40 protein-coding genes (1 of these 40 running past the window's edge) are annotated in these 44,490 nt (G+C 68.1%); 13 read left to right on the forward strand and 27 right to left on the reverse strand.

Going from position 1 to position 44,490, the window contains the following annotated elements; genetic code table 11:
- The 16 genes from Cte04_RS16960 to Cte04_RS17035 form a co-directional block, all read right to left on the reverse strand.
- Positions 1–330 carry the 5' end (the start) of a VOC family protein gene (locus tag Cte04_RS16960; RefSeq protein WP_066480935.1) on the reverse strand. The gene continues 645 nt to the left of window position 1, outside the view, so only the first 330 of its 975 coding nucleotides appear in the window; its start codon is at positions 328–330; its stop codon lies off the left edge, out of view.
- Positions 331–339: 9 nt separating this feature from the next.
- Positions 340–1,815 carry an aldehyde dehydrogenase gene (locus Cte04_RS16965; protein WP_066480937.1) on the reverse strand — a complete coding sequence of 492 codons (1,476 nt, stop codon included), beginning with the start codon at positions 1,813–1,815 and terminating at the stop codon, positions 340–342.
- A gap of 11 nt (positions 1,816–1,826) precedes the next feature.
- Complete coding sequence (locus Cte04_RS16970) at positions 1,827–3,521, reverse strand: thiamine pyrophosphate-binding protein (protein WP_066480944.1); 1,695 nt, start codon at positions 3,519–3,521, stop codon at positions 1,827–1,829.
- Positions 3,514–4,314: an SDR family oxidoreductase gene (locus tag Cte04_RS16975; protein WP_066480946.1), complete on the reverse strand. Its 801-nt coding sequence runs from the start codon at positions 4,312–4,314 to the stop codon at positions 3,514–3,516. The genes Cte04_RS16970 and Cte04_RS16975 overlap by 8 nt, the downstream gene beginning before the upstream one ends.
- Positions 4,307–5,164: an IclR family transcriptional regulator gene (locus tag Cte04_RS16980; protein ID WP_066480948.1), complete on the reverse strand. Its 858-nt coding sequence runs from the start codon at positions 5,162–5,164 to the stop codon at positions 4,307–4,309. The genes Cte04_RS16975 and Cte04_RS16980 overlap by 8 nt, the downstream gene beginning before the upstream one ends.
- 13 nt (positions 5,165–5,177) lie before the next feature.
- Positions 5,178–5,948 carry an SDR family oxidoreductase gene (locus Cte04_RS16985; protein WP_066481037.1) on the reverse strand — a complete coding sequence of 257 codons (771 nt, stop codon included), beginning with the start codon at positions 5,946–5,948 and terminating at the stop codon, positions 5,178–5,180.
- 335 nt (positions 5,949–6,283) lie between these two features.
- The gene (locus Cte04_RS16990) at positions 6,284–7,021 is read right to left on the reverse strand and encodes a 5'-methylthioadenosine/adenosylhomocysteine nucleosidase (RefSeq protein WP_066480950.1); all 738 of its coding nucleotides are present in this window, start codon (positions 7,019–7,021) and stop codon (positions 6,284–6,286) included.
- Between the two features lie 100 nt (positions 7,022–7,121).
- The gene (locus Cte04_RS16995) at positions 7,122–8,120 is read right to left on the reverse strand and encodes a Bug family tripartite tricarboxylate transporter substrate binding protein (protein ID WP_066480952.1); all 999 of its coding nucleotides are present in this window, start codon (positions 8,118–8,120) and stop codon (positions 7,122–7,124) included.
- Positions 8,121–8,337: 217 nt separating this feature from the next.
- Positions 8,338–9,138 (reverse strand): aspartate dehydrogenase, encoded by an 801-nt coding sequence (locus Cte04_RS17000; protein WP_066480954.1) that lies wholly within the window; start codon positions 9,136–9,138, stop codon positions 8,338–8,340.
- 45 nt (positions 9,139–9,183) lie between these two features.
- Positions 9,184–9,990, reverse strand: coding sequence for an IclR family transcriptional regulator (locus Cte04_RS17005; RefSeq protein WP_066480956.1), 807 nt, complete (start codon positions 9,988–9,990; stop codon positions 9,184–9,186).
- A gap of 2 nt (positions 9,991–9,992) precedes the next feature.
- Entirely contained in the window at positions 9,993–10,874 is an 882-nt protein-coding gene (locus Cte04_RS17010; RefSeq protein WP_066480959.1) for an alpha/beta fold hydrolase, read from the reverse strand.
- 8 nt (positions 10,875–10,882) lie between these two features.
- The gene (locus tag Cte04_RS17015; protein WP_066480961.1) at positions 10,883–11,413 is read right to left on the reverse strand and encodes a cupin domain-containing protein; all 531 of its coding nucleotides are present in this window, start codon (positions 11,411–11,413) and stop codon (positions 10,883–10,885) included.
- 305 nt (positions 11,414–11,718) lie between these two features.
- Entirely contained in the window at positions 11,719–13,395 is a 1,677-nt protein-coding gene (locus tag Cte04_RS17020) for a long-chain-fatty-acid--CoA ligase (RefSeq protein WP_066480962.1), read from the reverse strand.
- Between the two features lie 225 nt (positions 13,396–13,620).
- A complete protein-coding gene (fba, locus tag Cte04_RS17025) occupies positions 13,621–14,685 on the reverse strand; it encodes a class II fructose-bisphosphate aldolase (protein ID WP_066480964.1) in 1,065 nt (354 codons plus the stop codon).
- 139 nt (positions 14,686–14,824) lie between these two features.
- The gene (locus Cte04_RS17030; protein ID WP_066480966.1) at positions 14,825–16,213 is read right to left on the reverse strand and encodes a histidine kinase dimerization/phospho-acceptor domain-containing protein; all 1,389 of its coding nucleotides are present in this window, start codon (positions 16,211–16,213) and stop codon (positions 14,825–14,827) included.
- Positions 16,210–16,920, reverse strand: coding sequence for a response regulator transcription factor (locus tag Cte04_RS17035; protein ID WP_066481038.1), 711 nt, complete (start codon positions 16,918–16,920; stop codon positions 16,210–16,212). The genes Cte04_RS17030 and Cte04_RS17035 overlap by 4 nt, the downstream gene beginning before the upstream one ends.
- A gap of 107 nt (positions 16,921–17,027) precedes the next feature.
- Here Cte04_RS17035 and Cte04_RS17040 point away from each other — a divergent pair, with 107 nt between their 5' ends.
- The 3 genes from Cte04_RS17040 (at position 17,028) to Cte04_RS17050 (ending at position 19,164) form a co-directional block, all read left to right on the forward strand.
- Positions 17,028–17,603: a phosphatase PAP2 family protein gene (locus tag Cte04_RS17040; RefSeq protein ID WP_066480969.1), complete on the forward strand. Its 576-nt coding sequence runs from the start codon at positions 17,028–17,030 to the stop codon at positions 17,601–17,603.
- Positions 17,604–17,702: 99 nt separating this feature from the next.
- On the forward strand, positions 17,703–18,461 hold the full coding sequence (locus tag Cte04_RS17045) for a phosphatase PAP2 family protein (protein WP_066480974.1): 759 nt from the start codon (positions 17,703–17,705) through the stop codon (positions 18,459–18,461).
- 64 nt (positions 18,462–18,525) lie between these two features.
- Positions 18,526–19,164, forward strand: a complete 639-nt coding sequence (locus tag Cte04_RS17050) for a phosphatase PAP2 family protein (protein ID WP_083526713.1) — start codon at positions 18,526–18,528, stop codon at positions 19,162–19,164.
- 128 nt (positions 19,165–19,292) lie between these two features.
- Here Cte04_RS17050 and pyk read toward each other — a convergent pair whose 3' ends face one another.
- From pyk to Cte04_RS17070, 4 genes are all read right to left on the reverse strand, one after another.
- The gene (gene pyk, locus Cte04_RS17055; protein WP_066480977.1) at positions 19,293–20,729 is read right to left on the reverse strand and encodes a pyruvate kinase; all 1,437 of its coding nucleotides are present in this window, start codon (positions 20,727–20,729) and stop codon (positions 19,293–19,295) included.
- A 330-nt stretch (positions 20,730–21,059) separates the two neighbouring features.
- On the reverse strand, positions 21,060–21,839 hold the full coding sequence (locus Cte04_RS17060; RefSeq protein WP_066480981.1) for an abortive infection protein: 780 nt from the start codon (positions 21,837–21,839) through the stop codon (positions 21,060–21,062).
- Positions 21,840–21,970: 131 nt separating this feature from the next.
- Positions 21,971–23,353 (reverse strand): aminopeptidase P N-terminal domain-containing protein, encoded by a 1,383-nt coding sequence (locus tag Cte04_RS17065; protein ID WP_066481039.1) that lies wholly within the window; start codon positions 23,351–23,353, stop codon positions 21,971–21,973.
- A 64-nt stretch (positions 23,354–23,417) separates the two neighbouring features.
- A complete protein-coding gene (locus Cte04_RS17070) occupies positions 23,418–24,176 on the reverse strand; it encodes a nucleotidyltransferase family protein (RefSeq protein ID WP_066480983.1) in 759 nt (252 codons plus the stop codon).
- A 101-nt stretch (positions 24,177–24,277) separates the two neighbouring features.
- Between Cte04_RS17070 and tkt the strand changes: the two genes are divergently transcribed.
- From tkt to Cte04_RS17085, 3 genes are all read left to right on the forward strand, one after another.
- Complete coding sequence (tkt, locus tag Cte04_RS17075; protein WP_281178782.1) at positions 24,278–26,326, forward strand: transketolase; 2,049 nt, start codon at positions 24,278–24,280, stop codon at positions 26,324–26,326.
- Between the two features lie 155 nt (positions 26,327–26,481).
- The gene (gap, locus tag Cte04_RS17080) at positions 26,482–27,483 is read left to right on the forward strand and encodes a type I glyceraldehyde-3-phosphate dehydrogenase (protein WP_066480986.1); all 1,002 of its coding nucleotides are present in this window, start codon (positions 26,482–26,484) and stop codon (positions 27,481–27,483) included.
- A gap of 178 nt (positions 27,484–27,661) precedes the next feature.
- Positions 27,662–29,185: a rhomboid family protein gene (locus Cte04_RS17085; protein WP_066480988.1), complete on the forward strand. Its 1,524-nt coding sequence runs from the start codon at positions 27,662–27,664 to the stop codon at positions 29,183–29,185.
- Between the two features lie 24 nt (positions 29,186–29,209).
- On the opposite strand, the gene Cte04_RS17090 is transcribed toward Cte04_RS17085, so the two are convergent.
- Positions 29,210–30,529, reverse strand: coding sequence for a hypothetical protein (locus tag Cte04_RS17090; RefSeq protein WP_066480989.1), 1,320 nt, complete (start codon positions 30,527–30,529; stop codon positions 29,210–29,212).
- A 223-nt stretch (positions 30,530–30,752) separates the two neighbouring features.
- On the opposite strand from Cte04_RS17090, the gene Cte04_RS17095 reads away from it, so the two are divergent.
- Positions 30,753–31,325 carry a CcdC protein domain-containing protein gene (locus Cte04_RS17095; RefSeq protein ID WP_066480990.1) on the forward strand — a complete coding sequence of 191 codons (573 nt, stop codon included), beginning with the start codon at positions 30,753–30,755 and terminating at the stop codon, positions 31,323–31,325.
- Between the two features lie 29 nt (positions 31,326–31,354).
- Complete coding sequence (locus Cte04_RS17100; RefSeq protein ID WP_066480991.1) at positions 31,355–31,756, forward strand: OsmC family protein; 402 nt, start codon at positions 31,355–31,357, stop codon at positions 31,754–31,756.
- A gap of 58 nt (positions 31,757–31,814) precedes the next feature.
- Here Cte04_RS17100 and Cte04_RS17105 read toward each other — a convergent pair whose 3' ends face one another.
- Entirely contained in the window at positions 31,815–32,096 is a 282-nt protein-coding gene (locus Cte04_RS17105; RefSeq protein WP_066480992.1) for a hypothetical protein, read from the reverse strand.
- A gap of 260 nt (positions 32,097–32,356) precedes the next feature.
- On the opposite strand from Cte04_RS17105, the gene Cte04_RS17110 reads away from it, so the two are divergent.
- Both Cte04_RS17110 and Cte04_RS17115 read left to right on the forward strand, forming a co-directional pair.
- Complete coding sequence (locus Cte04_RS17110; protein WP_066480998.1) at positions 32,357–33,310, forward strand: pirin family protein; 954 nt, start codon at positions 32,357–32,359, stop codon at positions 33,308–33,310.
- 313 nt (positions 33,311–33,623) lie between these two features.
- Entirely contained in the window at positions 33,624–35,024 is a 1,401-nt protein-coding gene (locus tag Cte04_RS17115; protein ID WP_066481001.1) for an aspartate ammonia-lyase, read from the forward strand.
- 120 nt (positions 35,025–35,144) lie between these two features.
- Here Cte04_RS17115 and Cte04_RS17120 read toward each other — a convergent pair whose 3' ends face one another.
- The gene (locus Cte04_RS17120) at positions 35,145–35,522 is read right to left on the reverse strand and encodes an HPF/RaiA family ribosome-associated protein (protein ID WP_066481003.1); all 378 of its coding nucleotides are present in this window, start codon (positions 35,520–35,522) and stop codon (positions 35,145–35,147) included.
- Between the two features lie 378 nt (positions 35,523–35,900).
- Between Cte04_RS17120 and Cte04_RS17125 the strand changes: the two genes are divergently transcribed.
- On the forward strand, positions 35,901–36,785 hold the full coding sequence (locus Cte04_RS17125; RefSeq protein ID WP_066481005.1) for a gamma-glutamyl-gamma-aminobutyrate hydrolase family protein: 885 nt from the start codon (positions 35,901–35,903) through the stop codon (positions 36,783–36,785).
- 214 nt (positions 36,786–36,999) lie between these two features.
- Here the strand turns inward: Cte04_RS17125 and Cte04_RS17130 are convergent, their stop codons facing one another.
- From Cte04_RS17130 to Cte04_RS17140, 3 genes are all read right to left on the reverse strand, one after another.
- Positions 37,000–37,485: an FKBP-type peptidyl-prolyl cis-trans isomerase gene (locus tag Cte04_RS17130; RefSeq protein WP_066481007.1), complete on the reverse strand. Its 486-nt coding sequence runs from the start codon at positions 37,483–37,485 to the stop codon at positions 37,000–37,002.
- A 108-nt stretch (positions 37,486–37,593) separates the two neighbouring features.
- Positions 37,594–38,655, reverse strand: coding sequence for a pirin family protein (locus Cte04_RS17135; RefSeq protein WP_066481010.1), 1,062 nt, complete (start codon positions 38,653–38,655; stop codon positions 37,594–37,596).
- A 127-nt stretch (positions 38,656–38,782) separates the two neighbouring features.
- Entirely contained in the window at positions 38,783–39,505 is a 723-nt protein-coding gene (locus Cte04_RS17140; RefSeq protein WP_066481011.1) for a glutathione S-transferase C-terminal domain-containing protein, read from the reverse strand.
- Positions 39,506–39,771: 266 nt separating this feature from the next.
- Between Cte04_RS17140 and Cte04_RS17145 the strand changes: the two genes are divergently transcribed.
- On the forward strand, positions 39,772–42,255 hold the full coding sequence (locus Cte04_RS17145; protein ID WP_066481013.1) for a heavy metal translocating P-type ATPase: 2,484 nt from the start codon (positions 39,772–39,774) through the stop codon (positions 42,253–42,255).
- Between the two features lie 111 nt (positions 42,256–42,366).
- Entirely contained in the window at positions 42,367–43,380 is a 1,014-nt protein-coding gene (locus tag Cte04_RS17150) for a Bug family tripartite tricarboxylate transporter substrate binding protein (RefSeq protein WP_066481041.1), read from the forward strand.
- A gap of 9 nt (positions 43,381–43,389) precedes the next feature.
- On the opposite strand, the gene Cte04_RS17155 is transcribed toward Cte04_RS17150, so the two are convergent.
- Entirely contained in the window at positions 43,390–44,286 is an 897-nt protein-coding gene (locus tag Cte04_RS17155; RefSeq protein WP_066481018.1) for a LysR family transcriptional regulator, read from the reverse strand.
- Positions 44,287–44,490 lie beyond the last annotated feature (204 nt).

Here is a 44,490-nt window from a genome sequence, read left to right on the forward strand (position 1 = left end):
GGGGTCGGTGCAGCCGATGCGCCCTCCGTTCGGGCCGCCCTGCTTCACGAAGCCCGGCAGCTGTGCAATGCGGCCTTCGTAGAGCGCGAGGTCGGCTTCGCTCTCCACCCCCCAGACCACTTCGCGCAGCGTGGGGCCGGCCTCGATGGCGGGCGGCAGGCCGGGGTGGCCGGTGGCGGCCACGATCACGCGGCAGCCGTTCAAGGTTTCGAACACCAGGCGGTCGGCCTGCTCCTCCACCAGTTTCAGGCCCCAGTCGAGGAAGAACCGGCGGCAGGCCGCCAGGTCGTCGGCGCCGTAGCTGATTTCGTCAATGCCCAGTACGCTCATGATGATTCCTTAATTTGCCCAGGCCAGGGGATTGGCGTTCAGACCCCAGTACAGGCTCTTCTGCTCCATGTACTGCTGGATGCCCATGCGGCCCTTTTCGCGGCCCAGGCCGCTGTCGCGCCAGCCGCCGAACGGCGTGGAGATCGAGAACTGCTTGTAGGTGTTGATCCACACGGTGCCGGCCTGCACCGCGCGGCCGATGCGCCAGGCGGCCTTGTAGTCGCGCGTCCAGATGCCGGCGGCCAGCGCGTAGACGCTGTCGTTGGCCTGCTCGAGCAGCGATTCCTCGTCGTCGAAGGGCATGGCCACGAGCACGGGGCCGAAGATCTCCTGCTGGCAGATCTGGTCGCTGTTGGTCACGCCTTCGAGGATGGTCGGGCGGTAGTAGTAGCCGCGCTCGTACTGCGCGCCCTCGGGGCGGTGGCCGCCGGTGCGCAGCCGGCCGCCTTCGGACAGGCCCAGCTGCACATAGCTCTCGATGGTTTCGCGGTGCTTGGCGGTGATCAGCGGGCCCATCTGGGTGCGCTCGTCGGCCGGGTCGCCCACGCGCAGCTGCGCGGCCTTGGCCGTCAGGCGCTCCATGAAGTCGCCATAGAGCTTCTTGGCCACGAACAGGCGCGAGCCGGCGATGCAGGATTCGCCCGAGGAGCTGAAGATGCCGTAGAGCACGCCGTTGACGGCGTGGTCGAGGTCGGCGTCCTCCAGCACCATGGTGGCCGACTTGCCGCCCAGCTCCAGCGAGACGGGCATCATCTTGTCGGCCGCGATGCGGGCGATGTGCTTGCCGGTGGAGGTGCCGCCGGTGAAGGACACGCGCTTGACCAGCGGGTGCTTGGTGATGGCGTCGCCGATCACCGAGCCGCGGCCGGGCAGCACGCTGACCGTGCCCTTCGGAACCCCCGCTTCCTCGCAGATCTTCGCCAGCTCCAGCGCCAGCAGCGGCGTGGCTTCGGCGGGCTTGACAACCACGGCGTTGCCAGCGGCCAGCGCCGGGGCGAGCTTCTGCGCCTCGCTGGCGATGGGCGAGTTCCACGGCGTGATGGCCGCGACCACGCCCATGGGCTCGTAGACGCTCATGGTCATGAAGTCGCCGCGGGGCGGCGTGAGCGTCTCCTCCATGGTCTCGCAGGCGGCCGCGAAGTACTGGAAGGTGCCTGCGGCGCTGGCCACCAGGGCGCGCGTCTCGTTGATGGGCTTGCCGTTGTCCAGGCGCTGCAGCTGGGCCAGCGGCTCGGCGCGCTCGCGGATCAGCTGGGCCACGCGGTGCAGCACGGCGGCGCGCTCGTGGGGCTTCTTCTGCGCCCAGCCGCTGGTGCGGAAGGCCTGGTCGGCCTTCTGGATGGCCTCCTCCACGTCGGCCAGGCTGGGGGCGCGCAGGCGGCCCACGACTTCGCCGGTCGCGGGGTAGAGCGTGGCGGACTCGTCGCCGCCGCCCAGGCGCCATTCGCCGGCGATGTTGATGGGGAGCAGTTCAAGGTTGGCCATGGTGAAACTCCTCACTGCGCCTTGGTGGTGGCCGGGATCTGGTCGAGCTTGTTCACCGGCGGGCCCGAGAACGCGGTCTTGAAGCTGCCGATGGCGCGCATGTCGATCTCCAGCAGGAAGGGGCCTACCTGGTTCCAGGCAGACTGCAGCACGGCGGGCAGCTCCTGCAGGTTCCCCACGCGGGCATGGGGCAGCTGGATCGAGGCGCACAGCTGCGCATAGTCGGGCGTATGCAGCTCCACATAGCAGCGGCGGCCGCCGTAGGAGGCGTCCTGGATGTTCTGGATCACGCCATAGCGCTGGTCGTTCATCAGCACGATCAGGGTGTTGCACTTTTCCTGCACCAGCGTGGCGAGTTCGCCCAGGTTCAGGATGAAGCCGCCGTCGCCGGCCAGGCCCAGGGTCTTGCGGCCCGAGCCGGTCTCGGCCGCGCCGATGGCCGCGCCGATGGCCATGGGCATGCCCATGCCGATGCCGCCGCCCGTGGCATGCACGCCGGCGTTGGGCTCGAAGAAACGCAGCTCGCGATTGCCCCAGGTGCTGTTGGAAACGGTCACGTCGCGCACCCAGTTGAACTGGCGGCCCGCCACCTGCTGCAGCTGCTGCACCAGGGCGCTGTAGGGACCGAGGCCGTCGTGCAGCGTGGCCACCACTTCCTTGTGCGTCTGGCGCAGGTCGGCCAGCAGTTCGGGGTCGGCCTGGTAGCCGCGCGCCTCCAGGCGGTCGGCCAGGCCCGCCAGGGCCAGGGCCGAGTCGCCGCAGACAAAGCCGTCATCGATGTAGCAGCGGCCCTGCTGGGCGGCGTCCACGTCGATGCGCAGCAGCGGGCGCGGCAGCTTGAGTTCGTACTTCAGCGTCTCGTTGCTGCGCAGGCGCGTGCCCACGGCCAGCATGGCGTCGCAGCGCTGGTAGAAGGCCTCGACGGGCTTCTGGATGTTGTAGGCGCCCAGCGAGGCCGGATCGTCCTCGGGCACGATGCCGCGGCCCTGCACGGTGGTGACGATGCCGAAGCCCAGCTTCTTGAGGCGCTCCACCTGGGGGCCCGCATGGCGTGCGCCGCCGCCCAGCCACAGCAGCGGGCGCCTGGCCTTGGCCAGCGTGTCGGCCAGCGCGTCCAGCGCAGCCGGGCTGGGCGCCGCCGCCGTCACGGGCAGGGGCGACAGGTCGGCGGGCATGTCGATCAGGGCCTGCTGGATGTCGATCGGAATTTCCACGCTCACCGGGCCGGTGGGCGCGGTCATCGCGGCCTGCACCGCGGCCTTGAGCGTGGACAGGCAGGTCTCGGCGCTGCGCACGCGGAAGGCCGCCTTGGAGACGGCGCCCAGCATGGTCAGCTGGTCCGGCGCCTCGTGGATGTACGACAGCTTCTGGTCGATGTACTGGGTCTCGATCTGGCCCGTGATGTGCAGCAGCGGCGTGCCGGCCGTATAGGCTTCCACCAGGCTGCCGGCGATGTTGCCCGCGGCCGGGCCGGTGCTGGTGATGCACACGCCCAGGCTGGAGGTGGAGCGGGCGCAGGCATCGGCCATGTTGCCGGCGCCGGCTTCTCCGCGCGCCATCACGAAGCGCACCTTGCCGCGCGCATGCAGCGCGTCGAGGATGGGCATGTTGTGGATGGAGATCACGCCGAATGCGGCCTTCACGCCGCAATGCTCGAGGAATTCGGCGATGACGGCGCCAACGGTGATTTGGGGGGTGTTAGGCATGGCGGGAAAGGCCTCCGGAAACGTCGATGTGGCTGCCGGTCGTGTACGACGACAGCGGCGTGGCGAGATAGAAAATGGCGCGGGCGGCTTCCGCGGGCGAGCCCAGGCGGCCCAGCGGAATGGATTTCTTGCGGGCGAGGTCGGCGCTCCACTGCTCCCAGGTCTGGCTCCGGTCCTCGCGGGCCTCGAAGCGGCGGCGCCACTGGCCGGACTCGATGAGGCCGACCAGGATGCCGTTGACACGTATGCCCCTGGGCGCGAATTCGGTGGCCATGGAGCGCACCAGGTTCTTGAGGCCGGCGCGCGCGGCCGAGGTGGCGACCATGTGCGGCTCGGGCTGGGAGGCCAGCAGCGAATTCACGCAGACGATGGCCGAGCCCTCGCCGCGCTCGAGCTGCGGCAGAAAGGCACGCGTGGGATGCAGCACCGAGAAGAACTTCAGGTGCAGCTCCTCGGTCCAGGCTTCGTCGGTGGTACTCTCGAAGGTCGAGACACGGCCCTGGCCTGCGTTGTTGACGAGGATGGAGGCCGGGCCCAGGGCCGCCTCGCAGTCCTGGGCGAATTGCCGTACCTGGGCAGCGTCGAGCACGTCGCAGGCCTTGGCGAACAGCCGCTCGCGCGCCGTGGGATGGATGTGCAGCAGATGCTGCACGGCCTGCTCCAGGCGCTCGGGGTTGCGGCCGCACAGGGCCACGCGGGCGCCCCGGGCCAGCAGCAGTTCCACTGTGGCCAGGCCTATGCCCGAGGAGCCGCCGGTGACGACGGCCGTGGCGTCGAGTTGGTAATCATGCATGGCCGCCTCCTGCGCGCCGTGAAGTGATGGACAGAATCTGCGCGCTGGTCTGCGGCCGGTAGTTGAGCAGCTCCGACAGCTCGTCGGCCGCGGCGCATACGCGCGGCACCAGCTGCGCCTGGCGCTCGGGATCGATCTGGGCCGAGGCCAGGGTCACGCCCAGGGCCGCGACGACGCGGCCGCTGTGGTCGCGCACGGGCGCCGCGATGGTGGAGATCGAGCTTTCGTAGAAGCCCGCGCCCGCGACATGGCCGCGCTCGCGGTCGGCCTGGACCAGGTCGAACAGCTCCAGCACCGTCCTGGGCGTCTTGGGCGAATGGCCTTCCAGGTGCTCCTCCGGATAGAGCGCGCGCAGCTCGGGCAGCGACAGGTCGGCCAGCAGAATGCGGCCCAGCAGCGTGGCATGGGCGGGCAACCGCGTGCCCACGCGCACCGAGCTGGTCAGCGGCGTCGGTGGGGTGACCTTGGCCACGTAGACGATGGAGCGGCCGTCGCGCACCACGATGTTGCAGGGGACGCGGATCTCGTCGCACAGCCGCGCGATCACGGGCTGGCCCAGCTCGGTCAGGTCCATGGAGGACAGGAACTCGAAGCCCAGGCGCAGCACGGACAGGCCCAGCCGGTAGTCGTTGCCGCCTTCGGCGCGCTGCAGAAAGCCCATGGCTTCCAGCGTGTTGAGCATGCGGAACACCGTGGCGCGCGGCAGCTGCAGGCGGCGCGCCAGCTCGGGCGCGCCCAGCGTGGCGTTGTCGCGGCCGAACTCCTGCAGCAGGCGCAGGCCGCGCTCCAGCGCGGGCACCATGTACTTGTCGGAGCCGCCGTCGGCGGTCGCGTTGTCGTTGTCGCTCATGGCGGGCCTGCGCTCAGTTCATGACGAAGCCGCCGTTGACGGGCAGTACCTGGCCCGTCACGAAGCGGGCACCGTCCGACAGCAGATAGGCCACGGCGCCCGAGACATCCTCGGGGCGCTGCTCGCGCTGCAGCGCGCGCTGGTCGATGTAGAGGCGGTGGCGGTGCTCGGGCACGTACTCGGTGGCCTCGACCAGCACCAGGCCGGGCGCCACGGCATTGACGGTGACGTTGTCGCCACCCATTTCGCGGGCCATGGCATGGGTCATGGCCATGACGGCGCCCTTGCTGGCCACGTAGGCCATGAGGTTGGGCGCGCCCCACAGCGCGGTGTCGGAAGCCAGGTTGACGACGGCGCCGCGGCCGCTGTCACGCAGCGCGGCGCGGCAGGCGCGCGTCATCAGCCAGACGCCGCGCACGTTGACGTTCATCACCTGGTCCCACTTCTCGAGGGCGATGTCGTCCATGCCCTTGCCGCCCGAGTCGGTGACGGCGGCGTTGTTGACCAGGCCGTCCAGGCCGCCCAGCAGCTTGACGGCCTGCTGCGCGCACTGGTCGATGGAAGCGGGGTTGCTGGCGTCGAAGGCCACGCCATGGGCCTGCAGGCCCTGGCTGCGCAGCTGCTCCACGGACCGGGCCAGCAGCTCCTCGCGCAGATCGGCCAGCACGACCTGCGCTCCCTGCGTGCACAGCGTCTGCGCAAAGGCAAAACCCAGGCCGCGCGCGGCGCCGGTGACGAGAATCCGGCGCCCTGCGAGCGATCCGGTGGGTTGCGTGGTGTTCATGCTCATTCTGCCCTGTTTTGTTTCAAATATGAAATGACACTTTTTTCTTGAAACAGATGGCAGTTTAGTGACGATCAAATCGGGCAACACCACGGGAAAACCCGTAAGAGATACAAAAAATAACGCGCCCCGCAGGCGCAAAAAAACCGCGGCAAGCGCGGTGGGGAAAACAGGGTTCGCCCAAGGAACCGGCGGCAGCCCCGGCAGGGCATGGCGGAGTCCTGGTTTGATAGCGGATGGCGCGCACCAGCTCCTGGCTTCATGCAGGAAACCAACCAGGATTCAGCCGGGACAGGCGCCAGCCGCTATCAAAAAGCTGAGGCAAGCGCAGGACGCTATGCCAGCTGGCGCAGAAAGTCCGACACCACCTGCTGGGCGTAGCGGCTGGCCACGGTGCGCACGAACGTGGAGAAGTCCACATGAGCGCTGTCGTCGGCGCGGTCCGAGATGGTGCGCATGGCCGCGAACGGCACGCCGTAGTCGAAGCAGGCCTGGGCCACGGCCGCGCCTTCCATCTCCACGGCCAGCACATCGTGGCCTGCGGCCTGCAGCTCGCTGCGCAGGCGGTCGCTGGCCTGGCGCGAGCCCACGAACCGGTCGCCGCTGGCGATCAGCCCCTGGTGCACACGGGCCGAGGCATGGGAAGCGACGATGCCGGCCTGGACCGCGCCGGCCGCCGCCCGCGCCAGGGCGTCCGTCATCGCGCCGTCGCTGGCCAGCGTGCTGCGGCCGTAGCCCGGCATTTCCCAGCGCGGAAAGATCGGCGAGGCATCCATGTCGTGCTGCAGGAACTGGCGCGCGATCACCACGTCGCCCACGTTCACGCCCTGCCCCATGCCGCCGGCCACGCCGGTGAACACGATGGCGCGCACGCCGAAGCGCTCGATCAGCGCCGCCGTGGTGGTGGCTGCGGCCACCTTGCCTATGCCCGACAGCGCGCACACCACCTCGTGCCCGTGCAGCCGGCCCCGCCAGAATTCGCGCCCCGCATGGCGAAGGCTCTGCATCCCGCCCATGGCATCCACCAGTCCGTGTTGTTCTTCGGCAAGAGCACTGAGGATGGCGATGGTCATGGGCGTGGTGATTCCGGAACAAGGAGGGAAAAGACAAAAAGCGGCACGGGGCCGCTTTTTGTCGGGGCGCAAGAACGCGATTAGAGCACCAGAACGGCTCTCATTGCGCCACGATGTGGTGGCTCTTGACCACGGGCGCCCACAGCGCGGTCTCCTTGCGGATCAGCTCGCCGAAGGCCTCGCCCTTGACCACCCAGGGCGTCATGCCCTGCGCCTTGAGCTGGCTCTGCGCCGCCTGGGTCTTCATGATCCTGTCGATGTCCTCGGCCAGCTGCCTGACCACTTCGGGCGGCGTGTTCCTGGGCGCCAGCACGCCGTACCAGGACGACACCGCAATGCCCGGGATGCCGGCCTCGGCCAGCGTGGGCACATTGGGCAGGAAGTTCGAGCGCGTGGCATCGGTCACGGCCAGCGCGCGCAGCTTGCCCGACTGCACATGGGGCAGCACGGTGGGCATGTTGGCGATCAGCATGGGGATGGTGCCGCCCAGCGCGTCGTTCAGGCCCTGGCCCGAGCCCTTGTAGGCCACGTGCATGATGTCGGCGCCCGACTTGTCCTTGAACAGCTCGCCGGCCAGGTGCAGGCTGGAGCCCACGCCGGGCGAGGCATAGCTGATCGAATCGGGCTTGGCCTTGGACAGCGCCACCAGTTCCTGGATGGTCTTGGCCGGCACCTGGGGATTGACGGCGATCACGTTGGCGGCGCGGCCCATGGAGGCCACGGGCACGAAGTCGCCGAACACGCTGTAGGGCAGCTTGGGCATCAGCGTGGGGTTGATGGTCAGGTTGCCCTGGGGCACGACCAGCAGCGTGTGGCCGTCGGGCTTGGCGCGCTTGACCATGTCGATGCCGATGTTGCCGTTGGCGCCGGGGCGGTTGTCCACGATGGCGGCCTGCTTGTACTCCTCGGTCAGGCCCGTGGCCAGGATGCGCGAGAGGATGTCCACCGCGCCGCCGGCGGGAAACGGCGCAATGATGGTGAACTGTCCGCTGGACAGCTGCTCGGTGGCGCCTGCGGCCCACGCGGGCGACATGGCCGCGGGCAGCGCGGCGGCGCAGGCCAGCGCCAGGCAGGATTTGAGGAATGCGGAACGTTGCATGGTGTGGTCTCCTCGGAGAACGGAAATTTCAGAAAGGCCCCGGGTCCCTGCGCATCGGGCTTGATGCAGCGCAAAGGCCGCCAGGCTGCGGCATGCCACCATGGGCGCCATGCTCAAATGGGCATGCGTCTGCGCGCATTTCCGCGAGGGCGCGGGCAAGGCGGATGCCAGGGGCACGGCGCATGGTGAAACCCTGCGGGGCGGGTCGGGGGTCGGATCAGATGGCCAGCGAGGCCACGTTGTTGAGCACGGCGCGCACCACGCTGTACACGGTCAGCGCCGAGGTCTTGGGATTGGCCGCCAGCGGCTTGCCGCGCATGGTCAGCTCCATGGCGCCGAAGGCGCCGCGCGCCTCGACGTGGTGCACGTTCTCGGACACGGCCGGGTCCGCGAACAGGCGCACCATGGTCTTGTCCAGGCCCAGGCCGGCCAGCGACAGCGTGGCCGCCACATTGGCGTTCTTGGGGTAGAGCTGGGCCGCCTCGCGGGCCGTGCCTTCGAAGATGCAGAAGGCCTCGGTCAATGCGGCCAGGTCGCAGGCCTGCTCGGCCGGCGTGCCGCTCCAGGCCTTGGGCGGCTTGCGGCCCGTGTAGACCACCGAATCCAGCCCGCCCACGCGGGCCGCGGCCAGCGCATCGATGCCGCCGATGGCGCCGGACAGCAGCTGCACCTGGGTCTGGCCGGCCTCGGCCGCCGCCTGCACGCGCTCGGCCATGCCGGGTGCGCTCAGCGCGCCGATGGACGCGACCACGGCCGGAATGCCGCGCGCCAGCGCGGGCAGCACATGCTCCTCGATGGCGCCATGGCCCGCGCACTCCACCATCAGGTCGGGGCGCGCGTCGGCGGGCAGGGCGGGCAGGATCTGCGCCTGCGGGGCCAGGCGGCCCACGGTTTCCTGGATCGCAGCGCCGGCCTCGGGCACCAGCACCCAGCGCACCTGCAGCCGGGCGTCGCCGCTCAGCAGCTCCAGAACGCTGGAGCCAATCGCGCCGCAGCCAATCAATGCAATGTTCTTCATTTCAATTTCCTGAAAAATGCGCTGGCCCGGCGTTGCTCCAGGCTGTCAGCGCAGGAAGTCCGGGTGCTGCTGGCACAGGTGGCCGGACAGGGTCTCGGCCGCCTCGCGCACCTGCTGCGCCCAGCGCTGGGTCTTTTCGGGCACCAGTTCGGTGAACGGAATGGCCATGGCCAACCCCGCCACCACCCGGCCGTCGGCGCTGCGCACCGGTGCGGCGATGCTGGAGATGCCGGGCTCGTAGAAGCCCTCGCCCATCGCGTAGCCGCGCTCGCGGTCCTGCACCAGCAGGCGCATCAGTTCCTCGACGTTGTGCGGCGTGCTTTCGGAAAACTGGGGCAGCTCCTCGCCGCCGAAGATTTCGCGCAGCTGCGCGGCATCCATGTCATGCAGCAGGGCGCGCCCGAGCACCGTGGCGTGGGCCGGCAGGCGCGAGCCCACGCGCACCGCGCCCTGGAAGGCGCCGGGGGGCGTGATGCGCGCCACATAGACCACCGAGGTGCCGTCGCGCAGCGCCAGATTGCTGGTCATGCCCAGCGCATCGCACAGGCCCTGCAGCACCGGCTCGGCCAGCTGCGCCAGCGGCTGGGTCGACAGATAGTCATAGCCCAGGCGCAGCACGGCCAGACCGAGGCGGTACTCGGTGCCGCTGCGCTGCAGATACCCCGAGTTTTCGAGCGTGGTCAACATGCGGAACACCGTGGAGCGCGGCAGCTGCAGGCAGCGGGCCAGCTCGGGCGCACTCCATACGGGCTGCGCCGGGCTGAAGCAGGCCAGCAGGCGCAGGCCGCGCTCCAGCGCGGGCACGGTGTAGCGGTCGTTGTCGTTGGTCGAAGTCTCGAGGGTTTCGTTCATGGCTATGGGCTGGTGCTCTGGTTCAGCAAAGATGCCAGCTTTTGCGCGATCACCCCAGGCTGTTCCACGGGTGAAGCATGGCCGGCGGCCGCTAGCGTACCGTAGTGCGCGCCCAGCAGCTCGGCCCAGGCCTTGCAGGCAGCCGGGGGCGTGACCACGTCATGCTCGCCGACCCAGACCTGGACCGGCATGGACAGCTTGCCGGCCGCCTGCCCCAGGTCGCTGCCGCACAGCAGTTCCACCGCCTGCGCATAGCCGCCCGCATGCATGCGGGCCGTGTTCCAGCGCACCCATTCGCGCACCGCCTCGGTCGCCTGGTCCGAGACCAGCCGCTGGTCGATCACGGCGGCCAGTCCGGCGACGCCCTTCTCGGCCAGCGACGCCAGCCGGCCCTGGCGCACCTTGGCCCGCTGCTCGGCCTTGGCCGGCGCGCCGTAGCCGCCGGCCGGGCTGATCAGCACCAGCTGCTCGATGAGGCCGGGCTCGGCCGTGCAGGCCAGCCGGGCTGCCATCAGCGCTCCCAGCGAGTGGCCGACCAGCACGCAGCGGCGCACGCCCAGGACGTCCAGCGACCGGGCCAGTGCCCCGGCATAGTCGGCGTCGGTGGGTGCCGGCGGCGCCAGCGGCGTGGAGGCGCCGTAGCCCGGCGCATCCCAGGCCAGCACGCGCGCCTGGCTACCCAGCGGCAGCGCCACGTCCAGCCACGAGGCCGCGCCCGAGCTGATGCCGTGCAGCAGCACGACCGCAAACCCGGCCGCAGCATCTCCGGCCACATTGCCGGCCTCGCGCCAGGCGACCTCGGAGCCGTCCGGCAACTGCACCAGACGCTCGGGAAAGCCGGCTTGCAGCTGCTGCACCTTGAGGGACAGCGTGTCCTGCGTCATGGCCGGGCTCAGCGCTTGATCTTGGCCAGCGGGTGCTCGGGCGGATAGGTCGGGGTGACGGGCTTCTTGGAGCCCAGCATCACGCACATCAGCGCGTCCTCGTCGCCGATGTTGATTTCTTCGCGGTACACGCCCGGGGGCACGGAAACCACGTCGCGGTCGGTCAGGATGGTCTCGAAACGCTCGCCGTCCTTCTCCAGCACCAGCTTGATCTTGCCGCGCATGATGAAGAACACTTCTTCCACGTCCACGTGCAGGTGCGACGGGCCTTCATGGCCGGCAGGGATCACCATGGTGGAGAACGTGAAGTGCTCCGAGGGAATGGTGTTGCTGTCGGATGCCACGCCCGTGCCGCCCGTGCCGATGTAGCGCATCTGGCCGCGGCGGTACTTGGGGTCGTAGTCGGCCTGGAACTTCAGCGCGTCGAAGTCGTACTTGCGCGTGGAAAAGCGCGCGATGCGCGTGTTCATCCAGTCTTCAAAGCTGGCGCCCTCGGGGCGGTCCCAGCTGCGGGGGGTGTTCTGTGTGGAGTCTGTCATTTGTCTCTCCTGTAACCGCTGACACATGGCAAAAGCCTTCCGGCTTTTGTTTTACCAATAAAACACAGTTCAGTTGGTGAAACAATTATAGAAAGACTCCCGCTGCATCCACAAGTACGGGATGTCACTTATATGCAGGGCCGAGAGGGAGCGCGGGCGAAAACAGGCCTCCAGCTTCTTTCTCTTAGGCGGCGGCGCCCGCCCGGGCCGGCGCCGCCGGAAATGCCTTTCCCGGATGGCCCGGCCATAAAAAAAGGGTGCTTGACGCACCCTGTGAATTGCCTTGGAAGACAAGATGAAATCAGTCACGCATCGCGCAGCTCCCGCCGCAGGATCTTGCCCACGGGGGTCTTGGGCAGTTCGTCGCGGAACACGATGATGCGCGGGCGCTTGTAGCCCGTGAGGTTGGCCGCGCAGTAGTCGCGCACGGCCTGCTCGGTCAGCGACGGGTCCTTTCTGACGATGACCAGCTTGATGGCCTCGCCCGACTTCTCGTCGGGCACGCCCACCACCGCGCATTCGAGCACGCCGGGGCAGTTGGAGACCACGTCCTCCACTTCGTTGGGATAGACGTTGAAGCCGCTGACGATGACCATGTCCTTCTTGCGGTCCACGATCTTGAAATAGCCGCGCTCGTCCACCGTGCCGATGTCGCCGGTGCGCATGTAGCCGTCCTCGGTGAAGACCTTGTCCGTCTCGTCGGGCCGCTGCCAGTAGCCGGCCATGACCTGGGGGCCCTTGACGGCGATCTCGCCGGTCAGGCCCGGGCGGGTCATGTCGTTGCCGGCCTCGTCCACCAGCTTGATGTAGGTGCTGGGCAGGGGCACGCCGATGGTGCCCGAGAACTCCTTGGAGGTCACCGGATTGCAGCTGACCGTGGGGCTGGTTTCCGACAGGCCGTAGCCTTCGCAGATGGGGCAGCCGGTCTTTTGCAGCCACAGCTGGGCCACGGCGCTCTGCACGGCCATGCCGCCACCCACCGAGACCTTGAGATGGGACCAGTCGACGGTGTTGAAGTCGGGATGGTTGGCCAGGCCGTTGAACAGCGTGTTCACGGCCGGGAAGCTGTGGAAGCGGTGCCTGGACAGTTCCTTGAGCGTGGCCTTGAGATCGCGCGGATTGGGGATGAGCACGCTTTTGCCGCCCGTGCGCATGGACAGCATCATGTTCACCGTGAAGGCGAAGATGTGATAGAGCGGCAGCGCGCAGATGCTGGTGGGCTGCTCGCCGGCCGGCACCTGTTTCATCACGGGCTCGTTCCAGGCCTCGGCCTGCAGCACGTTGGCAATGATGTTGCGGTGCAGCAGCACGGCACCCTTGCTCACGCCCGTGGTGCCGCCCGTGTACTGCAGCAGCGCCATGTCGTCGGGATGGATGGCCGGCGCGGTGAAGGGCGCGCCGCGCCCCCTGGCCAGCGCGCGGTTGAAGCGCACGGCTCCGGGCAGCTCGAAGGGCGGCACCAGCTTCTTGACCGAGCGCACCACGTAATTGACAAGCGCGCCCTTGAGCAGGCCCAGCTCGTCGCCCATGGCGCACAGCACGATGTGCTCGATGGCGCTGCCCTGCATGCCGTCCTGCAGCGTCCTGGCGAAGTTCTCGATGATGACGATGGCCTTGGCGCCCGAATCCTTGAGCTGGTGCTCCAGCTCGCGCGCCGTGTACAGCGGGTTGACGTTGACCACCACGAAACCCGCGCGCAGCACGGCGGCCACGGCCACGGGGTACTGGGGCACGTTGGGCATCATCAGCGCCACGCGGTCGCCGCGCACCAGGCCCAGGCCCTGCAGATAGGCGGCAAACGCGCGGCTCTGGCGGTCGACCTGGCCATAGGTCAGCTCCTTGCCCATGAAGGAATAGGCCACGCGATCGGCGTACCTGTCGAAGGCCTCCTGCATCAAGGCCACCAGCGAAGGGTATTGCGACGGATCGATGTCGGCAGGCACTCCTGCCGGATATGCGCCCAGCCATGGACGGTCACTCATGCTGCTTGTCTCCGGTTGCGAATCGCTCAATCCGCGCATTGTCATAAAAAGCACGGTCGTTCGATACTGTACTAACCCTAGTATTACCCCCTAGTTGCCCAGGCGACAGCACCGCCTTGCAACAGCTCCAGAACGCCAAAAGCCCGCAGGCTTGCGCCTGCGGGCTTTGTATGTTTTCGCTCTGCGACGCTTGCACTGCAAGCGCCTGCAGCTATCAAATCGTGATCAGTTCACGACTTGGGCCAGTTCGCCGGCGGCGTATTTCCTGGCCATCTGTTCGAGGCTGTAGCCCTTGATCTTGGCACCCTGGCCTTCGCAGCCGAATTCCAGGTAGCGGGCCTTGCAGACCTGCTTGGCGGCTTCGCGGGCGGGCTTGAGCCATTCGCGGGCATCGAACTTGTCGGGGTTCTCGGCCAGGAACTTGCGCACCGCGCCGGTCATGGCCAGGCGGATGTCGGTGTCGATGTTGATCTTGCGCACGCCGTACTTGATGGCTTCCTGGATTTCCTCCACGGGCACGCCGTAGGTTTCCTTCATCTTGCCGCCGTACTCGTTGATGATGGCCAGCAGTTCCTGGGGCACGGACGAGGAGCCGTGCATCACCAGGTGGGTGTTGGGGATGCGGGCATGGATTTCCTTGACGCGGCTGATGGCCAGGATGTCGCCCGTGGGCTTGCGCGAGAACTTGTAGGCGCCGTGGCTGGTGCCGATGGCGATCGCCAGCGCATCGAGCTGCGTGGCCTTGACGAACACGGCAGCCTCCTCGGGGTCGGTCAGCATCTGGCTGTGGTCCAGCTTGCCGGCCGCGCCGATGCCGTCTTCCTCGCCGGCATCGCCGGTTTCCAGGTTGCCCAGGCAGCCCAGTTCGCCTTCCACGGTGGCGCCGATCTTGTGGGCCATGGCCACGACCTTCTGCGTCACATCCACGTTGTAGTCGAAGGACGAGGGGGTCTTGCCGTCGCTCATCAGCGAGCCGTCCATCATCACGGAGCCGAAGCCCAGGTTCAGCGCGCCCTGGCACACTTCGGGCGTGGTGCCGTGGTCCTGATGCATGACCAGGGGGATGTGGGGGTACATCTCGGCGGCCGCCAGAATCAGGTGCTTGATGAAGGGCTCGCCGGCGTACTTGCGGGCGCCGGCGCTGGCCTGCAGGATCACCGGTGCGCCCACTTCGTCGGCTGCCGACATCACGGCCTGGACCTGCTCCAGGTTGTTGACGTTGAAAGCAGGAATGCCGTAGCTGTTTTCAGCGGCATGGTCGAGCATTTCGCGCATCGAGATAAGAGGCATGGTGGGTTCCGTCCAAAGTTGTGAGAGGCAACGCCCCTGGCGTTGTGTCGCTGCAGCGCCCTGCACGGCAGCGGCCCGGGGAAGGAAAGCGCCAGGGCCCTGACAGAGGCTTCTGGTAACCGCTTGGTAACTGCCGATTTTAACCGGCCGAAGGGATTTCCATGCGGTAACAGGTGGTGAAGCCCTGCGGGGCCGGCGCCGCGCCGAAGCTGCCGCCATGGGCCTGCAGCACGCGGGCCACGATTTCATGGCCCAGGTGCAGGCTATCCGCCGGCGGGGCCACGGGCGAGCCACCCAGGCGGCGGCCATCGTCGCAGACCTGCATCCAGGCGCTGCCGTCGTCGCCCTGGCCGGCCTGCACCTCGACCTGGGTGCCGGGCGGCGTGTGCCGGATGGCGTTTTCCACCAGATTGCGCAGCGCCGACTCGAGCAGCACGGCATTGCCACGGACCCACAAATGCTCCGGCGCGCCCACGGACAGGCTGTCGTCGCGCTGCCAGGCCGCCTGCGCCTGGGCGGCGGCCACTTCGCGCGCCACGCCGGCCCAGTCCACGGGCTGCAGCGGGCTGCCCTGCATGCTGCGCCCGGCGCGGGCCAGCGCCAGCAGCTGGTCCAGCACATGGCCGGCATGCAGCGCATCCTTGCCTATGCGCTGCAGCGCCTGGCGCAGGCCGTCGGTCCCGGCCTCTGCTTGCGCCCGGCCGTCCTGCGCGGACGCCAGTGCCTGGGCCTGCAGCACGATGGAGGCCAGCGGCGTACGCAGTTCGTGCGCCACCTCGTTGGCCAGATTGCGTTCGCGCTCCAGTGCCTCCTGCTGCCGGTCCAGCAGGGTGTTGATGGAATGGACCATGGGATCGAGCTCGCGCAGCACATGTTTTTCGGACAGGCGCTGGTCCTGCGACAGGTCCAGCTGCGCCACCGCATGCGACAGGGTGGTGACCGGACGCAGGCCGCGGCGGATGGCGATGCCCAGCGCGATCACGATGGCCGGCAGCAGCCAGAAGCCCGGCGTGACCATCTGCAGGGCGATATCGTCGGCCAGGCTGTCGCGCTCGTCCAGCGCCACCATCACGGTGACCTTGGCGGTCCCCTCCTTGTTCCACTGGGTGAAGCTGCGCCATGCGCTTTGCGGGGCCAGCTTGAGCGTGGCAAAGCCCTGCTCGACATCGAACTGCGGCAGCGGCGCATTGCCGGTGCGCGAGATCAGCTCGCCCTTGGCGTTCCACAGCGTCACGCTCAGGGATTCCTGGTAGTCATGCGCGCGCAGCCAGGGTGGCGCCTGCACCGGCGTGGTCTCGTCGCGGGCCACATCGCCATGGATGTCCCAGTTCAGCACCAGGGCCGCGACACTGGCCAGGTGGCCGTCGGTCAGCTCGTCCGCCTCCTGCACGCCGGTCTGGTAGCCCCAGACGACAAAGCTGCCCCAGACCAGCGCCATGGTGCCCAGCATCCAGGCCAGCAGGTGCAGAAACAGGGAGGGCCGGCGCGGCGCGGCGCGGGCGGCATCCGGGGGGCTGGCGGGCTTCATGCCGGCTCCAGCGGCAGGAAATAGCCCACGCCGCGCATGGTGACGATGCTGCGCTGGCCCAGCTTCTTGCGCAGATGGTGCACATAGACCTCCACGGCATTGCTTTCCACCGCATCGCCCCAGTTGTACAGGTGCTCCTCGATCTGCTGGCGCGAAAGCACGCGGCCGCGGGCCTGCACCAGGGCCCAAAGCACCGCGAATTCGCGCGGCGAAGTCTCCACCAGCCGGCCGCCCTGGCGCACGGTGTGCGCGGCGGGGTCGATTTCGAGCGCGCCGTAATGGATCACCGGCGAGGCTTGGCCCGCGGCCCGGCGCATCATGGCGCGCAGGCGCGCCTCCAGCTCGTCCATGTCGAAGGGCTTGACCAGGTAATCGTCGGCGCCCAGGTTGAGGCCGGCCACGCGCTCATGGATCTGGTCGCGGGCCGTCAGGATCAGCACGGGCGTGGCCGGATCGGGCAGCGCGTCCATCCCGGGTCGGGCGGAACCGGGCCGATGCCGCACCGCGCGCAGGCGGCGCACGATATCGCTGCCGTCCCCGTCGGGCAGGCCCAGGTCCAGCAGCACCGCATCGAAGCGCGCCGTGCCCAGCGCATGCCAGGCATCGGCTACGCTGGTGCAGATGTCCACCGCATAGCCGCGCTGCGTCAGATTGGCCCGCAGCCCGGCCGCGATGCCTTCGTTGTCTTCGACCACCAGTATTCGCATCCCCGCATTGTCCACACAGCAGGCGGCCTTGCCCGCACCGCCTGCAATACGCCTGTCAAACAAAAGCCCCAGCATGGACCACCACCGTTTGCCGGAAGCTGCCCGCGATGCTTTTCTTCGACCCACCCGTCTATGCGCTGCTCAATGCCGATGCGCAGACCTGGCCCGCCAGCATCGAGGCCGCGCGCCTGGCTTCGGCCTGGCTGCCGGGCCTGGCCGTCGGCGCGATGGCACTGGCCCTGTGGCGCGGCACGCCGGCGCTGCGGCGCACGCTGGCGCTGCTGTTGCTGTCCATGGCGGCTGCCTGGTGCGTTGCGCGCCTGATGCGCTGGGGCTGGCCCGTGCCGCGCCCCGCGCAGCTGGACATGGGCATGCAGTGGATAGCGCACGGCACGCGGGCCGGCTTTCCCAGCATGCATGCCTGCGGCGCCTTTGCACTGGCCCAGGCCGTCAGCCTGGGCTGCACCCGCCACCGCCGCATCCTGGTGTGGCTGGCATGGGGCGCCGCGCTGCTGGTCGCCTGGAGCCGCGTGCACCTGGGCGTGCATTTCCCCTCGGACGTGCTCGGCGGCGCCATTGTCGGCATCTGCTGCGCCCGGGCTGTCTGGGGCCTGCATTACCGGCTGCGCCGCCAGCTTCTGCTGCGGCGAGGGCTGCGCGGCTTTTCCCTGGGGCCCGCCTAGCGCCCCGCACGGGAGCACCTGCCTCTGGCGCACGCAATCAGGGGTTTTGCCGAGACGACCTTAAGCCGGCATTAAGACTGGCTTTCTAAGGTGCCCGGCATGACCGAGCCCTCATTGACCCTTTTTTCAGCCAGGCAGAACGCGCTGGCTACCCCGCGCCAGCTGCTGGGCTGGACGCTGATCGCTCTGGCCTGCCTGATCGCCTGGGACATGAGCGGGCTGGACCTGCCCATGGCACGCTGGTTCGGCGACGGCCAGGGCTTTGCGCTGCGCTCAAGCTGGTTCATGGTCCACGTGGCCCACGAGGGCGCACGTGCGCTGGCCTGGCTCATCGTCCTCGGGCTGGCGCTGAGCATCTGGTGGCCCATGGGCGCGCTGCGCCGCGTGGCCTATGAGCGGCGCGTGCAGCTCGTGGTGTCGGCACTGCTGGCGCTGCTGGTGATGGCGGTTCTCAAGCGCACCAGCACGACCAGCTGCCCGTGGGATCTGGCCGAGTTCGGCGGCGTGGCCCATTACGTCTCGCACTGGGCGCTGGGCGTGACCGACGGCGGCGGCGGCCACTGCTTTCCCGCAGGCCATGCCTCCGCGGGCTTTGCCTTCCTGGGTGTGTATTTCGCGCTGCGCCGCGCCCTGCCCCACACGGCCCGGCTGTGCCTGGCCGGCGCACTGGCCGCGGGCTTCGCACTGGGCCTGGCCCAGCAGATGCGCGGCGCCCACTTCATGAGCCACACCCTGTGGACGGCCTGGCTGTGCTGGACGGCCAGCTGGATCTGCGATCTGGCGACCACTCGCTACATGGCGCAGCGCGAGACACAGGAGAGCACGCTGCCGACCGCCCCTCTGTTCGCATCGGAATAAACGGCCTGCACGCTGTCTGCAGTCTTCGATCCACCCGGGCCTTCTGCGCCGAAAGCACCCGACCATGCTGCGTTTCGACCCCTATCTCTTCCATCTGCTCAATGCCGGCACCCACACCCCCCTGTGGGTGGTCGAGAGTGCGCGCTTTGCCTCGGCCTGGCTGCCGGGCCTGTGCGCGCTGCCCGTGATCGCCGGCATGCTGGCCATGGGCAAGGGCTGGCGCCGCAGCCTGCAGCTGGCATTGCTGTCCATGGGCTTTGCCTGGGTGGCCTGCCGCCTGATCCGCTGGGGCTTTCCCATGCCGCGCCCGGCACAGCTGGGCCTGGGGCTGCAATGGATACACCACGGCGCCAGCGCCAGCTTTCCCAGCATGCATGCGGCCGGCGCCTTTGCGCTGGCGCAGAGCGTTCAGCTGGGCGTGACGCGCCACAAGGCCTGGCTGCCGCCGCTGACCTGGCTGCTGGCGTGCTCCGTGGCCCTGAGCCGCATCGTCCTGGGCGTGCACTTTCCTTCGGACGTTTTGGTCGGTGCCGTCGTCGGCAGCGCCGCTGCCTTGTGCATCTGGCATGCGGCGCTGTGGATCGAAAGGCGCCGCCATGCCCTGCGGCGCAAGACCCCTGCGCCCGCGCCGATGACCGCTCCGGTGCCGCTGCCCGCGGCAGCCATCGCTGCGGCGCCCGCCGTCCCCCATACCGCCGAATAGCCGCATGGCGCCTTGCGGCGCCGCAAAAACAAAGCAGCCAGCGCTTGTTGCCAAAGCGCTGGCTGCTTTTTTTGCCCGGGCCGCAGCGCTCCGACGAGCGCCCGGCCGGCCGGCTGGCGGCAAGCCGATCAGTCCACGCGGCAGATCTTGAGCATGTTGGTGCCGCCGGGCTGGCCCATGGGCTCGCCGCAGGTGATGGCGTACACGTCGCCGCTTTGCACGATGTTGCGCGACAGCAGGTGCATCTTGGCCTGGTCCAGGGCCGTATCGCGGTCCGCGCTGGTATCCATGAGCAGCGGGCTCACGTTGCGGTACAGCGCCATCCTGCGCTGGGTGGACAGGCGCGGGGTCAGCGCGTAGATCGGGATGTGGATGCGGTGGCGGCTCATCCACAGGGCCGTGGAGCCGGAATCGGTCAGCGCCACGATGGCCTTGGCGCCCAGGTGGTGGGCCGTGAACAGGGCGCCGATGGCAATCGCCTGGTCGGTGCGCTTGAACGGGCTGTTGGTGAAGTCGGCATCCTTGACGCGGTCCTCGGCAGCTTCGGCAGCCGCGCACACGGCAGCCATTTCGCGCACGGTCTCCAGCGGGTATTTGCCGGCGGCGGTCTCGGCGCTGAGCATCACGGCGTCGGTGCCGTCGAGCACGGCGTTGGCCACGTCGCTGACCTCGGCGCGCGTGGGCACGGGGTTGGTGATCATGCTCTCCATCATCTGGGTCGCGGTGATCACCACCTTGTCCATGTCGCGCGCCATGCGGATCATCTTCTTTTGCAGCGCGGGCACGGCCGCATTGCCCACTTCCACGGCCAGGTCGCCGCGGGCGACCATGATGCCGTCGGACACCTTGAGGATTTCCTCCAGGCGCGGAATGGCTTCGGCGCGCTCGATCTTGGCGATCAGGCCGGGCTTGTGGCCGTACTGGGCCGCAGCCACGTTGCACAGCTGGCGGGCCATTTCCATGTCGGTGGCGTTCTTGGGGAAGCTCACGGCCACGTAGTCGGCCTGGAAGGACATCGCGGTCTTGATGTCCTCCATGTCCTTGGCCGTCAGCGCCGGCGCCGTCAGGCCGCCGCCCTGCTTGTTGATGCCCTTGTTGTTGGACAGTTCGCCGCCGAGCTTGACCACGGTGTGCACGGCCTCGCCGCGCACGGCTTCCACGGTCAGCACGATCAGGCCGTCGTTGAGCAGCAGCACGTCGCCGGCCTTCACGTCGCGCGGCAGTTCCTTGTAGTCCAGGCCCACGCCGTTGATGTCGCCGGGCTCGGTGCGCGAGGCGTCGAGCACGAAGCGCGCGCCGGGCTCGAGCATGACCTTGCCTTCGGCGAACTTGCCCACGCGGATCTTGGGACCCTGCAAGTCGGCCATGATGGCCACTTCTCGGCCCGCGCGCTGGGCGGCGGCGCGCACCATGGTGGCGCGGTCGATATGGTCCTGCGCCTTGCCGTGGCTGAAGTTCAGGCGCACGACGTTCACGCCTTCGCGCACCATCTGCTCGAGCAGATGCGGGTCACTCGACGCCGGACCCAGTGTGGCAACGATCTTGGTAGCACGACGAACTTGCATGGAATGTCTCTCTAGCGGGGATGAATGTAATTGGGTTTCAATTCTTGCATGGAAGCGGTTACATGGGAGCATCATCGCTGCGCCCGCCACACCCGGTACGGCCTGGAAACCCTACCCGAAATCGAAGTATTTCAGGAGCACCTGCTGCTTGCCCCTGCTTCGATTCGACTTGAAACACCCTTGATTTCAATAAGAATCAAGCGTCAGCAGCTCCCGAAACAGGAGCATACGAGGAACATTCGCGCCCGGGCGCGGGCCGCGCCGCGCCCGGGCGCCGTCCGGGCGTTGAAAGTGTTTTAACACCCGGAGTTCCAATGCCGGCGAGCGCCTTCAGACCAGGCCGTGCGACAGCAGATAGGCCACCACATGGGCCAGCATGGCCGACTCCAGCCCGTAGCGCCAGTACAGAAAGCCCGCCATGGCGCCGAACACGATCTCGCACAGCAGCAGCTGCAGCACCACGGCATGCGGCATGGTGCCCACCAGCGACCAGGCCATGGCGATGGGCACCGTGCCCAGCACCACGGCCGTGATGCCCACGGCCCAGCACCCCAGGCGCCAGCTGGGCCGCTGCGTGGTTCGGCCGAACAGCCGCCACAGCACCCACATCACCAGCGACAGGCCGCCAAAGCGCAGCAGCAGCTCCTCGGTGACCGCGCCGTAGAGCAGCTTGGGCAGCAGCTCCATGCCATAGACGGGATCGACGACGGACAGGCTCTCGGGCCAGACCACGGCCAGCGTCACCAGCCAGGCCGCGCCCACCACGCCGCCCGCAATGCCGGGCAGGCTCAGGAAACGGATGGCGCGCCAGGGCGACTTGCCCGTCATCCAGGCCGTGAGCAGCGGCGCGCCCAGGCAGGCGCTCTGCCCCAGGCGCAGGCCCACCAGCACGGACATGGCCGTCAGCAGCGACAGCAGCAGCACGACCACCAGCCGCCAGGAGGCCAGCGAGCGGTGCCAGTCCAGGAACACCAGCCACTGCGGCACCACGTTCCAGGCCAGCGCCACCACGCCGGGCAGGCCGAGCAGCCACAGCACCAGCGCCATGCGCCAGTCCAGCGGCGGTGCGACGGGGCTTTCGGTGACGGAGGCCTGGGGGGCTGCGGACATGGCGGCAAAAGTCGGTCAGTGGAAAACGGAAGGGCCCGCCGGCACGGGCACCCGGACGGCGGCGCAGTACACGCGCAGGCGGCGGCTGGCGGCGAAGGGGTGCATGCGCAGGCTGCCGGGCATGCGTGCGCTCAGTCGCGCATCAGCGCCTCGATCTCGTCGGCCTGCACCGGCACGCCGCGCGTGATGAGCTCGCATCCGGTTTCGGTCACCACCGCATCGTCCTCGATGCGGATGCCGATATTGTGGAACGCCTCGGGCACGCCGGGCGCCGGGCGCACATAAAGACCGGGCTCGATGGTCGTGACCATGCCGGGGCGCAGGATGCGGCTGGGGCGGTTGGCAATGGTCTCGCCCGAGATCGGGTCCTTGCGCTCGCTCACCACGCCCAGCTCGGTGGGCTCCACATAGCTGCCGCAGTCGTGCACGTCCATGCCCAGCCAGTGGCCGGTGCGGTGCATGTAGAACTGGAAGTAGGCGCGCGATGCGATCACGTCCTCTGCCGTGCCGTACTTGGCCTTGTCCAGCAGGCCCAGGTCCAGCAGGCCCTGGGCCAGCACGGCCACCGTGGCCTCGTGCGGATCGTTGAAGCGGTTGCCGGCCTTGGTCACCGCGATCGCGGCCTCCTGGCTCGCATGCACCAGGTCGTAGAGAGCGCGCTGCGGGCCGGTGAAGCGGCCGTTGGCCGGGAAGGTGCGCGTGATGTCGCTCGCATAGCCGTCGAGTTCGCAGCCCGCGTCGATCAGCACCAGCTCGCCCGCGCGCACGGGCGCCTTGTCGGCCTGGTAGTGCAGCACGCAGGCATTCGCGCCCGCGGCCACGATGGAGCCATAGGCCACGTACTGCGAGCCGTGCTGGCGGAACTCGTGCAGCAGCTCGGCGTCCAGGTGATATTCGCGCACCTCCTGGCCCGCGCGCAGCATGCGGGCAGAGCGCTGCATGGCGCGCACATGGGCGCCCGCGCTGATCTGGGCCGCGCGGCGCATGATGGCCAGCTCGTGCGCGTCCTTGACCAGGCGCATCTCGTCGAGCAGCGCGCACACATCGCCCTGCTGGGTGGGGCACAGCACGCCGAAGCGCGAACGCGCGCGCACCTGGCCCAGCCAGCCTTCCACCTGCTCGGCCAGGCCCCGGTGCGTGGCGAACGGGAACCACACGCGCTCGCGGTTTTCCAGCAGGCGCGGCAGGCGGGCATCGAGCTCGTCCGACGAATACGCCGCGTCCACGTCCAGCGTGGCCCGGGCCGCCTCGGGGCCCAGGCGGATGCCGGTCCAGATCTCGCGCTCCAGGTCCTTGGGCTGGCAGAACAGCGTGCTGTGGCCGTCGCTGGTGATCACCAGGCAGGCGTTGGGCTCGGAAAAGCCGGTGAGGTAGTAGAAGTAGCTGTCATGGCGGTACAGATACTCGGTATCGCGGTTGCGCAGATGCTCGGGCGCGGTCGGAATGATGGCGACACCGCCGTCGCCCAACTGGGCGGCCAAGCGTGCGCGGCGTTGGGCGTAATGAGAAGTCATCGGAATATCGTACTGCTGGATGGAAGTGTGCATATGGCGGGTGGCTGACGATGTCGCCGGCCGCTCAAACCTCGGCCGTGTTGAGCTGCGCCAGTCTTTCTGGCGTGCCCACATCGGTCCAGCGGCCCGTGTAGAGCGCCGCGCTCACGCGCTGCGCGGCCATGGCGCGGCGCAGCAGCGGCGCCAGCGGCGCGCGCAGGCCTTCGGGGTTGCCGGCGGGAATCTCGCACCAGGGCCGGGCAAACAGCTCGGCCTTCAGCAGCGCAATGGTGCTGTAGGTGTAGCGCGGCCGGCCGTCGCCCTCGGGCAGGTCCAGTGCCAGGCCCTGCTCGCTCAAGCCGAAGTCGCCGCGCGGGTTGTGGGCGGGGTTGGGCACCAGCCACAGATGGGCCAGCTTGTCGCCGGCCGCAAAGGCCCGGGCCGCCGCTGCGGGAAAGTCGAAATCCGGCGCATACACATCGCCGGCGGCCAGCCAGAAGACTCCGCCCAGCTGAGGCAGCGCGCGCGCAATGCCGCCGGCGGTCTCGAAGGCCTGGGCCGGCTCGGCCGAATAGGCCAGCGACAGCCGGCCCGCACCGCCATCGGCCGTGAACGTTTGGCCGAAATACGCGGGAATCTGCTCGCCCAGCCAGCCCGTATTGACGACCGCGCGCGGCACGCCGGCCGCGGCCAGGGCCTGCAGGTGGTGCTGCAGCAGGGGGATGCCCTGCACCTGGAGCAGCGGCTTGGGCGTGGCATCGGTCAGCGGCCGCATGCGCTCGCCGCGACCTGCGGCCAGCAGCATGGCCGGCGGCTGAAAGTCTGAAGGGAGAGAGATCGTCATCGTGACAGCACTTTAGTGCATTGACCCGCAGCCCGCCTGCGAAAAGCCGCCCTCAATTAAAATGATGGGCTTACCCTGATTACCCTCCTTTACGGAACGCCCTGATGGCCAACACTCAACAAATGGCGAATGCAATCCGCGCACTCGCAATGGACGCCGTTCAACAAGCCAATTCCGGTCACCCCGGTGCGCCCATGGGCATGGCCGACATGGCCGTTGCGTTGTGGAGCCGCCACCTTCAGCACAACCCCGTGAATCCCCACTGGGCCAACCGCGACCGTTTCATCCTGTCCAACGGCCACGGCTCCATGCTGATCTATGCGCTGCTGCACCTGACAGGCTACGACCTGCCCCTGGACGAACTGAAGAACTTCCGCCAGCTGCACAGCAAGACCGCCGGCCACCCCGAAGTGGGCATCACGCCCGGCGTGGAAACCACCACCGGCCCGCTGGGCCAGGGCATCACCAACGCCGTGGGCTTCGCGCTGGCCGAGAAGCTGCTGGCCGCCGAGTTCAACAAGGACAAGCACGAGATCGTCGATCACCACACCTATGTGTTCCTGGGCGACGGCTGCCTGATGGAAGGCATCAGCCACGAGGCCTGCGCGCTGGCCGGCGCCTGGAAGCTCAACAAGCTGATCGCGCTGTACGACGACAACGGCATCTCCATCGACGGCAAGGTCGCGCCCTGGTTCATCGACAACACGCCGGCCCGCTTCGAGGCCTACGGCTGGAACGTGATCCGTGATGTCGACGGCCATGACGTGGGCGCCGTGGACGCAGCCATCGCCGCCGCCAAGAAGAGCGCCGACAAGCCCACGCTGATCTGCTGCAAGACCCATATCGGCAAGGGCTCGCCCAACCGCCAGGACACGGCCAAGGCCCACGGCGAACCCCTGGGGCTGGACGAGATCACGCTGACGCGCGAAGCGCTGGGCTGGACCTACGGCCCCTTCGAGATCCCTGCCGATGTCTACACCGACTGGGACGCCAAGGCTCCGGGCGCCAAGGCCGAAGCGGCCTGGAACGACAAGTTCGCGGCCTACGAGAAGGCCTTCCCCGAGCTGGCCGCCGAGTTCAAGCGCCGCATGGCCGGCGACCTGCCCGCCAACTTCGGCGAGATCGCCGCCAAGATCGCTTCCGACGCGCATGACGCCGGCGCCACCGTGGCCAGCCGCAAGGCCAGCCAGCTGGCCCTGGAAGGCCTGACGGCCGCGCTGCCCGAGCTGCTGGGCGGCTCGGCCGACCTGACCGGCTCCAACCTGACCAACACCAAGTCCACTCCCGCGCTGCGCATGGACGACAAGGGCGCGGTGGTCAAGACCGAGGACGGCCAGATCGGCCGCCACATCAACTACGGCGTGCGCGAGTTCGGCATGGCCGCCATCATGAACGGCATTGCGCTGCATGGCGGCTTCATTCCCTACGGCGGCACCTTCCTGACCTTCTCCGACTACAGCCGCAACGCCATCCGCATGGCCGCGCTGATGAAGCAGCGCGTGATCCATGTGTTCACGCACGACTCCATCGGCCTGGGCGAGGACGGCCCCACCCACCAGTCCATCGAGCATGCCGCCAGCCTGCGCCTGATCCCCGGCCTGGACGTATGGCGCCCGGCCGACACGACCGAGACCGCCGTGGCCTGGACCGTGGCCCTGAGCCACAAGAACAAGCCCACTGCCATGCTGCTGTCGCGCCAGAACCTGGCCTACTCGCCCAAGAGCGAGGACGCGCTGGACGACATCGCCTGCGGCGCCTATGTGCTGTCCGAGCCCAAGGATGTCGGCCTCAAGAAGAAGGCCCAGGCCGTGATCATCGCCACCGGCTCCGAAGTGCAGCTGGCCCTGGCCGCGCAAAGGCTGCTGGCCGAACGCAAGATCGCCGTGCGCGTGGTCTCCATGCCCAGCACCACGACCTTCGACCAGCAGGACGTGAAGTACAAGAAGGCCGTGCTGCCCGCCGGCCTGCCGCGCGTGGCCGTGGAAATGGGCGTGACCGACTTCTGGTGGAAGTACGGCTGCGCCGCCGTGGTGGGCATCGACTCCTACGGCGAATCGGCGCCGGCCGGCGTGCTGTTCAAGCACTTCGGCTTCACCGCCGAGAACGTGGCCGACACCGTGCAGGTCGCCCTGCAGAACGCCGGCAAGTAAAACAAAGGGGCCTTGTGCCCCTTTTTGCTCATTTTCTGGCGCAAAGACGAGCTTTGTCACATCTTCGCCAGCCGGACCCGGCCTGACGGCAGACAGTCCGGGCACAATCCGCCCCAGTTTCGTTTTTTCACCATCCAACCATCCAAGAGGCAACTATGACGATCAAGGTAGGCATCAACGGCTTCGGCCGCATCGGCCGCAATGTGCTGCGCTCCGCCGTGCAGAACTTCTCGGACATCGAAATCGTGGGCATCAACGACCTGCTCGAGCCCGATTACCTGGCTTACATGCTCAAGTACGACAGCGTGCACGGCCGCTTTGAAGGCACCGTGGCCGTCGAAGGCAACACCCTGATCGTCAACGGCAAGAAGATCCGCCTGACCCAGGAGCGCGACCCCGCCGCCCTGAAGTGGAACGAAGTCGGCGCCGAAGTGGTGATCGAGTCCACCGGCCTGTTCCTGACCGACGAAACCGCCCGCAAGCACATCGCCGCCGGCGCCAAGAAGGTCATCATGTCGGCTCCTTCCAAGGACGCGACCCCCATGTTCGTGTTCGGCGTGAACGACAAGACCTATGCCGGCCAGGACGTGATCTCCAACGCTTCGTGCACCACCAACTGCCTGGCTCCCGTGGCCAAGGTGCTCAACGACAAGTGGGGCATCAAGCGCGGCCTGATGACCACCGTGCACGCCGCCACCGCCACGCAAAAGACCGTGGACGGCCCTTCCAACAAGGACTGGCGCGGCGGCCGCGGCATCCTGGAAAACATCATCCCCTCCAGCACCGGCGCCGCCAAGGCCGTGGGCGTGGTGATCCCCGAGCTGAACAAGAAGCTGACCGGCATGTCCTTCCGCGTGCCCACGTCCGACGTGTCCGTGGTCGACCTGACCGTGGAACTGAACAGCGAAGCCACCTACGAGGAAATCTGCGCCGAGATGAAGGCCCAGTCCGAAGGCGCGCTCAAGGGCGTGCTCGGCTATACCGAGGACAAGGTGGTGGCCACCGACTTCCGCGGTGAAACCTGCACCTCCGTGTTCGACGCCGAAGCCGGCATCGCCCTGGACAAGACCTTCGTCAAGGTCGTGTCCTGGTACGACAACGAGTGGGGCTACTCCAACAAGTGCCTGGAAATGGTGCGCGTGGTGGCCGCCAAGTAAGCCGGCACGGCTTGCAGCCATATAGGGCTGCAGCGCTTGCCCGGCAAGCGCCAGCAGCTATCGAAAAGCCAGCAGCGGCAGCGTTGCTGGCTTTTTTGTTGGCGCCCTGCCAGGGCTTCGTGCGGGAGGCTGCATTACATTCGGCAGCAATTGACCGAGCGCCGCAACCGCCCCGCCCATGTTCCTCGCCATTCCTCTTGAAAACAAGCCGTCGTGGAGTTCGCCCCCCTGGATGACGGTGCTGCTCATCGTCATCAACTGCGTGATCTTCTGGGGCTGGCAGGCCCCCGAAGAAGCCGCCGTGGAGCGTGCCGGCCAGCAGTACGCCCGGACGGCGCTGCCCGCCATCGAGCTGCCGCTGTTCCTGGCCCATCTCAAGGAACAGGCCGCCCAGGGCAGTGCCCGCCATGAACGCAACAGTGAGCGCAACACCGTGCAGGCCGCCGAGGCCCTGTACCGGCACAAGGCCTACGCCCAGCTTTATGCGCTGATGTGGCAGGAGAAGAAATTCCGCCAGCGGCTGCTGCAAGGCCAGGCCATCGGCCCCAGCCATCCGCTCCATGCGCAGTGGCAGGCGGCGCGCGCCGCCTTTGCGCGCCAGGAACCGCAAGCACCGCACGGCGGCTTCACCGAACGCTGGTCCATGAGCTATGAGCCCGGCGCCGGCTGGCAGCCGCTGCAGGCTTTCACCTCCACCTTCCTGCACGGCAGCACCGGCCACCTGCTGGGCAACATGGCGTTTCTGTTCCTGTTCGGCTTCACGCTCGAGATCGCGCTGGGTGCCTTCACCTATCTTGCCTTCTATGTGCTGGGCGGCATCGGCGCCTCGCTGTTCGCGCTGCTGTTCTATGCAGGCATGGGCGGGTACGGCCTGGGTGCGTCGGGCGCCATCTCGGCCCTGATGGCCATGTATGCGGTGATGTACCGCATGCGGCGCATCCGCTTCTTCTACATGCTGCTGTTCTACTTCAACTACGCCACCTGGCCTGCGCTGGTCATGCTGCCGGTCTGGATGGGCGTGGAGCTGCTGCAGCACCTTATGGGCGGCAAGCAGGTGGCCTATATGGCCCACTTCGGCGGGCTGCTGACCGGAGCCGTGCTGATGTGGATCTATATGCGCCTGCAGGCCGTGGAGGCGCCGGTCGACGCAAGAGAACGGGCCACGGCGGCCGCCAGGCCGCTGGCCGACGCCGTGGCCCGCGCCCAGCGCTACACCGATGCGCTGGAGTTCGATCGCGCGGCCCCGGCCTGGCGCGAAGCCGCGCGCCTCGCGCCCTCGGATCCGGACATCCTGCGTGCCTGGTTCGAAAGCGCGCGGCACCATCCGGGCAGCGAGGATTTCCATGCCGCGGCACGGCGGATCTTCAAGCTGCCGGCCGCCACGGATGCAGAACGCCAGCTGCAGCTGGCCAGCTACCGCAGCTACCGCCAGCGCGCCCAGCCCGCCATGCGCGTGAGCGCGGACACCATGCACGGGCTGGTGCGCAGCTTCGTGCGCGCAGGCGCCCTGCCCGAGGCGGAAACACTGTGCCAGTCGCTGCGCCGGGCGGCAGACCATCCGCAGTGGCCGGCCACGCTGCTGCTGCTGGTCAACGGCCTGGCCCAGGCGGGGCGCATCCAGGAGGCCAGGGCCTGGCTGCCCACGCTGCAGCAGCTGGCGCCTCGGGACGCCGTGACACAGTGGCTGGCCCGGCAGGGCTAGCAGAACGGGCCGGGCGAAGGGCGGTCAGGACTTGGCGCCCAGCATTTCCAGTTCGTCGCGCAGCACCCATTCCACTTCCCGGGTCGCCGCATGCTCGGGAAAGCGCTGCTTCATGCGCATGTAGACGTGCACCCCCTGCATGGGCTGCTCCAGCCCCTGCTTGTAGGCCCGCACCACCAGCTCCAGCATGGGGGGAATCAGGCTGCTGCCGGCAAAGCGCTTTTCAAACTCCCTGGCCAGGAGCAGCACATATTTGGGCTTGCCGGCCTTCCATGCCTGCTGCGCCAGGTCGTAGCTGGCCTGTGCCGAATCGAGCCGGAAATCCGGCTTGCGCTTGGCGCAGCTCACCCAGGCCTCCAAGGCCTCGCCGGCGCACTGGCGGGCGATCAGCATGGGAATGAAGCGCTGGCCCAGCTCGGCCAGCGCATCCACGCGTTCGGTCAGCTTGAGCACCCGGAAATAGCGGCGGTGGTCAGGCAGGCTTTCATAGTCCTCGCGCTGCCATGCGCGCGCCTGGTTCACGGCCTCGTCCATGCTGTTGTCCTGCACCAGCCGCGCCACCACGGCATCGCGGCGCCTGGCCTCCTGCACCACGGGATCGACCTGCACCGTCGACGGACCGTCGGGGGCCTGCACGGGATCGATGTCGAGCGCCGCATGGTGCTGGTACATGACATAGCCGATCATGGCCGCCATCACCCAGGTGAAATAGATCACCACGAAGCTCACCAGCGGCAGCACCAGCACGGGAGCCGCCACCTTGAGCAGCATCACCATGACCATGGGCGAGCCCTGCTGCAGCAGGAACAGGAAACAGCACAGCAGCAGATACGACTTGCCGATACCGAAAATCGTGGCCAGCAGCTCAAAAGGATTGGCCGCCGAGCGCAGGCTGTGGGTATTGATCAGCACGATCCAGACGGCCGGGACCAGAAACGCCACCACCAGATTGGCCACCACGCCCAGCGTCATGCTCTGGCGGGCCAGCAGGCCGACAAAAATGCCGAAGAAAAACAGCACGCCAAAGAATTTCCAGGGCAGCCATTTCCAGGCCTCATCGACATGGCTGGCACGAAAATCCGAGCTATGGGTAATTCCGCGCGAAGCCAGGGCCGCCACCTTGAATGCATACCGGCTGACCGCCAGCGTCAGGCCCAGACCCACGGCAAATATCCCGATCAGGCCGAACATCAGGCCGTAGCTGCATACCGACAGGACCAGGGCATAAAACAGCGGCTCGGCCTGCAGCGGGAAAAGGAAAAAGCTGTTGAGTTTCTGCCAGAACGGCGCAATCTTCCACTCGGAAGCATTCGCGTCATGGCGAGTGCCGCGTACTGAATTCAATGCCCTTACTCCCCATGTCTTTTGTATTGGCCCGCATCGATGCCGAGCTGCGGGATTGGTTTTCAATCAGGGCCTGATTTCAAGACATCCCCTGTGCAGACATTCTGGATCAGAAATCGATATCGGCCGATCAACACCGGATCGGCCTCCGGAATCGACGGCTCCATTGCGCAGCAGCCACACAGCCCTCACACTGCAGCTTCGCTCTACGTTTTTTGCTGCCATGGCCGTACACGCCTCGACCACCACCACGCTCATCGTGCTGCTGCCCTTGCTGGCATGGCGGCTGCGCGCGCGCTACAAGCGCCTGATCGGACGCCAGCGCACCAGCAAGTACCGGCCGTGGATCGGCATGGGCATTTACGCGGTGCTGCTGGGCCTCACCGGCTGGGCCGCCTGGGGCCAGTGGCATGCGCTGCAGACCCTGGCCGGCGGCCTGTGCGCCGGCGGCCTGCTGTCGCGCTGGGCCTGGCGGCAGACCCGGCTGGAGCCCACTGCCCAAGGCCTGTACTACACGCCCCACACCCATCTGGGCGTGGCCCTGCTGCTGCTGTTTGCCGCGCGCATTGCCTGGCGCATCGTGGAGATCGTCTGGCTGCTGCCCGAATCGCAGGCCGGCTTCCACGCCTTTGTGGCCAGCCCGCTGACCATGGCGGTGTTCGGCCTCATGGCCGGGCACAACATGGGCTATGCCATGGCCCTGTTCCTCTGGCGCCGGCGCGTGCTGGCCGCCAAGCGCGCCCGCGAGGCGGTGGCCACCGCTGCGGGCACGGATGCGCCAGGCAGCGTAGAGTGACGGCATTCTTTGTCGAGGAGCTTTTGCAGATGACCCACAGCGCCCGTGCCCAGAGCGGCAATACCCCGTACCGCGTCACGCTGACCGACCCGCAAGGCCATGTCTGGTATGCCGACGAACCCCTGGACAAGGGCGGCGCCGACACCGCACCGGGCCCGCTGCAGATCGTTCTCTCGGCGCTGGCCGCCTGCACCACGGTCACGCTGCAGATGTACGCGGCGCGCAAACAGTGGCCGCTGACCGGCGTGCAGGTCGACGTGCAGCTCAACCCGGACGGCGTGCCGGCTGCCGGCAACCAGATCACGCGGCACATCACGCTGCAGGGCGATCTCGATGACGAGCAGCGCCAGCGCCTGCTGCAGGTCGCCCAGGCCTGCCCGGTGCACAAGCTGCTCGAAGGACCGGTGCAGATCCCCACCACGCTGGACTGAACGGCCTGCACCATGAAAAAAGCCCTGCATGGCAGGGCTTTTTTGAGTCAGCAGCAGCTCAGACCGTGACGTTGAGCGCGCCGACCTCCACGTAGTGCTCGAATTCGCGCTTGGCCAGATAGGCGGTCTCGGGCTGCTGGTCCACGGGGTTCACCCAGGACAGCACATAGCTGGCGATGGCCGTGTCCACCTTGAGCTCGGTGCCCGGGGGAATGCTCTCCAGCGGACCATCGCCGGAGCGGTGCTGGACCTCGCCCACCACGCGTGCCTGGAAATGTGCAGGGTATTGCTGGACCTCCACAGCAGACAGCTGGTTGCCGGGTTTGTTCTGTTCGCTCATTGATGATCCTCCTGCATTGTTGGGTTGTTGCGTGGCCTCACGGCCTTCGCCATCGAAGTTACCCGGCGCCGGCACAAGCCGCTGTCAGCCAACAGGCGTTATGGCCCGCTGCTTTGTAACCGCCTGCAAAACATGGCGTCCTGCCTGGCTCCGGGATGCCGACCGCCGGGCCGCAGCCGGGCGTGACGGCGCATTTTGCCGGTTGTTTGCCGCTGCGGGCGATTCCTTGCACACTGATGCCCTCCACCGTCAGGATTCGCATGACTACAGATTCCGCCCCCCTGCACGCCGGCTCCCCGGTGCGCCTGCCCACCCGCATTGCCGACGTGGGCGGCATTCCCATCCACCGCGCCATTCCGCAGCGTGCGCTGCGCAAAGTCGGTGCCTGGTGCTTTCTCGACCATGCGGGCCCCGCCGAACCGCCGCCGCCGGGCATGCAGGTGGGCCCGCACCCGCACATCGGGCTGCAGACCTTCACCTGGATGATCGAGGGCGAGGTGCTGCACCGCGACAGCCTGGGCAGCGAGCAGATCATCCGCCCCGGCCAGGTCAATCTGATGACGGCCGGTCACGGCATCGCGCATTCCGAGGAAAGCCAGACCGTCCATGTGCATGCCGCCCAGCTGTGGATCGCGCTGCCCGACAGCCACCGCCACATCCCGCCGCGCTTCCAGCACTATCCCGACCTGCCGCGGGCCCGCGTGGGCGACTTCGACGCGACCGTGCTGGCCGGCGAGGCGCTGGGCCATGCCTCGCCCGCGCAGGTGCATTCGCCGCTCATGGGCGTGGACCTGCATGCACATCCCGACCGTACCAGTCCCGCGCGGGCCCGCATGCCGCTGCGCCGGGATTTCGAGCATGCCGTCATGAGCCTTTCGGGCCATGTGGAGGTGGAGGGCCTGCACCTGCCCGAACAGGAGCTGATCTACCTGCCCGTCGGCACCGAGGCCGTGAACCTGCAATGCACTCCCGACAGCCGCCTGCTCGTCATCGGCGGCGAGCCCATGGACGAAGCCATCCTGCTGTGGTGGAACTTCGTGGCCCGCACCACCGAAGAAATGCAGCAGGCCCGCACGCAATGGGAAGCGGAAGCCACCAGCAACGCTCTCATGATCGACGGCCAGCCGCGCCGCTTCGGCGCTCCCGTGGCCTCGCTCCTGCAGCCGCTGCATGCGCCCTCGCTGGAGGGCGTGGCGCTGCGCGCTTCCAGGTAGCCAGGGGTAGTCCGTCGGTGTTGATCATTTCGCACCAAATTGGTGCGAAATAAAGCAGAAAATTTGAAGAATTGACCGCAATTGAGCACCTTTGGACGCAATTGCAGTGCCTTTCCGTCCAATGCCGAGGCTGCCTGTTCGACACGCCAACGTTATGCACAGAACGTCTGGCCTCATGCGCATCCTGCTTACATAATGCGGCCCGACGCCCTGGCCACGGGAACGCGAGCACCGCTTTCCCGTCCGGGGCGTCGCCACGTCCGGCGCCGCCGCGCGTGGCTTCTTCCATTCTTGCAACAGAAAAAGCAGACCCATGCGCCAAGAACACGACTTCATCGGCATCAAAACCATCCCTCCCGACGCGTACTGGGGCGTCCATTCCGCACGCGCGGTGGAGAACTTCCCCATCACCGGCCACTCCGTGGCTCACATGCCCGAGCTGATCCGCGCCTTGGCCTTCGTGAAGAAGGCCGCCGCCCAGGCCAACCTGCAGCTGGGCGCCATCGATTCCACACAGGCCGGCGCCATCTCCCGCGCCTGCGACGACCTGATTGCCGGCCGGCTGCACGAGCAGTTCGTGGTCGACGTCATCCAGGGCGGCGCCGGCACTTCCACGAACATGAATGTCAACGAGGTGATCGCCAACCGTGCGCTGGAGCACCTGGGATTGCCCAAGGGCCGCTACGACGTGATCCACCCCAACGACCACGTCAACGCATCGCAAAGCACCAACGATGCCTATCCCACGGCCGTCAAGCTCGCCACCTATGCCGGCATCCAGAAGCTGCTGACCGCCCTGGCCGCGCTGCGCGGCGCCTTCGACGCCAAGGCACGCGAATTCGCCTCCATCCTCAAGATCGGCCGTACACAACTACAAGACGCCGTGCCGATGACGCTGGGCCAGGAATTCGCCGCCTTCGCCGCCATGATTGCGGACGACGAAAAGCGCCTGCGCGAATCGGCCTACCTGATGACCGAAGTGAACATGGGCGGCACGGCCATCGGCACCGGCATCAACGCGCCCGTGGGCTATGCCGATGCCGTGGTGCGGGCACTGGCACAGATTTCGGGCGTGCCCGTGGTCAAGGCCGGCGATCTGATCGCGGCCACCGGCGATACCGGCGCGTTCGCCGATATCTCGGGCATCCTCAAGCGCATCGCCGTCAAGCTGTCCAAGATCAGCAACGACCTGCGCCTGCTGTCCTCGGGCCCGCAGGCCGGCGTGGCCGACATCCGCCTGCCCGCGCGCCAGGCGGGCTCGTCCATCATGCCCGGCAAGGTCAACCCCGTGATTCCCGAGGTGATGAACCAGGTCTGCTTCGAGGTGATAGGCAACGACGCCGCGATCACCATGGCCGTGGAAGCCGGCCAGCTGCAGCTCAATGCCTTCGAGCCGCTGATGGCCTGGGCCCTGCACAAGAGCCTGAACCACCTGTGCAATGCCTGCACGACGCTGCAGCACAACTGCGTGGAAGGCATCGCGGCCAACACGGACCTGCTGGATACGCGCATTGCCGAGTCCGTGACGCTGGTGACGGCGCTCAACCCGCTGATCGGCTACGAGAAGGCCGCCCGGATCGCCAAGACCGCGATTGCCAGCGGCAAGCGCATCGCCGTGGTGGCCGAGGAACTGGGCATCATGAGCGAGGGCGACATGGAGAAGCTGCTGGTGGCCGACAAGCTCACCCGGGCGGGCGCGCTGACCGCGGCCTGATGCCCGCGCCGCCAACAAGGCACGGCGCACAAAAAAGGCATGTTCTGCTGAACATGCCCCGGTCTTGCTGGCTGCCGGCGCTTGTCCCCACAGCGCCGGCCGCAAAAACGACTTGAATGCTCAGGCCGTTGCCACGCCTTCGGCCGTGGGATCGTCCACGCCGCGCACGCTTTCTCGGCCGTTCTTGTCCTTGAGCTTGCCCAGATCGGTTTCCACCGCGCGCCGCAGCTTTTCGATGGCGGCATTGAACGCATCCTTGACCTTTTCGGCCTCGGCGTTGACCGCGATCGGCGGGCGGCCCGTGGCCCGGGTTTCCAGCACGCATCGCTTGCCGGGACCGCCCGTGGTCTTGAGCGCATCCACTCCCGTGAGGAACACTTCCACACGCACTACATACTCCTTCAGGCGGGCCAACTTGGCATTGATTTCCTCCTGCGCCCACTGCGCCAAAGATTCGCCACCCTGGATGGAATCGTCGGCATGAACCTGTACTTGCATGCAAATCCTCCTAGTCACCAAATGCCGCAGTCGCTGCGGCGAGAGTTGTCGTGGCCGTCTCGAGAGCCGGCGAAACCATGGTAACGCCGGCTTCCGGGTCTGCCCAACAGGCCCTGTTATGCCGGTTGATGGCATGGGCTTTGGATCATTGTGACGCGCTCTTCCGGAGCCGAAAACCATTGCCGGGCAAATCCCGCGTAAACCCTGACGGAGCGCAAGAACAGGCCGGGGCGCTGCACTGCGGCAACCCGCGCGCGGGTGGCTTCACATCTGTTTGCAATGGATGCGTCCTGTTTGCGAGCGGGCTCGCGCGGAGGACGCACAGGCCCTAACATGGGCCCGAGCCTTGCCCGCAAAAGCAACAAAAGGAGCCTGCCCATGAGCCTGCCTGCCTCGCGCCGCCTCAAGATCGGCCTGTCGGCCTGCTTTTCCTACGCCGACCCGCAACGTCCGCTGTTCACCGGCAAGACTTTGCAATACGTGGAACAGTCGGTGCTGCACTGGGTGATGTCGGGCGGGGCCATGGTGGTCATGGTGCCCTGCCCCACGGGAGAGACGGCGCGCGGCGACGTGACACTGGCCCACTATGCGGACTGGCTCGACGGCGTGGTCATGCACGGCGGCTCGGACGTGTGGCCCGGCCATTACGGCGAGCAGCCGCTGCGCCCCGAGTGGAAGGGCGACAAGGTACGCGACCTCTACGACATGGCCGTGATCGAGGCCTTCTCCCAGGCCGGCAAGCCCATCTTCGGCATCTGCCGCGGCCTGCAGATCATCAACGTGGCCTTCGGCGGCACGCTCTACCAGGACATCCAGACCCAGGTGGCGGGCGCGCAGCAGCACCGCAACGCCACCGAGTACGACCGCCACTACCACGACATCGCCATCGAGCCCGGCAGCCGCCTGGCCACGCTCTACGGCGGGCTGCAGAGCGCGCGCGTCAACAGCATCCACCACCAGGGCATCAAGGAAGTGGCGCCCGAATTCAACATCGAGGCCTGGAGCCTTCCCGACCACATTCCGGAGGCGATCTACCGCAATCCCTTCTCGCTCAAGAGCTATATCGCAGCCACGCAGTGGCATCCGGAATTTCAGTTCAGCCACCCGAACATCAGCACGCTGGACGACAGCGTGCTGCTGCACGATTTCCTGGGCGCCTGCGCGCGGGCGCGCGTGCGGCCGGGCCAGAGCCACAGCCCTTTCCAGATCCGCGACCGTGCCGCGCGCCTGCTGCGCCGCGCGCTGCTGCACCGGCTCAAGTAGCCGCGCAGTCGCACCGGAGGCATCCCCTGCCGCTTTGCATTTGATAGCTGCCAGCGCCTGTCAAATGGTGTTTCCACGTTGTAAGCAGCATGAAAATGAGCAACAGTCGGCGCCAGCAGCTCCCGTAAGAGGAGCATGAAAAAGCCGCCTGCCAAGAAGGACGGCGGCTTTTTTTCGGGCAGGGGCACGCCGCAGGCCGGCGCGCCTTTGCGGCTCAATGGTGGTGGCCGTGGCCGCCGTGCACGTGGCGGTGCTCGATTTCCTCGGGCGTGGCCGCGCGCACGTCGCCGACCACGCAGCTGAAGCGCAGCGCCATGCCGGCCAGCGGATGGTTGCCGTCCAGCAGCACCACGGGCCCCTTGATCTTGACCACGTTGTAGATCTGGGGCTGGCCCTGGTCGTTGGTGCCGCGCAGCTGGCCGCCCACCTTCACGCCCGGGGGAAACTCGCCCTTGGGAATGGTGCGCTTGAGGCTTTCGTCGCGCTCGCCGAACGCGTCTTCCACGGCCAGGTCCACGGTGACGGCATCGCCCTTTTGCTTGCCGTCCAGCGCCTGCTCCACCTTGGCGAAGATGTTGTCGTAGCCGCCGTGCAGATAGGCCACGTCGCCCTTGTCGAGCAGCTTGACGGCGACGCCGCCCTTGAGCAGTTCGTGGATCTTGTAGTGGATGGTGACGGCGGTGTCTTTGGTGATGTTCATGGCATGCGTCCAGTCAAAACAAAGCCGCCACGACCCGGGATCGTGGCGGTCAGGCCGACATTGTGTCAGCGATTGAAGCCCCGCCGGCAGGCGGTTCTTTCAGGCCCGCTAGCGCGCTGCCTCCAACGCCGCGGGCGGCAGATCGTCGTGCTGCGCGCCCGGATAGCGCGCAAAGCGCCGCCATTCGCTGCCGTGCACGGGATCGTCGGACTTCCAGGGCCAGCCGCCGAACCGGGTGCGGCGGTAGTCCTGCATGGCCTGCATGATCTCCTGCTGCGTGTTCATCACGAACGGGCCGTACTGGGCCACGGGCTCGCCGATGGGCCGGCCCTGCAGCAGCACCAGTTCCACCAGGTCGCCGCCGGTGTTGACCAGCTCCAGGTCGCTTTGCGCATCGATGTGCAGGGCCTGGTGGCTGTCCACGCCCTGGCCGGCGATCTGCAGGCTTTGGCCCACGAAGAAGTAGAGCATGCGGTGGGTCTCGGCCCCCCGGGCGCGCGGCAGGGTCCAGCGCGCGCCGCTCTCCAGCGCCAGTGTCCAGATGGCCACGTCGCCCTCGGGCTGCGAAGCCCAGGATTCGGGCGGCGGCGCCAGCGGCCGGCCGGCGCCCGGCAGCTCCCCGGCCACCACGGTCACCGTGGTCTTCCTGCCGTCGGCATCGGCATGCTCCAGGCGCGGAATGCGCTCGTTCCAGAACATGGTGAAGTGCGGGGACACCATCTTGCTGCGCGCGGGCAGGTTCAGCCAGATCTGGAACAGTTCCAGCGGGTTGGGCCTGTCGCTGTGGAGCAGCGGGAACATTTCCGAATGCTGTATGCCCTTGCCGGCCGTGAGCCACTGCACGTCGCCGCCGCCAAAGCGCGCGGCCGCGCCCAGCGAGTCGGAATGGTCGATCAGGCCCTTGCGCACCAGGGTCACGGTCTCGAAGCCGCGGTGCGGGTGGCCCGGAAAGCCGGGCACGCTGTCGCCGTGGTACATCGAAAAGCCGTCCCTGGCGCTGAAGTCGCTGCCCATTTCGCGGCCCTCGAGTTCCACGGCCTGCACGCCCAGGCTGCCGTCCCCGGCCGGATAGGCATCGTCGTGGTGGGCGCAGAACAGGAACGGGTCCAGGCAGGGCCAGCGCGGCCCCAGCGGCGCGCTCTCGAGGATGGGCTTGCGGGTGCTTGTCATGTCGTTCTCCTTGGGGGGGCTGGCGGCAGACCAGGCCCGATGGGAAGAATATGCAGGCAAAAGCCCGCATTGAAAGACATCATGGCTGGGACAGTGGCCCGCGCCTTTGCAACGCCGGGGCGCCGCGTCAGCCGCGCGGCGGGATGTTCAGGCCCTTTTGCACGGCCGGCCGCGCCTCGAAGGCCGCAAGCACGCGCTGCAGCTCGGGGAAGCCGCTCCAGCCCACCAGTTCGCCCGCGTTGTAGCCCGTGGCCGCCGAGATGTTGCGCACCCAGGGCCAGATGGCGATGTCGGCAATCGTGAAGCCGTCGCCCATGATCCACCGGCGGCCCTGCATGCGCTGCTCCAGCACGCCAAGCAGGCGCCTGGATTCGTTGATGTAGCGGTCGCGCGGGCGCTTGTCCTCGTAGTCCTTGCCGCCGTATTTGTGGAAGAACCCGACCTGGCCGAACATGGGGCCCACGCCGCCCATCTGGAACATCAGCCACTGCAGCGTCTCGTAGCGCGCCACGGGATCGGCAGGCAGCAGCGGGCTGCCGCTCTTCTCGGCCAGGTAGATCAGGATGGCGCCGGACTCGAACAGCGCCAGCGGCCTGCCGCCCGGGCCCTGCGGATCGATGATGGCCGGGATCTTGTTGTTGGGGAAGGTTCCCACGAACTCGGGCGTGAGCTGGTCGTTGGTCTCGAAGCTGACCAGGTGCGCCTCGTAGGGCAGCTGCATCTCCTCCAGCGCGATCGACACCTTCACGCCGTTGGGCGTGGGCAGCGAATACAGCTGGATGCGGTCGGGATGCCGGGCCGGCCATTTGCGCGTGACGGAGTAGTCGGCAAGTTGCGGATGCTGTGTCATCGTTCAGGGTTCCTCATCAATCCATTCATCATATAAGCAGCTGAAAAGCAAGGCGTTCTTGCCATGGCGCAGGGTCCATGCCGGCGGCCGGCGGCGGCACGACGCCTGGACGCACCTGCAATATTGGCCCCACCCTACATCGGGCCGGGCCGTTCGATAGGAGCATGGGGCCAGCCATTTCCACGCACCCCGGCAAGCCTGCCCCAGGCGGCATGTCCCTGGTGCGCCAGAGGCCAACAGGCCTGCCGCCGAACGCAAGAACCTCCATGACCCACAAGCTCCGCCTCGACATCCCCCTGGTGCTGCCCCAGTTTCCCGACGCGCACGACGCCGTCGTGAAGCGGCTCCTGCAAGACCTGCAGGGCCGCCAGGGCATAGACAGGGTCCATGTCAGCGAAGCCGCAGGAGACGCACCGGCGCAGCTGTGCATCCACTTCGATCCGCAGGCCCTGCCGCTGGCCCGCATCCGCGAGCTGGCCCAGGCCGCCGGCGCCCGCATCGCCGAACGCTTCGCGCATGTGCTGTGGCAGATGGAAGGGATAGGCCACCCGCGGCGCGCGGAAACCGTGACCGGCCATCTGCAGGGCCTGGCCGGCGTGCTGCAGGCCCAGGCCAGCGCGACGGGCCTGGTGCATATCGACTTCGACCGCCGGCTGACCGGCGAGCCGGCCCTGCTGGACGCCCTGGCCGGCTTGGGCGTGACCCCGCAGCAGGCCGGGGCCGCGCCGCCCGCGGCAGCGCACGGCGAAGCCGGTCATCGCCATGCCCCCGGAGAAGGCGGCCACGGCCACGATCATGCTCACGCGCATGGCGGCCTGCTCGGCCCCAATACCGAGATGTTTTTTGCGCTGGCCTGCGGCGTGCTGCTGGGCGCGGGCGCGGCCATCTCCCGCTGGGCGACGTCGGCACCGTCCTGGGCGCCGCTGGCCTGCTTCGTGCTGGCCTATGCCTTCGGCGGCTTCTACACGCTGCGCGAGGCCGTCGACAACCTCAAGCTGCGGCGCTTCGAGATCGACTCGCTGATGCTGGTCGCCGCCGCGGGCGCGGCCGCGCTCGGTTCCTGGGCCGAAGGCGCGCTGCTGCTGTTCCTGTTCAGCCTCGGCCATGCGCTGGAGCACTATGCGATGGGGCGCGCCAGGCGTGCCATCGAGGCGCTGGCGCAGCTGGCCCCCGAGACCGCGACGGTGAGGCGCGGCGGACAGACGCAGCGCCTTCCCGTCGAGCAGCTGGCAGTCGGCGACATCGTGCTGGTGCGGCCGAACGAGCGGCTGCCGGCCGACGGCTTCATCGTCGCCGGCAGCTCCGCCATCGACCAGGCGCCGGTGACCGGCGAGAGCATTCCCGTGGACAAGCATCCGGTTGCGGACGCCGCGGCCGCCCGGGCCCGGCCCGACGCCGTGGACGCGGCATCGCGCGTGTTCGCGGGCACCCTCAATGGCGCCGGCGCTATCGAGATCGAAGTCACGCGGCGCTCGGGCGACTCGGCGCTGGCCCGGGTGGTCCGGATGGTCGGCGAGGCCGAGACCCGCAAGTCCCCGACGCAGCGCTTCACCGACCGGTTCGAGCGCATCTTCGTGCCCGTGGTGCTGGGCCTGTCGTTCCTACTGCTGTTCGCCTGGGTCGTGGTCGACGAGCCTTTCCGCGAGAGCTTCTACCGGGCCATGGCCGTGCTGGTGGCCGCCAGCCCCTGCGCGCTCGCCATCGCCACGCCCAGCGCGGTGCTGTCGGGCATTGCGCGCGCGGCCCGCAGCGGCGTGCTGATCAAGGGCGGCGCGCCGCTGGAGGAACTGGGTGCGCTGACGGCCATGGCCTTCGACAAGACCGGCACGCTCACCGAAGGGCGGCCGCGCATTGCCGACATCGTGCCCACCGACGGCGCCACCGAGGAAGAGCTGCTGTCCGTGGCCGTGGCCGTCGAATCCCTGAGCGACCACCCGCTGGCGGCGGCCATTGTGCGCGACGGGCTGCAGCGCCTGGGCGGCCAGCCGCCCGAAGCGGCCGAGGGCCTGCAGAACCTCGTCGGCCGCGGCGTGACCGCCAGGCTGGGCGGCGAGACGGTCTGGATCGGCAAGGCCGGGATGTTCGGCAGCGACGGCGTCGCGCCGCTGGGCGATGCGGCGCGCGCGGCCATCGGGCGCCTGGGCGACAGCGGCCGCACGACCATGGCGGTGCGCCGGGGCAGCCGCGACCTGGGCGCCATCGGCCTGCTCGACACGCCGCGCGCCGGGGCCCGCGAGGCCCTGCAGCAGCTGCGGGAGCTGGGCATCAGCCGCATGATCATGATCTCGGGCGACCACAGCAAGGTGGCCCGGGCCATTGCCGAGCAGGTGGGCCTGGACGAGGCCATCGGCGACCTGATGCCCGAGGACAAGGTCGAGGCCATCCGCAGGCTGCGCCGGGAAACCCGGGTGGCCATGGTGGGCGACGGCGTCAACGATGCGCCGGCCATGGCCAATGCCACGGTGGGCATCGCCATGGGCGCGGCCGGTTCGGACGTGGCGCTGGAGACCGCCGATGTCGCGCTGATGGCCGACGACCTGCGGCATCTGCCGTTCGCCGTGGGGCTGAGCCGCCACACCCGCGCCGTGATCCGCCAGAACGTGTTCGTCAGCCTCGGCATCGTGGCCGTGCTGGTGCCGGCCACCATCATGGGGCTGGGCATCGGCGCCGCCGTCGCGGTGCATGAAGGCTCCACGCTGCTGGTGGTCTTCAACGCGCTGCGGCTGCTCGCCTACCGCGGCCGCAGGTAGGCCCTCTTTCCTGCCGCGCATACGCAAATCTGCTTATGCCGCCGGGCGGCCGGCGCCCGCTTTGGCCCGTAGCATGTCCGGCTGACAGCCAACACCTTCATGGAGACCTGCATGCACCGCCTGCCGAATGCCGCCGCCTCTTCTCTCAGCAATCCTTTGCGCAACCGCCGCCAGGCCCTGGGGCTGATCGGCCTGGGCCTGGCAAGCCTGGGTCCGGGCGCCCGGGCCGCCGGCTTTCCGCAGCGCCCGCTCACCGTCATCGTGCCCTACGCGCCCGCCGGCGGTGTGGACATCGTCGCGCGCCTGGTGGCCGCATCCATGAGCGATGCGCTGGGCCAGCCCGTGGTGGTGGACAACAAGCCCGGTGGCGGCACCAACATCGGCATGGGCGCCGTGGCGCGCGCCACGCCCGACGGCTACACGCTGCTCGCGGCCTCGAACACGCTGACCACCAACAAGGCGCTGTACGCCAAGCTCAGCTTCGACCCGGCCACCGACCTGATCCCCGTGGGCCGTATCGCCGAGGCGCCGCTGGTCGTGGTGGTCAACGCCAGGTCGCCCTACCGCACCCTGGCCGATCTCGTGGCCGCAGGCAAGGCCAGGCCCGGCGGACTGTCCTACGGCACGGCCGGCGTGGGCAGCTCGGGCCACATGGCCAGCGCACAGCTGGAGCACACGGCCCGCTTCGAGGCCGTGCACGTGCCCTACAAGGGCGGCTCCATGGCCGTGACCGACCTGCTGGGCGGGCGTCTGGACTTCATGGCCATCAATCCGCTGGAGGTGGCCGGCCATGTGAACAACGGCACGCTGCGCGCCCTGGCCGTGCTCAACAAGGACGGCTCGCGGCTGCTGCCCAGGGTGCCCACGGCGCGATCGCAGGGCGTGGACGTGCAGGCCACGGTCTGGTGGGGCCTGGTGGCGCCCCGGGGCACGCCCGCGCCCGTGATCCAGACGCTCAACGATGCGCTGAACAAGAGCCTGGCCACGCCCGCCGTCACCCAGACGCTGTCGGACATGGGCGCCACGCTGCAGGGCGGCACGCCGGCCCAGTTCGCCAGCTTCATCCAGGCCGAAACCCGCGAGCTGACCGAGGTCATCCAGGCCGCGCGCATCCGCGCGGACTGAGGGGCCGCCTCAGTCGCGCTCCGCGCAGACCTGCTGCCAGAACATCTGCACGCAGGGCGCGCTTTCGTCCTGGCGGCAGACCAGCGCAATGCGCGAATGGCGGGCCGCGTCGGCCAGCGGCCGGAACACCGCGCCCGGCGGGCAGATGCGCTCGTAGACGCTGGGCACCACCGAGACACCCAGGCCCGCCGCCACCAGCGCCAGCATGGTCGCCGTTTCGCGCGCGGGCTGGGCGATGCGCGGCACGAAGCCGGCCTCGCTGCACAGCGCCAGGATGTGCTCGTGCAATCCGCCGCCGAGCACGGCCGGGTGCAGCACGAAGGGCTGTTCGGCCAGGGCTCGCAGCGCCAGCGGCGTGCCCGCCGCCGCCTGCTCATGGGCCGCAGGCAGGGCCAGCATGAGTTCGTCGCGCCACAGCGTCTGCTCGCGGATGGGCAGGGGGATGCGGAAGGCCGGCGAAGGGCGCATGAAGCCCACGTCGATCTGGCCCGCCGTCAGCGCCGCGATCTGCTCGCCCGTTGTCATGTGCTGCAGGTCCAACTCCACCTGCGGATAGCGCTGGCGGAATTCGCCCAGCATGCGCGAGAACTGCGCGAACAGCGGCACCGAGGCCGTGAAGGCGATGCGCAGCCGCCCGGCCAGGCCCGAGGCCGCCATGCGGCACAGTTCGCCCGCCTGCTGGTGCAGGGCCACGATCTGCCGCGCCTTGTCCTGCAGCAGCGCGCCGGCCGGCGTCAGCGACACCGCGCGGCGCGAGCGCTCGAACAGCTGCGCGCCCATCTCCTGCTCCAGCAGGCGGATCTGCTGGCTCAGCGGCGGCTGGCTCATGTGCAGGCGCTGGGCCGCGCGGCTGAAGTTCAACTCCTCGGCCACGGCCAGAAAGCAGGTCAGGCGGCGCAGATCCATAAAACGAATTTCATATCAAGTTCAGACGCAAACAGTATTGGACGCCTTCCGCGGCCGGCGACCACAATGCGCAGTCCGGGCCGCTATCGCAAGCATAGTGTGCCGCGCATGGCCCGCAAGGGTTTGCGCCCTATTTCCCGACCACTACAACCATTCCCATTGCAGGAGACACCATGAAGACATCCCCGAACGCCCCCGCGCTGC

This window comes from Comamonas terrae (genome assembly GCF_001544075.1).
GTDB classification, from domain to species: Bacteria; Pseudomonadota; Gammaproteobacteria; order Burkholderiales; family Burkholderiaceae_C; genus Comamonas; species Comamonas terrae.

Excerpts from the sequence above, each read along its gene's own strand:
- Cte04_RS16965 (WP_066480937.1), bottom strand. The coding sequence starts at position 1,815 with ATGGCCAACCTTGAACTGCTCCCCATCAACATCGCCGGCGAATGGCGC.
- Cte04_RS16970 (WP_066480944.1), bottom strand. The coding sequence starts at position 3,521 with ATGCCTAACACCCCCCAAATCACCGTTGGCGCCGTCATCGCCGAATTC.
- Cte04_RS16975 (WP_066480946.1), bottom strand. The coding sequence starts at position 4,314 with ATGCATGATTACCAACTCGACGCCACGGCCGTCGTCACCGGCGGCTCC.
- Cte04_RS16980 (WP_066480948.1), bottom strand. The coding sequence starts at position 5,164 with ATGAGCGACAACGACAACGCGACCGCCGACGGCGGCTCCGACAAGTAC.
- Cte04_RS16985 (WP_066481037.1), bottom strand. The coding sequence starts at position 5,948 with ATGAACACCACGCAACCCACCGGATCGCTCGCAGGGCGCCGGATTCTC.
- Cte04_RS16990 (WP_066480950.1), bottom strand. The coding sequence starts at position 7,021 with ATGACCATCGCCATCCTCAGTGCTCTTGCCGAAGAACAACACGGACTG.
- Cte04_RS16995 (WP_066480952.1), bottom strand. The coding sequence starts at position 8,120 with ATGCAACGTTCCGCATTCCTCAAATCCTGCCTGGCGCTGGCCTGCGCC.
- Cte04_RS17000 (WP_066480954.1), bottom strand. The coding sequence starts at position 9,138 with ATGAAGAACATTGCATTGATTGGCTGCGGCGCGATTGGCTCCAGCGTT.
- Cte04_RS17005 (WP_066480956.1), bottom strand. The coding sequence starts at position 9,990 with ATGAACGAAACCCTCGAGACTTCGACCAACGACAACGACCGCTACACC.
- Cte04_RS17010 (WP_066480959.1), bottom strand. The coding sequence starts at position 10,874 with ATGACGCAGGACACGCTGTCCCTCAAGGTGCAGCAGCTGCAAGCCGGC.
- Cte04_RS17015 (WP_066480961.1), bottom strand. The coding sequence starts at position 11,413 with ATGACAGACTCCACACAGAACACCCCCCGCAGCTGGGACCGCCCCGAG.
- Cte04_RS17020 (WP_066480962.1), bottom strand. The coding sequence starts at position 13,395 with ATGAGTGACCGTCCATGGCTGGGCGCATATCCGGCAGGAGTGCCTGCC.
- fba (WP_066480964.1), bottom strand. The coding sequence starts at position 14,685 with ATGCCTCTTATCTCGATGCGCGAAATGCTCGACCATGCCGCTGAAAAC.
- Cte04_RS17030 (WP_066480966.1), bottom strand. The coding sequence starts at position 16,213 with ATGAAGCCCGCCAGCCCCCCGGATGCCGCCCGCGCCGCGCCGCGCCGG.
- Cte04_RS17035 (WP_066481038.1), bottom strand. The coding sequence starts at position 16,920 with ATGCGAATACTGGTGGTCGAAGACAACGAAGGCATCGCGGCCGGGCTG.
- Cte04_RS17040 (WP_066480969.1), top strand. The coding sequence starts at position 17,028 with ATGCTTTTCTTCGACCCACCCGTCTATGCGCTGCTCAATGCCGATGCG.
- Cte04_RS17045 (WP_066480974.1), top strand. The coding sequence starts at position 17,703 with ATGACCGAGCCCTCATTGACCCTTTTTTCAGCCAGGCAGAACGCGCTG.
- Cte04_RS17050 (WP_083526713.1), top strand. The coding sequence starts at position 18,526 with ATGCTGCGTTTCGACCCCTATCTCTTCCATCTGCTCAATGCCGGCACC.
- pyk (WP_066480977.1), bottom strand. The coding sequence starts at position 20,729 with ATGCAAGTTCGTCGTGCTACCAAGATCGTTGCCACACTGGGTCCGGCG.
- Cte04_RS17060 (WP_066480981.1), bottom strand. The coding sequence starts at position 21,839 with ATGTCCGCAGCCCCCCAGGCCTCCGTCACCGAAAGCCCCGTCGCACCG.
- Cte04_RS17065 (WP_066481039.1), bottom strand. The coding sequence starts at position 23,353 with ATGACTTCTCATTACGCCCAACGCCGCGCACGCTTGGCCGCCCAGTTG.
- Cte04_RS17070 (WP_066480983.1), bottom strand. The coding sequence starts at position 24,176 with ATGACGATCTCTCTCCCTTCAGACTTTCAGCCGCCGGCCATGCTGCTG.
- gap (WP_066480986.1), top strand. The coding sequence starts at position 26,482 with ATGACGATCAAGGTAGGCATCAACGGCTTCGGCCGCATCGGCCGCAAT.
- Cte04_RS17085 (WP_066480988.1), top strand. The coding sequence starts at position 27,662 with ATGTTCCTCGCCATTCCTCTTGAAAACAAGCCGTCGTGGAGTTCGCCC.
- Cte04_RS17095 (WP_066480990.1), top strand. The coding sequence starts at position 30,753 with ATGGCCGTACACGCCTCGACCACCACCACGCTCATCGTGCTGCTGCCC.
- Cte04_RS17100 (WP_066480991.1), top strand. The coding sequence starts at position 31,355 with ATGACCCACAGCGCCCGTGCCCAGAGCGGCAATACCCCGTACCGCGTC.
- Cte04_RS17105 (WP_066480992.1), bottom strand. The coding sequence starts at position 32,096 with ATGAGCGAACAGAACAAACCCGGCAACCAGCTGTCTGCTGTGGAGGTC.
- Cte04_RS17110 (WP_066480998.1), top strand. The coding sequence starts at position 32,357 with ATGACTACAGATTCCGCCCCCCTGCACGCCGGCTCCCCGGTGCGCCTG.
- Cte04_RS17115 (WP_066481001.1), top strand. The coding sequence starts at position 33,624 with ATGCGCCAAGAACACGACTTCATCGGCATCAAAACCATCCCTCCCGAC.
- Cte04_RS17120 (WP_066481003.1), bottom strand. The coding sequence starts at position 35,522 with ATGCAAGTACAGGTTCATGCCGACGATTCCATCCAGGGTGGCGAATCT.
- Cte04_RS17125 (WP_066481005.1), top strand. The coding sequence starts at position 35,901 with ATGAGCCTGCCTGCCTCGCGCCGCCTCAAGATCGGCCTGTCGGCCTGC.
- Cte04_RS17130 (WP_066481007.1), bottom strand. The coding sequence starts at position 37,485 with ATGAACATCACCAAAGACACCGCCGTCACCATCCACTACAAGATCCAC.
- Cte04_RS17135 (WP_066481010.1), bottom strand. The coding sequence starts at position 38,655 with ATGACAAGCACCCGCAAGCCCATCCTCGAGAGCGCGCCGCTGGGGCCG.
- Cte04_RS17140 (WP_066481011.1), bottom strand. The coding sequence starts at position 39,505 with ATGACACAGCATCCGCAACTTGCCGACTACTCCGTCACGCGCAAATGG.
- Cte04_RS17145 (WP_066481013.1), top strand. The coding sequence starts at position 39,772 with ATGACCCACAAGCTCCGCCTCGACATCCCCCTGGTGCTGCCCCAGTTT.
- Cte04_RS17150 (WP_066481041.1), top strand. The coding sequence starts at position 42,367 with ATGCACCGCCTGCCGAATGCCGCCGCCTCTTCTCTCAGCAATCCTTTG.
- Cte04_RS17155 (WP_066481018.1), bottom strand. The coding sequence starts at position 44,286 with ATGGATCTGCGCCGCCTGACCTGCTTTCTGGCCGTGGCCGAGGAGTTG.